We start from the raw sequence: 56495 nt of genomic DNA, 5'->3' as shown, positions 1-56495 counted from the left end.
GTACTGGAACGCATGCCGGCTGATGGAGATCCCGGCCTCGCTGCGCCAGCGGATCGAGCTGTTCCGCGAGACCGGCAAGGTGTTCCACGTGCCGGGCGAGCTGTTCGCCGAGAACTCCTGGATCCAGGTGATGCTCGGCCAGGGCGTGATGCCGCGGCAGCACCATCCGGCCGCCGACCTGATGGGCGACGAGGAGCTGTCGCGCTTCCTCGGCGAGATTCGCACGAGAGTGGAGCGGGTACTCGGCCAGCTGCCCGGGCACGGCGCCTACCTCGGGAGCTACTGCCCGGCGCCGAAACCGGAGCCGCCCGGACCGCCACCGCGCGACACGGCGCCAGGGCGCGCATGAGCGCCCGGTGCGTTACCTTTCAACCCCTGCGCGGTCGCCGGAAGCCGGCGGTGCGCGTTTTTCCCACCCCACAGGAGCCGTCATGAGCAGCACTGCAGTCCCCGGCGCGGGCGTGGCCGCCGACGCCCCGAATACCCGCTTCATCCTGCTGATCAGCCTGGTCGCCACGCTCGGCGGCTTCCTCTTCGGTTTCGACAGCGGCGTGATCAACGGCACCGTCGACGGCCTGCGCCTGGCGTTCGGCTCCGACTCGATGGGCACCGGCTTCAACGTCGCCTCGATGCTGCTGGGCTGCGCGGTCGGCGCGTTCTTCGCCGGGCGCCTGGCCGACCGTTTCGGCCGCCGGATGTTGCTGATCGTGTCCGCGGTGTTCTTCCTGGTCTCCGCCTGGGGCTCGGGCGTGGCCGGGGGTTCGGCGGAGTTCGTGTTCTACCGCGTGCTCGGCGGCCTGGCGGTGGGCGCGGCCAGCGTGATGGCGCCCGCCTACATCGCCGAGGTCTCGGCGGCGCACTACCGCGGGCGCCTGGCCACGGTGCAGCAGATCGCGATCATCTGCGGGCTGTTCGCGGCGTTCCTGAGCAACTATCTGCTGGCGCGCTTCGCCGGGGCCTCGATCCAGCCGCTCTGGCTGGGCTTCGAGGCCTGGCGCTGGATGTTCTGGGTCGAGATGCTGCCGGCCGCGGTGTTCCTGGTGCTGCTGATGTTCATCCCCGAGAGCCCGCGGTTCCTGGCCGCCAGCGGCCGGCGCGAGCGCGCGCTGGCGGTGCTGACGCGGCTGTACGGCCCCAACGCCGGGCCGGCCAAGCTGGCCGAGATCGAGGGCTCGCTGGCCGCCGACCACCACCGGCCGCGGCTGTCCGACCTGATCGCCAAGGCCACCGGCAAGGTCCGCCCCATCGTGTGGGTGGGCATCGGCCTGGCCACCTTCCAGCAGCTGGTCGGCATCAACGTGGTGTTCTACTACGGTGCGGTGCTGTGGCAGGCGGTCGGCTTCTCCGAGAACGACGCGCTGCTGATCAACGTGCTGTCCGGCGCGCTGAGCATCGGCGCCTGCCTGGTCACCGTGCTGCTGATCGACCGGATCGGCCGCAAGCCGCTGCTGTGGACCGGATCGCTGGGCATGGCGATCTCGCTGTCGCTGGTGACGGTCGCCTTCGCCACCGGCACGCTCGACGCCGACGGCCGGCTGGTGCTCTCGGACTCGATGGGGGTGCTGGCGCTGGTCGCGGCGAACGTCTACGTGATCTTCTTCAACATGTCCTGGGGCCCGGTGATGTGGGTGATGCTGGGCGAGATGTTCCCCAACCAGATCCGCGGCTCCGGCCTGGCGGTGGCGGGCCTGTTCCAGTGGGGCTCCAACTTCGCGATCACCATGACCTTCCCGGTGATGCTGGCGGGGATCGGGCTGGCCGCCACCTACGGCTTCTACGCGCTGGCGGCGTTCGTCTCGATCTTCTTCGTGCTGCGCTTCGTGCACGAGACCCGCGGCCGGGAACTGGAACAGATGGAGGGCTGAGGCGCCCGCTCGCGGCGGCCGGGGACGCCATTTCCGCGCTTCGCTGCGGATCTGCCGGCCGGCGACCGGCGCGGTCAGGCCTTCGGGGCCGGGCCGGTGGAGCGGCGCAGCTGCAGCGCGTAGGGCAGCTGCACCAGCCCGCCGCTGCCCGGCTCGCGCAGTTCCCGCAGCAGTTCGGCACCGGCCACGCGCCCCATTTCCCGGGTCGGCTGGCGGATCGTGGTCAACGCCGGGTGGATGTGCTGCGCGATCGGGGTGTCGTCGAACCCGCAGACCGAGACGTCGCCCGGCACCGCCAGCCCGTGCTCGCAGACGGCACAGATCACGCCGGCCGCCATGTCGTCGTTGGCGGCGAAGATCGCGGTCGGCGGCTGCGCCAGCCGCAGCAGTTGCTCGGCCGCGGCATGGCCGGACGCGTGGGAGAACTCGCCCTCGACCACCAGCGCCGGATCGTAGGGCAGCCCGGCGCGGTGCAGGCCCTCGCGGTATCCGGCCAGGCGCCATTCCGCCGCGCCGTGCGCATGGTGGCCGACGATGTGGGCGATGCGGCGATGGCCGAGCGCCACCAGGTGCTCGATCATCTCGCGCGCCGCGCTCGGCTCGTCGACGAACACCCCGATGCCGCGGTTGGGTTCGCGCGCCGAGACGCCGGCGAAGGGCACCCCCAGCTCGTTCAGCCGCTCCAGCAGCGCCGCGTCGTCGGTGATCGGCGGGGTCAGCACCAGGCCGTCCAGGCGCGATTGCGCCACCAGGTTCTCGACCTTGGCGACGATGTCGCGTGCGTCGTAGGTCAGCGGCGCGAGGGTGAGGTTGTAGTGCCGCTCCTGGCAGGCCTGCAGCAGGCCGAGCTGGACTTCCATCAGGTAGTTGCTGGACGGATTGTCGTACAGCATCGCGATCAGGTACGAGCGGCGCCCGGCCAGCACCCGCGCGGAGGGATGCGGGCGGTACTGGAGCTTCTCCACCGCCGCCTCCACCCGGGCGCGGGTGGCGGCGGCGACGTTCGGTTCGTGGTTGAGCACCCGCGAGACCGTCTTCATCGACACGCCGGCGGCCTCGGCCACATCCTCGATGCGTACGCGCATGGGTTCCTTCTCCATCCTCAGGCCCGGCCGTGCCGGCGCCGAAACTCCGGCATGATGGCGCGAAGTCGGGTTCCATGCACCGCTGCCGGTTTGCCGCGGCGCAGCAGGCGCGTCGGCGCGCAAGAGGGTATTCTCGGCCGCGGTGACAACGCTGTCAGCATCGCCGCCGATGCTGCGGCCAGATCGGGAGGAATGGCAATGAGGATCGGGGACCTTCGACGCACCGGGGCAATGCTCGCAGCAGCGCTGGCGCTCGCCGCCTGCGAGCGGGCGCCGGCCGGCGCCGGCGCGGCCGCGGACGCGGCCGCCGAGCAACCGGCCGAACGCGTGCCCGGCGCGAGCGGCGCCATCGACCCGGCCACCTGGCCCGAGGTGCAATGGCCCTTCCCCACCGATGCCGAGGCCGAGCGCCGCGTCGACGAGCTGCTCGCCTCGATGACGGTGGAGGAGAAGGTCGGCCAGATCGTGCAGGGCGACATCGCCAGCATCACCCCCGAGGACGTGCGCAAGTACCGGCTGGGCTCGGTCCTCGCCGGCGGCGGCTCCGATCCGGGCGGCAGGTACAACGCCGCGCCCGAGGAATGGCTCGCGCTCGCCGACGCGTTCTGGGAAGCCTCGATGGACACCAGCGGCGGCGGCAAGGCGATCCCGTTGATCTGGGGCATCGACGCCATGCACGGCCAGAGCAACATCGTCGGCGCCACCCTGTTCCCGCACAACATCGGCCTGGGCGCCACCCGCAACCCCGACCTGCTGCACGAGATCGCGCGCATCACCGCGATCGAGACCCGCACCACCGGCATGGAGTGGACCTTCGCGCCGACCGTCGCGGTGCCCCAGGACGACCGCTGGGGCCGCACCTACGAAGGTTATTCCGAGGATCCCGGGCTGGTGGCCAGCTTCGCCGGCGTGTTCGTGGAGGGCCTGCAGGGCAAGCCCGGTTCGGACGAATTCCTCGACGATCGGCACGTCATGAGCTCGGTCAAGCACTTCCTCGGCGACGGCGGCACCAGCGGCGGCAAGGACCAGGGCGATACCGAAGTGAGCGAGGCGGTGCTGCGCGACGTGCACGCCGCCGGCTACGTGCCCGCGATCGCGGCCGGCGCCCAGGCGGTGATGGCCTCCTACAACAGCTTCCACGGCCGGAAGATGCACGGCCACGGCCCGCTGCTGACCGATGTGCTCAAGGAGCGGATGAACTTCGGCGGCTTCGTCGTCGGCGACTGGAACGGCCACGGCCAGGTACGCGGCTGCAGCAACACCGACTGCGCCCAGACCTTCAACGCCGGGCTCGACATGGCGATGGCGCCCGACAGCTGGAAGGGGATGTACGAATCGACCCTGGCGCATGTCCGCGCAGGCACCCTCCCGATGGAGCGGCTCGACGACGCGGTGCGACGGATCCTGCGGGTCAAGTTGCGGATGGGCCTGTTCGAGAAGCCCAAGCCCTCCGCGCGCGCGCTCGGCGGTCGCTTCGAGCTGCTCGGCGCTGCCGAGCACCGCGCCGTCGCGCGCCGGGCGGTGCGCGAGTCGCTGGTGCTGCTGAAGAACCAGGGCGGCATCCTGCCGCTGTCGCCGGACACCAAGTTGCTGGTCGCCGGCGACGGCGCCGACAACCTCGGCAAGCAGGCCGGCGGCTGGACCCTGACCTGGCAGGGCGACGGCACCACCCGCGAGGATTTCCCCAACGCGGACTCGATCTGGGACGGCCTCAGGGAGCAGGTGGAGGCGGCCGGCGGCAGTGCCGAACTGGCGGTCGACGGCGGCTACCGCACCCGCCCCGACGTGGCCGTCGTGGTATTCGGCGAGGAGCCCTACGCCGAATTCCAGGGCGACCTGCCGGACCTGATGTTCGAGGGCGGCCGGTCCGGCGACCTCGAGCTGATCCGAAAACTCAAGGACGACGGCATCCCGGTGGTGGCGGTGTTCCTCAGCGGCCGGCCGCTGTGGCTCAACCGCGAGATCAACGCCGCCGACGCCTTCGTCGCCGCGTGGCTGCCGGGCTCGGAGGGCGGCGGCGTGGCCGACGTGCTGCTGCGCGACGCCGAAGGCGATGTCCAGCACGATTTCAAGGGCAAGCTCAGCTTTTCCTGGCCGCGCCGCGCCGACCAGTTCGCGAACAACCACGGCCAGGAGAACTACGACCCGCTGTTCGCGTTCGGCTACGGCCTGACCTACGGCGACGACGGCGACCTCGCTCCGCTGTCCGAAGAACCGGGTGTCGATCCCCAGAGTACCCGCAGCAACAGCTGGTTCGAGCGCGGCGTGGCGACCACCGGACTGACCTTGCGCCTGGTCGGCGGCGATGGCGACGCCATGGACGTGGTGCACCCGGCCGCGAAGACCGCCGACGGCAGCCTGGAGATGACCGCGATCAACACCGAGGTCCAGGAGGGCGCGCGCGCGTTCGCCTGGTCCGGCGGCGGCGCCGTGCAGCTGCGCAGCAACAGCCCGCTGGATCTCGAGCGGGAAACCAACGGCGACGTGTTCGTGGTCGCCACGCTGCGCGTGGACGCGCTGCCGACCGACGGCGAGGCTGCGCTGATCGTCGGCTGCGGCGAGGACTGCAGCGCGGAATTGCCAATCGGCGATGCGCTGGCGCAGCTGCCGCAGGGCGAGTGGACGCGCCTGGGGGTGCAGCTGAAATGCCTGCGCGCCGCCGGCGCCGATGTCGCCCGCCTCGACATGCCGTTCGCGCTGCGCACCGGCGCGGGCGCGCGGATCGCGCTGAGCCGGATCGCCCCGAGCACCGACTTCGAGCACAAGGTCGACTGCGCGACGCAGTAGCGGTTGCCTCCACCGGGACGCGCCGGCCACCGCGCCGGCTTTCCGACCGGCCTTTGCCGGGCCGCCTCCGCGGCCGACGGCACGCGACGATCGGGGCGCGTCGCCCGGAGAACCCCGCGGCCTTCGGCCACAGGCCACGCCTACGACAGCGGCGCTACGCTGCACGCCCTCGTAGGCGCGTGCATGCATGCGAAAACCCGTGCGCCAGACGAGCCCGGGAATCGCCGCCGGCCCGACCGGGAGGCCGGCGCCCGCGGACCCGATCCTGCAACGCAGCGGACCACGCGCGGGGCGGCCAGCCCCGCAGTTCCCCGCATAGAATCGTGCTCCCCCGCGCGAGGAACGCCGACCATGATCGACCTCTACTACTGGCCCACGCCCAACGGCCACAAGATCACCCTGTTCCTCGAGGAGGCGGGGCTCGAATACCGCATCAAGCCGGTCAACATCGGCAAGGGCGACCAGTTCGATCCCGGCTTCCTCGCGTTCTCCCCGAACAACAAGATGCCGGCGATCATCGACCATGCGCCCGCCGACGGCGGCGAGCCGGTCAGCGTGTTCGAATCCGGCGCGATCCTGCTCTATCTGGCCAACAAGACCGGCCGCTTCTTCGGCGGGGACGTGCGCCGCAAGGTCGAGGTCAACCAGTGGCTGATGTGGCAGATGGGCGGCCTGGGACCCATGACCGGGCAGTACGGTCACTTCACCGTGTACGCGCCCGAACCGGTCCCCTACGCGATCGAGCGCTACACCAACGAGGCGCAGCGGCTGCTCGCGGTGCTCGACCGGCGCCTGGCGGGCCGGGCGTTCATCACCGGCGAGGACTACACGATCGCCGACATGGCCAGCTACCCGTGGATCAATCCCTACGACAAGGCGCCGCTCGACCTCGGGCCCTATCCCGAGGTGCGGCGCTGGCACGCCGCGATCGCCGCACGCCCGGCGACGCAGCGCGCCTATGCGCTGACCGCCCAGGTCAATCCCGACGCAGGCAAGCCGCTCGGGGAAGAGGAGCGCCGGCTGCTGTTCGGCAAGGGGCCGACGCGGGGCTGAGCGGCTCCAGGTTGCTCTGCGCGTCCCGCTCCTGCCAGGGCCGGGGGCCGTGAGCTTCGGAGCCAGCGGCGCCCGGGCCGGGGAAGCTCCCCGGCGGAGTCGGCCATCCATGGCGCCGGTGCGCGGGCTCCGGACCCAGCGGCGCCCGGGCCGGGGGAGGCTCCCCGGCGGAGTCGGGCCATCCATGGCCCGATCCGCCGCCGCAGGCCGTCCATGGCCTGCTGTCCGCCTCCCCCGGCCCGGGCGCCGCATCGTCGATTCACTTTCGGATGCTCGGCGACCAATCCATCCGAAACCCACCAACGCCGAAGCGGGTGACGTGGCGGGGGTGTTGCGGAGAGCTGCACATGGATGTGCAGCGGCCCTGACTCCGGCCATGGATGGCCGGACGGAAGGGCGGAGCAATACCCCCGGCGCGGCTCACGCCCCGCACGCCAGACCGAAGGCGCTCTTGAGAAATCCAACCTCAGGAAGGGTTATCCACTGTCGCTGACCCGTGGCGACGGGGATGGAGCCCGCCATCGGATGGCACTGCCTGGCGCCCCGGCTAGACTTGGCGCTTCCGCCCGCCGGGAGCCAACATGCGCCCACTGCTCGCCACTGCCGTCCTCATGCTCGCCAGCACCGCCGCCACCGCCGAGACCGGCAAGCTCACCCTCGAGGCCATCACCGGCGACGCCGCCCTGTCGGGGCCCACGCTGACCCGGCCGAAGATCGCCCCGGACGGCTCCCGCGTCACCTTCCTGCGCGGCAAGGACGAGGACCGCAACCGCCTAGACCTCTGGGAGTACCACGTCGGCAGCGGCCGGACCCGCATGCTGGTCGATTCGCGGGTGGTCCTGCCCGGCGAGGAGATCCTGAGCGACGAGGAGAAGGCACGCCGCGAACGCCAGCGCATCGCCGGCCTCTCCGGCATCGTCGACTACCACTGGGCGCCGGACGCGCAGCGGCTGCTGTTTCCGCTCGGCGGCGAACTCTACCTCTACGACCTGGACCGCAGCGGTGCCGATGCGGTCCGCAGGCTCACCTCGGGCGGCGGCTTCGCCACCGACCCCAAGATCTCCCCCCGTGGCGGCTACGTCAGCTTCATCCGCGCCCGCGACCTGTGGGTGATCGATCTCGACAGCGGCCGCGAGATCCGCCTGACCGACGACGGCTCGGACACCATCGGCAACGGCGTGGCCGAGTTCGTCGCCGACGAGGAGATGGGCCGCCACACCGGCTACTGGTGGGCGCCCGACGACTCGGCGATCGCCTACGCCCGCATCGACGAGTCGCCGGTGCCGGTGCAGAAGCGCCATGAACTCTACGCCGACCGCACCGAGGTGGTGGAACAGCGCTACCCCGCCGCGGGCGACCCCAACGTGCTGGTCGAACTGCGAGTCGCCAGGCTGGCCGATGCCGGGCCGCCGCCGACCCGCGAGGGCACCATCGAGACCGGCGAGGGGCCGCGCCAGGTGCGGCTGCAGACACGCATGGGTGCGGCGGCACCGCTGCGCATCGATCTCGGCGAGAATCGCGACATCTACCTGGCCAGGGTGGACTGGCGCGATCCGCAGCGGCTCACCTTCCAGCGCCAGTCGCGCGACCAGCGCCGCCTGGAGCTGATCGAGACCACCCTCGCCACCGGCGCGCAGCGGGTGCTCGTCACCGAGACCTCGGACACCTGGGTGCCGCTGCACGACAGCCTGCGCTTCCTCGACGACGGGCGCTTCCTGTGGAGCTCCGAACGCAGCGGCTTCGAACACCTGTACCTCGCCAGCGAGGACGGCAGCCGGATGACCCCGCTGACCTCGGGCGGCTGGCCGGTCGACGAACTGCTCGCGGTGGACGAGCCCGCCGGCCGGGTGTACTTCAGCGCCGGCCGCGAATCGCCGACCGAACGCCATGTCTATGTGGTCGCGCTGGACGGCGGAGAGCCGCGGCGCCTGTCGCGAACGCCGGGGCTGCACGACGCCAGCTTCGCCGACAACGCCAGCGTCTACGTGGACCGCTGGTCGAACACCCGCACCCCGCCGCAGCTGGAGCTTTTCCGCGCCGACGGGACCCGCATCGCCGCGCTGGTCGAGAACGACCTCGCCGACCCCGAGCATCCCTACGCGCCCTATCGCGCCGCGCACCTGCCGACCGAATTCGGCACCCTGCCCGCTGCCGACGGCAGCACCCCGCTGCACTACAGCCTGATCCGCCCGGCCGGCTTCGACCCCGCGCGGGCCTACCCGGTGGTGGTGTTCGTCTACGGCGGCCCGGCCGCGCAGACCGTGCTGGAGAGCTGGCCGGGGCGCGCCGACGCGTTCTTCAACCAGTACCTGGCCCAGCAGGGCTACGCCGTGTTCTCGCTGGACAACCGCGGCACTCCGCGGCGCGGCGCGAAGTTCGGCGGATCGCTGTACCGCAGGCAGGGCACGGTGGAGGTCGAGGACCAGCTGGCCGGCGTGGAATGGCTGCGCGCGCAGCCGTGGGTGGACGGCGCGCGGATCGGCGTGCACGGCTGGTCCAACGGCGGCTACATGACCCTGATGCTGCTCGGCAAGGCGCCCGATGCCTACGCCTGCGGCATCGCCGGCGCGCCGGTCACCGACTGGGCGCTGTACGACACCCACTACACCGAGCGCTACATGCACATGCCGGCCGCCAACGTCGACGGCTACCGCGAGGCCAGCGTGTTCACCCACGCCGACGACATCCGCCCCGGCAGCCTGCTGCTGATCCACGGCATGGCCGACGACAACGTGCTGTTCACCAACTCCACCAGGCTGATGGGCACGCTGCAGCAGGCCGGCGTGCCGTTCCAGCTGATGACCTATCCCGGCGCCAAGCACGGCCTGCGCGGCAGCGACGCGCTGCACCGCTACCGCACCAGCGCCGCCTTCCTGGAGCGCTGCCTGCGACCGTAGCGCGGAACCGGCTCGGCTGCGCCAGCCCGGAGCGCGGCGCCCCGGCGAAGCCGGCCTCAGCCGAGCCGCGCCTGCATTCGCCGGTGGCCGATCGGCCGGGCCCAGCATGCCGATGCCGCCACCACCAGTGCGTGCAGGGCGTCGCGGTCGATGAACAGTTAGACACGGTGGGCGAAGCGGCTGGCCACGCGCGCTTCCCGGGCTGGACGGTTCACAGTCCAGCCCGCCGCGGCTCGTATACTGCCGGGCCATTCCGGCGCGGAGCCCCGCCCAGTCGATGTCGTTGTCTCCGATCCCGGCGCTGGCGATCCGCGCCTACACCGCCACCACCGCGCTGGGGCGCGGCCGGGCGGCCCAGGCCGAAGCCCTGGAGCAGCGTCGCGGCGGATTGCGCCGCAACGATTTCGGCGGCGACCCGCTCGAGACCTGGATCGGCCGCGTCGAGGGGCTGGAGCAGGCGCCGCTACCCGCCGCCGCGGGCGCCTGGGACTGCCGCAACAACCGCCTCGCCTGGCTGGCGCTGCAGCAGGACGGGCTGCTGGAGGCGGTGGCCGCGTCCAGGGAACGTCACGGCCCGGCCCGGGTGGCCGTGGTGATCGGCACCTCCACCTCCAGCATCGGCGCCACCGAGGAGGCCTACGCGCGCCTCGATGACGGCCGCTTCCCGGCGGACCTGGCGCGGCCGATCGTGCACCAGCCGCATTCGCTCGGCGACTTCGTCCGCCGCGCCACCGGCCTGCGCGGCCCCTGCGTCACCGTGGCCACCGCCTGCTCCTCCAGCGCCAAGGTGTTCGCGCAGGCGGCGCGACTGATCCGCGCCGGCATCGTCGACGCGGCCCTGGTCGGCGGGGTGGACACCCTGTGCGGCAGCGTGCTGTACGGCTTCAACTCGCTGGGCCTGGTCTCCGCCGCGCCGGCCCGCCCGTTCGACCCGGCCCGCGACGGGCTGTCGCTCGGCGAGGCCGGCGGCTTCGCGGTGCTCGAGCGCGGCGACGATGCCGCACTGCTGCTGCGCGGCTACGGCGAGTCCAGCGACGCCCACCACATGTCCGCGCCGCACCCGGAGGGCCTGGGCGCGCGCCTGGCGATGCGCGATGCGCTGCAGCGCGCCGGCGTCGATGCGGGAGCGGTCGGCTATCTCAACCTGCACGGCACCGCCACCCCGGCCAACGATGCGGTCGAGGCGCGCGCGGTCGATGCCATGTTCGGCGAGCGGCTGCACGCAAGCTCGACCAAGGGCTGGACGGGGCACACCCTCGGCGCCGCCGGCATCGTCGAATCGGTGTTCGCGCTGATCGCGCTCGCCGACGGGCTGCTCCCCGGTACGCTCAACAGCAGCGCGCGCGATCCGGCCTGCGGGCCGCAGATCCGTCTCGACAACGCCCGGGCGAAGATCCGCTACGCGATGAACAATTCCTTTGGCTTCGGCGGCAACAACTGTTCGCTGCTGTTCGGTGCCGCATGAACGGCATCGGCGCGCACATCGCGGGCATCGGCTTCTGGAGCGAGGGCCTGCCCTCGTGGCAGGCGGCGCGGGGCTACGTGGCCGGCGGAGCGCTGGTCGGAGACGCGCCCCGCCGGCCCGCACCCCGATTGCTGGCCCCGAACGAACGCCGCCGCGCGCCCGAATCGGTGGCGGTGGCGCTGGAGGTGGCGCTGGCGGCATGCGAGGCGGCGGCGCAGGATCCGGCCACGCTGCCGTCGGTGTTCGCCTCGGGGCACGGCGACTTCGCCATCACCGACTACATGTGCAGCACCCTGGCGGAAGACCCGCGGGCGGTGTCGCCGACCCGCTTCCACAACTCGGTGCACAACGCCGCCGCGGGCTACTGGACCATCGGCACCGGCTGCATGGCCACCACCACTGCCATCAGCGCCGGGCCCGGCACCTTCGCCGAGGGCCTGATCGAGGCGCTGGCGCAGCTGGCCGACGGCACCCCGGCGGTGCTGCTGGTCGCCTACGACACCACCGCGGTCGGTCCGCTCGCCGCGATGACCGCCAGCCGCGGCCTGCTGGGTGGCGCCCTGCTGCTGCTGCGCGAGGGCCCGGGCACCCGGCTGCGCGCCACCCTCACCGACGCCGAAGCTCCCAAGGGCACCGGCGCGCTGGCGGCGCTGCGCCACGACAACGCGATGGCACCGATGCTGCCCCTGTTCGATGCGCTGGCCGGCGGGGGCGACCTGGCGCTGCTCGATGCCGGCCCCGGCCGCGCGCTGCGCGTGGAGATCGCATATGGCTGAGCTGCCTCCCCGCCTGCACCGCGGCAATGTCGCGGTGGTGATCCCGGCGCTCAACGAATCGCTGCGCATCCGCGAGGTGGTGGAGGGCGCGCTGGCCCGCTGCGACCGGGTGATCGTGGTCGACGACGGCTCCGACGACGGCACCAGCGACCGCATCGCCGACCTGCCGGTGACGCTGCTGCGCCATCCGCGGCGGATGGGCAAGGGTGCCTCGCTGCGCGACGGCTTCCGCGAGGCGCTGCGCCAGGGTGCGCGCGCGGTGCTGACCATGGACGGCGACGGCCAGCACTCCGCCGAAGACATCCCGCGGCTGATCGACTGCGGCAACCGCCATCCGGGCTGCCTGGTGATCGGCGCGCGCCTGCGCAAACGCGATTGCCAGCCCTGGTACCGGCGCCTGGGCAACGATTTCGGCGACTGGGGCATCGCGCTGGGCTGCGGCTTCCGCCTGGTCGACTCGCAGAGCGGCCAGCGGCTGTACCCGGCGCGGGTCTGCGCGCTGGAAAACGTCCCGGGCGAGGGTTTCGTGTTCGAGGCCCAGATGCTGATCTCGGCCGCGCGCGACGCCGGCGCGGGGATCGTCTCGCTGCCGGTGGAGTCGCGCTACGCCACCGCCGGCTCCCCGGTGCAGTTCCGCAAGAGCCACTTCCGGCTCTGGCGCGACCTCTACGGCATCACGTCCCACGTCGTGGTACAAGTCCTGGGCCGCGGCGACCTGTTGCGCACCTGGAGGCGCACGCGGGCCCGGCCGCCGGTGATCGACGACCCCGATGGCGATCTCGCCGCAGAGCGCCTCTCCCAGGACCCGCACCAGGCAGGTTGACCGATGCAGCGCAGCGCCACCGATGCGGACGTGCTGATCCTGGGTGGCGGGCTGGCGGGACTGACCCTGGCGATCCAGCTGCTGCGAAACGACCCGGAGCTGCGGGTGGCGGTGCTCGAGCGCCGCCCCCACCCGGTGCGCGAGGCCGCCCACAAGGTCGGCGAGTCCACGGTCGAGATCGGCGCCCACTACTTCGCCGAGGTGCTGGGCCTGCGGGCGCACCTGGACGACGAGCAGATCCGCAAGTTCGGCTTCCGCTTCTTCTTCTCCGACGGCCGCGGGGACGTCGACGCCTGCACCGAGCTCGGCGTCAGCCGGCTGCTGCCGACGCCTTCGTGGCAGATCGACCGCGGCCGCTTCGAGAACTTCCTGGCCGAGCGCGCGCGCGCGCTCGGCGCCGACTTCCGCGACGGCGCGGTGGTGCGGGCCATCGACATGGCCGAACCGGGCAGCGAAGCCCCGCACCGGGTCGGCTTCGTCCATGCCGGGGTCGAGGCCGAACTCGCCGCGCGCTGGGTGGTCGACGCCAGCGGCCGCGCCGGGCTGCTCAAGCGCAAGCTCGGCCTGGCCGAATCCAACGGCCACGACGCCAACGCGGTGTGGTGGCGGGTGGAAGGCCATGTCGACCCCAACGCCTGGTCCACCGATCCGGACTGGCTGGGGCGCTGCACGCCGCCCGACCGCTGGCGCTCCACCAACCACATGTGCGGCCCGGGCTACTGGTTCTGGCTGATCCCGCTGTCTTCGGGCTCGCATTCGCTGGGCATCGTCTGCGATGCGAAGATGCATCCGCTCGAGCGCATGAACACGCACGAGCGGGCCACGGCGTGGCTGCGCGAGCGCCAGCCGCGCGTGGCCGCCGCGCTGGAGGCGCACACGCTGCAGGATTTCCTGTTCCTGCGCCGTTTCTCCTACGGCTGCAGGCAGGTGTTCTCCGCGGACCGCTGGGCCCTGACCGGCGAAGCCGGCCTGTTCCTGGATCCGTTCTACTCGCCGGGCAGCGACTTCATCGCCATCGCCAACACCTACATCTGCGACCTGATCGCCAGGGACCGCGCCGGCCAGGAGTTCGCGCCGCACGCCGCGATCTACCAGCAGCTGTACTTCTCGTTCTACGAGAACACCATGACCCTGTATCAGGACCAGTACCCGCTGTTCGGCGACGAGCAGGTGATGCCGGTCAAGGTGATCTGGGACTACACCTTCTACTGGGCGCTGCTGGCGCCGCTGTTCTTCGCCGGCCGGCTGACCGATCTGGCGATGCTCGGGCGGCTGCGCGGCGATCTCGCCACCGCCAGCGCGCTCAACCTGGCCATGCAGGCGCTGCTGCGCGACTGGGGGGCACGCAACGACGGCGCCGCGCCGCCCGCGGCGCGGCTGCTCGACCAGTTCCACATCGACTGGTTCCACGAGATGAACCGCGCCCTCGGCGACCGCCTCGAAGACGACGCCTTCGCCGCGCGCGTCGCCGGCAACGTCGCGCGCATGCGCTGGCTGGCGGCGGAGATCCTGGCGCGGGTCCGCCGCGACCACCCGGGCCTCGACGGCCACGGGCTGGATGCGCTGCTCGGCGACGGGCCCCGGAGCCCGCCGTCGCTCACGCCGCCGTGGTACGCCGACGCGGCCTGAGCGGCGCAGTGCGACGGGGACCGGACCGCTGCTGACCCTGTTCGTGGGCAGCTCACGGCGCCAGCCGGAGCTGCCCGACCCGGCACCACCGCGCCGTAGCGCCGCGGCGGCCGGCTCACTCCTGCGGCGGCGTGGCCGGCGCGGTCTCGGGCGGCGGATTCGGCACGTGGATCGCGATGCCGCTGGCGTACTTCTGCCTGGGGCTGATGTTCACCCCGACCCCCGCGCCGGTGAAGCTGCTGCCGCCGACCCGGCCGCCGCCGGCACCGACGCTGACGCCGCTGCCGCCGTAGCCGTCGGCGGTGCCCTGGAACAGCACCCCGTTGGCGCCGAGGCTGGCGGCCTCCTCGCGCAGCTTGCGCAGGATCGAGTCGGTCTTGTTCTGCTCGCCGTAGGTGAATGCGCCGCTGCTGGTCTCCAGGACGGCGATCTCCTCGTAGCCCCCGGGCGGCGGGCCGTGGTAGATCCGCACCTGGGCCGGGTCGATCGGCGGCCGTGGGGTGCCGGTGAGGACGTGGGAACTGGCGCAGCCGGCGGCCGCCAGCGCCAGCAGCAGGAGGAACGGAAGACGGATGGCGCGCATGTCGGATCCTCGCGGTAGGGCACCTGCGATCATCGCCCCGGCCAGCTGAAGCCAGCGTGCAGGCGCCGCCGGCTCAGCCCATCCCGCCGTTGATCCCGATCACCTGGCCGTTGATGTACCCGGCGGGGTCGGAGCAGAGGAAGGCGACCAGGGCGGCGACCTCTTCCGGGGTGCCGACGCGGGCGGCCGGCACCAGCTGCTTCACCTGCTCGGGCGGGAACGCACCGGCCGCCATCGCCCCGGCGATCACCCCCGGCGCCACCACGTTCACGCTGATCCCGCGCGAGGCCATTTCCCGCGCCAGCGAGCGGGACGCGCCGTGCAGGGCCGATTTCGCCGCGGCGTAGTTCGCCTGGCCGCGGTTGCCCAGCACCGCGGCGACGCTGGACACGCTGACGATCCGGCCCCAGCGGGTCCGCGCCATCGGCAGCAGCAGCGGCCGGGTGACGTGGAAGAAGCCGTGCAGCGACACGTCGATCACCCGGTGCCACTGCGCCTGGCTCATCCCCGCCATCGGCGCGTCGTCGTGGACGCCGGCGTTGTTGACCAGCACCTGCACCGGGCCGTGCTCCAGCAGGGCCTGCAACGCCGCATCGGCCGCGTCGCCGTCGGCCACGTCGAACGCGACCGCCTCGGCGCTGCCGCCGGACGCGTGGATCTGCGCCACCACCGCCTCGGCGCGGGCGCGGTTGGCGTTGGCGTGGACGATCACGTGGAGGCCGTCGGCGGCGAGCCGGCGGCAGATCGCACCGCCGATGTCGCCGCTGCCGCCGGTCACCAGCGCGCGCCTTGGGGGGTTGGCCGTCATGCCGCGATGCTAACCCGCCGCGGCGCGCGCCGGCAGCATCGCGTCAGTCCGGCAGTTCGTCGATCACCGTGCCGTCGGCCGCATAGAAGCGCATTGCCGGCGCGCCGGCCGCGCCCTCCACGGTCGCGCCCAGGCGCCGCTTGCCACGGGCGTCGTTGAACTGCAGCAGGGTCTGGTCCTGCGACCGATCGTCGGGGAAGCGCACGTTCCCCACGGTCATGCGGGCGACCCCTGGCGGATGGTCGGCGTTGAACTCGGCGATCCGCCGCTGCCGCTCCGGCTCGGGCAGTCCTTCGATCTCGGTCAGCAGGTCCAGGTAATCCTGGATCGGCCAGTCCGGCGGATCCCAGGTCTTGATGGTCGAGCCCTTGACGCTGCCGTAGTCGATCGCGTCGATCGCGAACATCTGGTCCTGGTCGTAGCCGTCGAAGGCCAGGTGACCCCAGCGCGAGATGTTGCCCTCGGCGTCCTTGCGTCCGCCGAAGGTCAGGCCGCCGCTCTCGGTGCCCTCGGCGTCGAAGAACAACGCGCCCGCGGTGTCGGAGGCCTTGCGGTCGGTGAAGTCGGGATACTCGTGGCCCTTGATGATGATGCCGGGGAAATGCCGGGTATTGCTGAGCACCATGCGCAAGGTGCCGTCGGGTTCGACGATGTTGATGCGCTGGACGGTGATCGTGTCGAATCGCGGACTGCCGTCCGATCCGGTGAAGCCGGTGAGCAGGGCTGCGATCACGCCGAGCGTCAGAACGCCCGAATAGGCGACGAGGCACTTCTGGCCATCGAGTTTCATGCTGGACTCCTGGTTGCGGGGGATCGCCGCACCAGGCGCGGTGCGGCCGCGGGAAGCGGCGCACACGGCGGCGGCACGCGGGCTTCCCGCACCAGACCTTAGGGCGAGCGCACCGGCCGTTCTGTGCAGCAGTGCGCGTGTCGGCCACCGCATGCGCGTAACGCGCCGGCGATCACAGCGAAAACGCGACGCGCTATTGCGGCAACGAGAGCACCACGGCGGCGCGGCCCTCGGCGAGGGTCGCGCCCTGGTGCACGACCCGGAACGCGTACTGCTGGCTGGCGGCGGTTTCGGCCAGCGCCTCGGCCTCGCATTCGAGCGGGCCCGGCAGGTCGTCGATCCGGCCCAGATGCAGGCGCACCTCGCGCAACGCCACCAGCATTCCGGGCGGCGCCGCGCCGCCGCGGTCGCGCGCGCGCAGGCCGCCGTGCACCGCCATCGCCTGCGCGCCGTATTCGCACAGGTGCACCGCGCGCAACCGGCCGGCGTCGCCGCGCAGCGGATGGTCCGGCGCGCGATGGCCGGCGGTGCGCAGGCGGATGCACGCCGCGTCCCAGTCCAGCACTTCGTCCCAGAGGCACATCGCGCCCTGGTGCGGGATCAGCGCGAGGATCTCGCTGCGGCCGATCATCCGCGCGGCTCCACGGCCGGATCGGGGGGCGGGCGCGCCACCAGCAGCGCCAGCACGAAGTTGGCGACCACGCCGATCCCGACGGTGGTGCCGATCGCGCGCAGCACCGGGATCGACGACAGCGCCAGCAGGCCGAACACCAGCGCGGTCATGGCCGCACAGACCAGCACCGCGTGCAGAGTCCGCAGCCGCTCCCGCGGCACGCCGCCGGCGCGCTCGAAGAACAGTGCGTAGTCCAGCCCGAGGCCGGCGGCCAGCACCAGCGAGACCAGATGGAACAGGTTGAGTTCGACCCCGAAGCCGCGCAGCAGCGCCAGGCTCAGCAGCAGGGTCAGGGCCATCGGCAGCAGCACCCGGCCGACCCGGCGCGGCGAGCGCAGCGCCACCCACACCGTGAGCGCCAGCAGCACCGCGGCCAGCGCCAGCGCACCCAGCACCTGACCGCGCCAGGCCGCCACCAGCGCCTCGGAGGTCTCCTTGAAGTCCAGCAGCCGCGCGCCACCCGCGGCGGCCATCGCCGCCACCGCGCCCGGGTCCTGCAGCCCGCCCAGGGTGACCAGCGCGGTGGCGCCCGCCGGGGTGTCCAGCAGCAGGCCGGAGACCGCCGCGTGCAGCGGAGTGCCGCCCAGGTCCGCGGGCCGCAGCGGCGCCGCGGTCCGGGCGGTCTCGATATCGGCCAGGAACGGCTCGAAGGCATCGGCGCGGAACGGGCTGCCCGCCAGCGCCCCGTCGAGCGCCTCGCGCAGGGCGGCCGGCGCGGGCAGGCGCGCCTGGCGCGCGCGCTGGGTGTCGGCGCTCGGCAGATAGCGTGCGGCCGAATCCCAGCCGGCGATGGCGCCTTCGTCCACCAGCGCATCGAGTGCCGGCTGCAACCGCTCCAGCGCCTGTAGCGCGGCCTCGGCGTCCGCGGCCTCCAGCGCCAGCAGGTAGCGGACGTCGGCGGCGCCCAGCTCGGTGCGCAGCCGGCCGTCCTCGGCCAGCGCGGCCTCCGGCACCGGGGTCAGCCGCGACAGGTCGTTCTGCCAGAAATCGCCGGGAGCGAACGCCGCGACCGCCGCGCAGACGAGCGCCAGCGACGCCAGCAGCGCGCCGGCAGCGCGCGGCCGCGGCAGCGCGTCGATGCGCGCGGCCAGGCGCCGCAACCACGGCGCATCGGCGACGTCGGCGCTGCGCGGTTCCAGCAGCGGCGGCAGCAGCACGCGCGTCGCCAGTGCCGCCGCCAGCAGCCCGGCGACCGTGAACACCGCCAGCTGGCGCAGACCGTCGACGCCGGCGACGAAGAACGACAGGTAGGCGATGCAGGTCGAGACCACGCCGGTCAGCAGGGTCGGCCAGATCGCGCGCGCCACCGCCGCCGGCGCGCGACCGCCGCGCAGGTGGCTGAACAAATGCACGGGATAGTCCTGGGCCACTCCGATCAGGGTGAAGCCGAACGCCAGGGTGATGCCGTGCATGCCGCCGAACAGCAGCGCCACCGCGGCCACGCCGGCCAGCGCCGCGGTCGCCAGCGGCAGCACCCCGAGCAGCAGCAGGCGGCCGCTTCGATACGCGAACCAGAACAGCAGGACCAGCCCGAGCGAGCCGATCGCACCGATGCGCGCCGCCTCGCCGGCGGTACGGCTGCCGATTTCGACCGAGAACGCGCCCGGGCCGGTCAGGGTCAGGGTGGCGCCGGTCGCGCCGGCGATCTCGGCATGGGCCGTGCGGATCGCCTCCACCACCGCGGCCTGCGCGGCCGGGTCGAAGCCGGCCGCGCCGCTGCGCGCCAGCAGCAGCGCCTCGCGCCCGCTGCTGTCGAACCAGACCCCGTGCAGGCGCTGCGGCGCCGCGGCCGGCTCCCAGGACTCGGCCAGCGCCAGGGTTTCCAGGGTCGGGTCGGACGGCAGCAGCGGTTCGACCAGGCCTGCCGCCGGCGAGCCGAGGTCCTGGAGCCGCGCCTCGAGCTGATCGCGCAGGAATGGGGCATCGAGCGCCTGGCGGTCCAGGGTCGGGGACAGCAGGTAGCGATAGGGGAGCAGGCGCGCGGGAATCGCCTCCAGCGCGCGGCCGGCCTCGGCACCGTTGGCGAGCAGGTCGAGGCGCGGGTCCTGCCGCAACGCCTCGCCCAGCGCCTGCGACTGCCGCGCCAGCTCGGCGGGCTCGGCGCCGGACAGCGCCAGCAGCAGCAGCCGCGAGCCCGGGCCGTCGCCGAGTTCGTCGATCAACAGCCGCTGCTCGGCGGTGCGCGGCTCGGGCATGAAGGCACGCAGGTCGCCCGACAGCTGCAGCCGCTGCGCCGCCCACGCGCCGGCCAGCGCCAGCAGCGCCAGCCACGCGAACGCCAGGGCGAGCCTAATCCGCATGGCAGGCCCGGTTGCCGCCTGCAGGGCCGTCCATGCTGCGGCGGCGGCCGCGGGCTCCGGAGCCCGCGCGGCCGCGCAGGCCCGGCGATCCAGGAACGGGGCGGCCGGCCAAGGGCGTCAGCCGCCGCGGCAGAGCGCTTCGAGCGCCGCGGCATCGGCCTGCGGGTCGGCGCTGCGCGCCGCGCCGGCCAGCAGCGTGCGCTGCAGTGCGCCCTCGCCCGGCAGCGTCTCGATGCAGCGCAGCTCGGCGCCGCGCCCGTACAGGTCGATCCTGCGCACGTTCGCGGCCAGCTCCGGATCCTTCGGCGTCAGCGTCATGGTCCAGCGTTCGCGCACGCCGCGGGTCCGAATCGCGTAATGCCGTTCCAGTTCGGCCACGTCGCCCGCCAGCAGCGCGCCGAAGCTCGCCTGCAGCGCGGCCAGTTCCGGGGCCCGCGAAAGCGAGAAGCTGCGCGGCGATCGCCCGGCGCGCTCGATGGTGGCGCGGCCGTCGCGGACGGTGGTGGTCTCGACGTAGGGCGAGCGCACCTCGCGGACCAGGGTGCGCGCGTCGGGGCGCAGGTATTCCCCGGTCACCCGCAGCGGCTCCTTGAGCATCGCCGAAGTGCGCACCTCGACGAACGAGGTGCGGGCCGGCGCGGGGCGCGCGAGCTTCTCCAGGATCCAGGCGCCGTCGAACCCGTCAGCCGCCGCCTGCGCCATCGCCCAGCACGGGACCAGCGCGCACAGCAGCGCCGCCAGCGCGCCCGCCCGGGCGCTCCGCTGCCGTCCTTTCGCCCTCGGCCCCGTCGCTGTCATCGTCGTGTCCCCAGAAATCGTAGAAGTTGAACCAGTTGTACGGTGCATCGCGGACGTGATGTTCAAGGCGCGCGGCGTAACGGCGGATGAGCGCAGGCAGCGCAGCGGCGCGCTCCCGGCGCGGCAGGTCGATGCCGTCGCTGAAATCCTCGAACCGCAGATCGTAGCGGTTGCCGCCGCGGTAGAGCCCGAACGCCAGCACCACCGGGATCTTCAGCACCGCGGCGATCTGCCACGGCGCCAGCGGAAAGCCGGCCGTGGCGCCCAGGAACGGCACCCCCACCGCCTTTTCGCCCGGCTGGGTGCGGTCCACCAGCAGGGCGACCAGCGCGCCCTCCGCGGCGGCCTGCTGGATCTCCAGCATGATCGCCGGCCCCGGCTGGCCGGCATCGATCACGGTCGCGGCGATGGCGGGGTTGAGCGCGTCGAGCACCTGCATCAGCGCGGCGCCGTGGCCCTTGTCCAGCACCACCCGCACCTTCTGCTCGGGGCGCTGGCGCGAGAGCACCCGCAGCACCTCGAAGCTGCCCAGGTGCGATCCGAACACCAGCACGCCACGGCCGCGGTCGAGCTGGGCGTGCAGCGCGTCCAGGCCGTCGATGCGGATGTCGAAGCGGCGCAGGTCCTCGCTGAGCATGAACACGCGATCGAGGATGGTCGCGGCGAAGGTGTGGATGTGGCGGACCACCTCGCGCCAGCCCGCCGGGCGCCCCAGCACCCGCGCGAGGTAGGCGCGCGAATCGCGGCGCTCGGCCGGCCGCCGCAGCAGGAAGTACAGCGCGATCGGATACAGCAGCAGCCGCGCGAAGGCGCGGCCTCCGCTGCGCGCCACGCTGCGGATCGCGGCGAGCGCCAGCCACCCGCCGCCCTCGCGGCGGCGCTTCCACTGCGCGCTCATGCCGCGGCCACTTCGCCGCTGGCCAGCGCCGTGCCGTCCTCGCCGAGCACCCGGAATCTCCAGCGCGCGGCGCCCGGGCGATCGAGTTCGATCCGCGCCACCTGCCCCGGCAGCAACGGCCGCAGGAACTTGACCTGCGGCAGCCGCAGCGCGCCGGTCGCGCCGTGTTCGGCCTCGATCGCCGCCAGCACCCGCTCCAGCAGCAGCACGCCGGGCACCACCGGCCGGCCGGGAAAGTGCCCGGCGAGGCTGGGATGGTCGGGCGGAATGCTGAACTGCATCGGGACAACCGGCACGCTGAGGCGCTGAAGGATACCGGAGCACGATGCCGATCGTGCCGCCATCGGGACAAACGCGGGCTCGCGGTGCGGCCGGAGCGACCCGCCCGCGCCGTCAGGCGCCCCGCAGCAGCGCCAGGACCGCCGCGCGCGCGCGTTCGGCCAGTGCCTGGCGGTCGTACGGCCCGGAAGCACCGGCCAGCGGCAGCGGCGCGCCGAAGCGCACCCTGATCGTGCCCGGCCGGACCCGGAACGCCCCTTCCGGCGGCAGCACCGCGCCGGCGCCCTCCAGGGCCACCGGCAGCACCTCCGCGCCGGCATCGATGGCGGCCTGGAACGCGCCCGGCTTGAACGGTGCCACGCCGCCGTCGCGGCTGCGGGTGCCCTCGGGAAAGACGCACAGGATCGCGCCGCCGCGGACCAGATCGGCGGCCCGGCGCAGGCTCGCGGTCGCGGCGCGGCGGTTGTCGCGGGGGATGAACACCATGCCCATCGCCCGCGCGTACCAGCCCACGAAGGGCACCTGGGCCATCTCCTGCTTGAGCAGGAAATGCAGCGGCACCGGCACCGCGCGGAACAGCGCGCAGATGTCGATCACCGACTCGTGGTTGGCCACCAGCACGTAGCGGCGGGTCCAGTCGACCCGCTCCAGGCCCTCCACTTCCAGCCGCGCGCCGGCGCCGCCGAGCAGCCCCGGCGCCCAGCAGCGCGACGCCATCCGCAGCGGCAGCCGCCGCGCCCCGCCGGAGAGCGCGTGCAACAGCAGCGCCAGGCAGATCCAGCCCGCGGTCCAGAACAGGGTGAAACCGAGCTGCACGCCGTTGAGCGCCAGCCACGGCCAGCGCCGCCATGCCGGCGGGGCGATCTGCAGGGATTCGATCCGTTCGCTCACCGCGCAAGCATAGCGCGCCGCGGCGGTTGCCCGGCCCGCATTCAGCGCATCAGGTCGCGCCAGAAGCCGGCGCCGAGGCCGCCCAGATGGCGCAGGAACTGGACGAAGCTGCGGTAGCGGCCCGGAAAACGCCGCTTGCGCAGCAGGTACTCGCCGAAGAAGAAGCCGCCGACGATGCCGTAGTTGAACAGGTTGGCGAACCACGACCACTGGGTGCGGGTGATGGTCCAGGGCGGCTGCACGCCGAGGCCCGCCAGCAGCCCGTCCGGCGTGGCGATCATCGCCAGGCCCAGGTTGACCAGCGCCAGCGCGCAGAGCAGCAGCGCCCAGGCCGCGGTCAGGCCGCGCGTGTAGGCGCGCAGGTCGGCCGGCAGCTGCGCCGGCTCGACCCGGTCCAGCGCCGCGACGATCCGCGCGATCAGCGGCGCACGCCCCGGCCGCAGGGTGCGGCCGAACACCCAGGCGATCAGGCCGATGAAGGCCACCGGCACCAGCAGCAGCGGCAGTGGCGCGTGGCCAGCGCGGAACAGCGCCCACGCCCCGGCCAGCAGCAGCGGCAGCGCCAGCCACGCGCCGATGCGCCGCGCCGCCAGCGGCGCCGCCAGCACCAGCAGCACCAGCACCACCAGCGCGCCCAGCGCCAGCGGCTCGCTGTCGAACGCGCTGGCCAGGTGGGCGAGCAACGCGTAGCCCAGGGCCAGGACGATCTCGAGGATCAGCAGCATCCGCGGTCCCCCGGCGTCGCGGCACCCGGCGAGCGCGGCGGAGTGGCTGCAGCACCGGTTCCGCCCGGGCCGCGCCGGCCGCGGGGCATGCGGCTCACGTCGTCCGTTGCTGCTCGACGTGCGCGGAGAGCGCGCGCAGCGAGGCGAAGATCCGCAGGTTCTCCTCGTTGTCCGAGCGCAGCTGGAAGCCGTAGCGCTTGCTGATCGCCAGCGCCAGCTCCAGCGCGTCGATCGAGTCCAGCCCCAGCCCGGTGTTGAACAGCGCCGCCTCCGGATCGATCTGCGAGGCCTCGACGTCCTCCAGGTTCAGGCTTTCGACCAGGAGTTCGGCCAGTTCGCGTTCGGCGGGCGTTTGGGTGGGCATGCTCGGTTCCGTCTGGGTGAATGGCGGCGCGGCGGGCCGCTCCGGCGTTCGCCGGGCCCGCGCTATGATGCGCGCCCCGAATCATGGCATGGGCCGGCGGTCACGGCGAGATGGCGAACGCGAACCTTCCCGACGGCACCGCCGCTGGCGCCGGCACCGGCACCGGCGGGGTCGACGTGGTGGTGATCGGCGGCGGCCCGGCGGGCAGCACCGCCGCGGCGCTGCTGGCCCGCCGCGGCTGGCGCGTCGTGCTGCTGGAGAAGGATGCCCACCCGCGTTTCCATATCGGCGAATCGCTGCTGCCGATGAACCTGCCGATCCTCGAGCGCCTGGGCGTGCTGGAGCAGGTGCGCGCGATCGGCGTGCACAAGGCCGGGGCCGACTTCCCGCTGGCCGGCGGCGAGCGCACCCACGTGTTCCGCTTCTCGCGGGCGCTGTCGCCGCAGTACGACCATGCCTTCCAGGTGCGGCGCGCGCAGTTCGACCAGCTGCTGTTCGCGCATGCGCGCGAGTGCGGCGTGGATGCGCGCGAGCGGGTGCGGGTCGAGCGGGTGGAGTTCGGCGCGGACGGCCGGCCGGCGACCGTGCATGCCCGCGCCGCCGACGGCGCCGCGCTCGCCTTTCGGCCGCGCTACCTGGTGGACGCCAGCGGCCGCGACACTTTCCTGGGCAACAAGCTCAAGCTCAAGCGCCGCAACCGCAGGCACCAGTCGGCGGCGATCTTCAGCCATTTCCGCGGCGTCGAGCGCCGCCCCGGCGAGGATGCCGGCAACGTCACCGTGGACCGCTTCGAGCACGGCTGGTACTGGCTGATCCCGCTGCCCGGCGACGAGATGAGCGTCGGCGCGGTGTGTTCCCCGGAATACCTCAAGCAGCGCCGCGGCGACAACGAATCGTTCCTGATGCAGACGCTGGCGGCGCGGCCCTCGGTCTGGAAGCGGATGCAGGGCGCCGAGCGCATCGCGCCGGTGCACGCCACCGGCAACTACTCGTACGCATGCACCCGCATGTCCGGTCCGGGCTGGGTGATGGCGGGCGACGCCTACGCGTTCGTCGACCCGGTGTTCTCGGCCGGCGTGTACCTGGGCATGCACAGCGCCGAGCATGCGGCGGAGCTGGTCGACGGCGCCCTGCGCGACGGCCGCCGCGAACGTGCGCTGCAGCGCGCCATGGAGAAGCGCCTGAACCGCGGCCTGCGCCGCTTCTCGTGGTTCATCTACCGCTTCACCACGCCGGTGATGCAGCGGATCTTCTCGGCGCCCCGCAACGACTGGCAGCTGGAGCAGGCGGTGATCTCGATGCTGGCCGGCGACGTCTTCGACAACCGCGCGGTGCTGTGGCGGTTGCGCGCCTTCCGGCTGGTCTACGCGCTCAACACCATCGCCATCGCGCCGCAGGCGCTGCGCGGCTGGTGGCGGCGGCGGCGGGCCAGCGCCGCGGCCTTTTCCGGCGAGACCCTGCACGAGGGCAATCCGTGAGCCGTCCGTTCTCGGTGCCCGGCGAGGAACCGGCGCGCCTGCAGGTCGACTACGTCGATGCGGACAGCCCCGACCCCTTGCTCGGCGACGAGGTGCTGGCGGTGCTCGGGTTCGGCCGCGCGGCGCCTGCCGGCGACGACCCCCGCTACCTGCGCGTGCCGCTGCAGCCGCACGGCGGCGCCCCGCTGGAGGTCTGGCGCGCCAATGCGCCGGTGCGCAGCGGCCGCGAGGGCGGGATCGCCTGGGCCAGCGACGGCCACCTGGGTTTCGGCGCGATCGAGGTCGAGGAAGGCCCCGGCGGGATCGCCGAGGCGGCACGCCGCGGCTACGCCGCGCTGACCCGCTTCGTCTCGGCGGGCGACACCCCGCACCTGCTGCGGATCTGGAACTACCTGGACGCGATCACCCAGGGCGAGGGCGATGCCGAGCGCTACCGCCAGTTCTGCCTGGGCCGCGCCACCGGCCTGGGCTCGTTCGACACCGGACGGCTGCCGGCCGCCACCGCGATCGGCCGCTGCGACGATGCCCGCGTGGTCCAGATCTACTGGCTCTCGGCGCGGGCGCCGGGCACGCCGCTGGAGAATCCGCGCCAGCTCAGCGCCTACCGCTATCCACGCCAGTACGGGCCGCAGTCGCCCAGTTTCGCCCGCGCGATGCTGCCGGCCGACGGCCATGCGATGCCGCTGCTGCTGTCGGGCACCGCCAGCATCGTCGGCCACGTGTCCCAGCATGCCGGCGAACTGCAGGCGCAACTGGACGAGACCTTCGCCAATTTCGACGCGCTGCTGGGCGCGGCGCGCGCGGCGCGCCCGTCGCTGCCGGCGCGCTTCGGCGCCGGCACCCGGCTCAAGGTCTACGTGCGCGACCGCGAGGACCTGCCGCTGGTGCAGCGCGCGCTCGACGAGCGCTTCGGCGGCAGCGTGCCCCGGGTCCTGCTCCACGCCGCGATCTGCCGCCGCGAGCTGGCGGTGGAGATCGACGGCGTGCACAGCTGAGGCGCCCGCTGCGGGTTCTCCACGCCCCGCGGCCCCGCTCTGGATTATCCTGGCCGTCTACGCAAACGCGGGAGAGACACCATGGGTCTGATCAGTCTGCTCTGGGGCATCGTGGCGATGCTGTGGATGATCGTCGCGCTGTTCCCGCTGTTGGGATGGGGCAACTGGTTCCTGATCCCGTTCGCCGCGATCGGCGCGATCATCGCCGCGATCGGCATCGCCCTGACCTCGCCGCAGAACCGCGGACGCGCCAAGACCGGCCTGCTACTGAACGGTATCGTGATCGTGGTCGGCGTGTTCCGGCTGGTGCTGGGCGGCGGGATCATCTGATCCGCCGCGCGGGCGGCGACAGGCTCGGTGCGATGCCCGCGCCCGCCGCCATCGAGTCAGCCGTCGGGAACGCCGCGTGAAGCGGAACGTCGCGATCCTGGTGTTCGAGGACGCCGAGGTCCTGGACTTCGCCGGTCCGTTCGAAGTGTTCGCGGTCAGCTCGCAGTTGAACGCCGGCCGCGGCTTCGACGTCGGGCTGGTCGCCGAGCACCGCTCGCCGGTGCGCGCGATGAACGGCATGACCGTGGTTGCGAACTGGACCTGGGAGGACATGCCGGCGCCGGACGTGCTGGTGGTCGTCGGCGGCCGGGGATCGCGCCAGGCGATGGCACATGCGCCGCTGCGCGCCTGGGTCGCGCAGGCGGCCGCCGCGGCCGAGGTGGTGCTGTCGGTCTGCGGAGGCGCGCGCATCGTCGGCGCGCTGGGCCTGCTCGACGGTCGCCAGGCCACCACCCACCGCCAGGCCTTCGACGAGCTGCAGGCGATCGCACCCGCCGCTCTCCTGCGCCGCGACGCACGCGTCGTCGATGCCGGCAGGATCGTCACCACCGGCGGGATCAGCGCCGGGATCGATGGAGCGCTCCACGTGGTCTCGCGGCTGCTGGGGGAACCGGTGGCGCAGCGCACGGCCGCCTACATGGAGTACGCCTGGGACCCCGCATGCGCCGTCGTCGCCCCGGTGCAGTGACGCGGCTCCGCCGGTCGTGGCCGCCGGGCCATTTCCGCGGGACGAACGTCGCCGGTCGCGGGGCGAACGGACGGCGCACGTTGCGCAGGAATGCGCGCGAGCCTAGCGTGCCCGGGCGGCAACGGCTCATCGCCACTTCGCCGGCGCCCTGCCGGCCGGTCTTGCGCCGGCGCGGCGCCTGCAGCGGCGGCCGTTTCCTGCGCTCGTTTCCCCAAAGGAGAGCCCTCCCATGATGTCGACGATCGGCATGGCAAGCCTGCTGTTTCTGGTGATCTACGGACCGGGCCCGGCGTGGGAGCCCGGCAAGCCGACCCGCGAGCAGCCCCTGCAGGAACACGGGAGCTACATGCTGGACCTGTACGAGCAGGGGGTGCTGCGGGAAGCCGGGGGCTTCGCCGACGCCGACGGCGGCGCCGCGGTGATCCATGCCGCGGACGAGCGCCAGGCCCGGGCGATGCTCGATGCCGATCCGGTGATCGAGCGTGGCGTGATGACCTACACCCTCAGGCAGTGGGCCCCGCAGGACTGGCAGGCGATCGGCGAGCGCCGCAGGGCGCGACGGGCGCAGCAGGCGTCCGCGCCAGCTCCGCAGGACTGAACGCCGACGCGCGCCGGCGGCGGCCGGCCGGGGACGGCGGGGCGGCCTTACAATGGCGCGATGAGCCGACTGCCGATCCGCCCCAGGCGCATGCGCCGCGACGATTTCTCGCGGCGGCTGATGCGCGAGCACACCTTGACCTGCGACGACCTGATCTGGCCGGTGTTCGTGCACGAGCGCGAGGGCAGCGCCGCGGTGCCGTCGATGCCGGGGGTCGAGCGGGTCTCGGTCGACGAGCTGCTGCGCCTGGGCGAGCAGGCCTGCGCGCTGCGCATCCCGGCGCTGGCGCTGTTCCCGGTGACCGCGCCGGAGGCCAAGACCCTGGACGCGGCCGCGGCCTGGGCCGAGGACGGCCTGGTGCAGCGGGCGGTGCGCGCGCTCAAGGAGCGCTTCCCGGAGCTGGGCGTGATCACCGACGTGGCGCTCGATCCGTACACCGCCCACGGCCAGGACGGGCTCACCGACGACAGCGGCTACGTGGTCAACGACGCCACCGTCGACGCGCTGGTGAAGCAGGCGCTCTCGCACGCCGCCGCCGGCGCCGACGTGGTCGCGCCCAGCGACATGATGGACGGGCGCATCGGCGCGATCCGCGACGCGCTGGAGCGCGAAGGCCTGGTCCACACCCGCATCCTCGCCTACGCCGCCAAGTACGCCTCGGCGTTCTACGGCCCGTTCCGCGACGCGGTCGGCTCGGCCGCGGCCCTCGGCAAGGCCGACAAGGCCAGCTACCAGATGGATCCGGCCAATGCCGACGAGGCCCTGCGCGAGGTGGAACTCGACCTCGCCGAGGGCGCCGACATGGTGATGGTCAAGCCCGGCCTGCCGTACCTGGACGTCGTGCGCCGGGTGAAGGACGCCTTCGGCGTGCCCACCTTCGCCTACCAGGTCAGCGGCGAGTACGCGATGCTCAAGGCCGCCGCGCAGCAGGGCTGGCTGGACGAGCGCAGCTGCGCCCTGGAGACGTTGCTGGCGTTCAAGCGCGCCGGCGCCGACGGCGTGCTGACCTACCACGCGCCCGACGCGGCGCGCTGGCTGCGCGAGCTGGCCTAGCGGCGCCGCCGGCTCGTTGCTCCCGGTGCGGGTTAGACTGGCCGCAGCCCGAGCGACGAGCAGTCCGATGAACCAGAACGATCCCGCTACTCCCCTCCGGTTCGCCGTCTTCGGCCACCCGGTCGCGCATTCGCTGTCGCCGCGGATCCACGCCGCGTTCGCGCGCGAGCAGTCGATCGCACTCGAGTACACCGCGATCGACGCGACCGCCGAAACCTTTCCCGACGCGCTCGCGCGTTTCGCCGCCGCCGGCGGCGCCGGCGCCAACGTCACCCTGCCGCTGAAGCAGCAGGCCGCGGCGCTGTGCGGCAGCCTCGGCGACGGCGCGCGCCGCAGCGGCGCGGTCAACACCCTGGTGCGCAGCAACGGCGGCTGGCACGGCGAGAACACCGACGGCCGCGGGCTGGTGCGCGACCTCACCGGGCGCCACGGGCTCGACCTGCGCGAGCGCCGCACCCTGATGATCGGCGCCGGCGGCGCCGCGCGCGGCGTGGCGCCGGCGCTGCTCGAGGCCGGCATCGGCGAGCTGTTCGTGGTCAACCGCACCCCCGAGCGCGCCGACGCCCTGGCCGATGCGCTGGGCGAGCCGGGACGCGTACACCCGCGCTACTTCGCCGACCTCGGCACCCTCGGCGAGTTCGACCTGATCGTCCACGCCACCTCGGCACCCCGCGACGCCGGGCTGCCGGCGCTGCCGATGTCGCTGGTCGGCACCCGCGCCGCCGCGGTGGACCTCAACTACGGCGAGGTGGCGATCCCGTTCCTGGCCTGGGCCCGCGCCGCCGGCGTGCGCGACGCCATCGACGGGCTGGGCATGCTGGTGGAACAGGCGGCGGAGAGCTTCCGCCTCTGGCACGGCCGCCGCCCATCCACCGACGAGGTCTACGCCGCCCTGCGCGAGCGCTACGCGGCGCTGGTCACCGCGGACTGAGCCGGCCGATGGACTGCCGCGCCGGCTGCGGCGCCTGCTGCATCGCGCCGTCGATCACCTCGCCGATCCCCGGCATGCCGCACGGCAAGCCGGCGGGCATCCCCTGCGTGCAGCTGGACGACGGCTACCGCTGCCGGCTGTTCGGCCGCCCGGAACGGCCGGCGTTCTGCGCCTCGCTGCGCCCGTCGCAGCCGATGTGCGGCGGCAGCCGCGGCGAGGCATTGGCGATGCTGGCGGAGCTGGAGGCGGCCACGCTTCCCTGACCGATCGCGCAGGATCGGCCACAGGCCCGACCCGAAGCGCGCGCGGGCGCTCTCACCCCCCCGCAGGAGCGTGCCATGCACGCGAAAGCCGGCGCGGTGGCCGACCCCCGGCATCACCGCCAACCCGACAGAAGCCTCCCCCCGGCCTGCGCGGCCGACCCGGCCGGAGCCTCTCCCGGCCCTGGCGACCGACCCGGCCGGAACCGCCTGTGCCGGCTCCTGCGCACGCCTGGATGCCGACCGGTCCGGGTGGTCAGGCGCCGGCGAAGCCGGCCAGGTACTCGTCCTTGAGCCGCACGTAGTGGGCCGCGCTGTAGTGCAGGCCCTCGATTTCGGCGTCGCTGAGCGTGCGCAGCCGGCGCGCCGGATTGCCCACCCACAGTTCGCCCTCGCCGACGGTCTTGCCGGGCGGCACCAGCGCCCCGGCGCCGACGAAGCCGTGCCGCTCCACCACCGCGCCGTCGAGCACGATCGCGCCCATCCCGATCAGCGCCGCATCGCCGATCCGGCAGGCGTGGATCACCGCCTTGTGGCCGATGGTGACGTCCTCGCCGATCACCGTGGCGAAACCGCCCAGCCTGGCGTGCGGGCCGTCGTGGCTGACGTGGATCACGCAGCCGTCCTGGACATTGCTGCGCGCGCCGATCCGCACGAAGTTGACGTCGCCGCGGATCACCGTGAGCGGCCACACCGAGACGTCGTCGCCGAGCGCGACCTCGCCGATCACGGTGGCGGCGGGATCGACGTAGACCCGTTCGCCGAGTTCCGGGCGCCTGTCGCGGTAGGGGCGGAGGTTCATATGGGCATGCACGCTGCGGGACCGCCCCAGCTTACCGGACCGGCATCCCCGGCCCGCCCCCGGCACACCGCCGCCGCGCGGTTCCCCGAAGACCGCCGGCATCTCCGGCCGGGTGGGCGGTGACGCCCGGTACGACCCGCAGGCTTTCGCGTGCATGGCACGCGCCTACGGGGGCGGCCGTTCCACGCCTGCGCCACCGGCTGCGCCGCGGCTACACTGCCGCCATGCCGACCCACCCGGACACGCCGGTCGAGGAACTCCAGCCCACCCTGGCGCGGCTGCGCGCGGCGTGGCGCGCGCGCAAGCCGGACCGGACCCAGCGCGGCGACGACCTGGCGCGGCTGCGCACCGCGCTCAAGGACCGCCTCGACGCGATGGCCGCCGCGATCTCGGCGGATTTCGGCCACCGCTCGACCCACGAATCGCTGATCGCCGACGGCCTGACGGTGCTGTCCGAGATCGACCGCCTGCGCGGCCACCTGGGGCGCTGGATGAAGCCGCGCCGGGTCGGCGCGGGCTGGCGGCTGTGGCCGGCGCGGGCCGAAGTGCGGATGGAGCCGGTGGGCGTGGTCGGCGTGATCTCGCCGTGGAACTACCCGGTGAACCTGGCGCTGATCCCGCTGGCCACCGCGATCGCCGCCGGCAACCACGTCTACCTCAAGCCCTCGGAACTGACCCCGCGCACCACCGGCTTGCTGCGCGAGCTGCTGGCCGAGGCGTTCCCGCCCGACCGCGTGGCGGTGGCGCAGGGCGGCAGCGACACCGGCGCCGCGTTCGCGGCGCTGCCCTTCGACCACCTGGTGTTCACCGGTTCCACCGCGGTCGGGCGCAAGGTGATGGCGGCGGCCGCCGCCAACCTCACCCCGCTCACCCTCGAACTCGGCGGCAAATCCCCGGCGATCGTCTGCGCGGACTTCCCGCTGGAGCAGGCCGCGGCGCGGCTGGCCACCGGCAAGTGGTTCAACGGCGGCCAGACCTGCATCGCCCCGGACTACGTGCTGGTGGACGCGGCGCGGCGCGATGCCCTGGTCGAGGCGCTGCGGCGCGAGGCGCGCGCGCGCTATGCCGGCGCGGGCGCGGCCGCCGACTACACCCGCATCGTCAGCCCGGCGCACGCCGACCGGCTGCAGGGGTATCTCGACGATGCGGCGCGGCGCGGGCTGGCCACCGTGACCCTGGCGGAGATCGACGGCGAACGCGCGCTGGCGCCGACCGTGGTGCTCGATCCGCCCGACGACGCGCCGCTGATGCAGGAGGAGATCTTCGGCCCGATCCTGCCGGTGCGCGGCTACGCGACCCTGGACGAGGCGATCGCCTTCGTCGCCGCCCGCGACCGTCCGCTGGCGCTGTACCCCTTCAGCCGCGACCGGGACAGCGTCGAGCGCATCCTCGACGGGATCCTGGCCGGGGGCGTCACCGTCAACGACACCCTGCTGCACTTCGGCGCGGGCGCGTTGCCGTTCGGCGGCATCGGCGCCAGCGGCATGGGCGCCTACCACGGCCGCGCCGGCTTCGACGCGATGAGCAAGGCCCTGCCGATCCTCTGGCAGCGCCGCCTGGCCGCCAGCGATCTGCTCAAGCCGCCCTACGCCCGCATCGACCGGCTGATCCGCAGGCTGGTGCGCTGAGGTCGCGGTCGCGGCAGCGCGACGTCGTGGCCGCGGTCATCGCCGCCGCCTGCGGGCTGGGGACGAGCGTGGTCGATCGTCGTGGCCAATACCCATGGCGGCGCGAACCGCCCGGTCCCGTTCCTCTGGGTGACCGACGATCGGATGCACAACCGCGACTACGAGGAATTCTGGCAATGCCTGGCGCGGGTCGTGGCGCTTTGCGGGCCCGAGACCACGCCCCAGGGCAGCCCGAAGTTCGGATTTGGCTGACCTCTCCCTAGCGAGATGGCCGCACCGATCCGCCGGCGCGGGAATGTGGTATAAAACCTCGGCAGATATTGGTTTCGGCCAAGGTTTTGTATCAATGCCCGCCGCTCCGGCCAGTACCCAACGCGAACAGGCCCTCTCGCTGCTGCAACGCCGCGGGATGATGCGCCTGCGCGAGTTCGGCGAAGCCGGGGTGACGGCCACGACCGTTTCGCGCCTTGAGCGGGACGGCGCCATCGTGCGACTGGCACGAGGCCTGTACCAGCTTGCCGACGCGGATCTCGACCAGCAGCACACGCTGGCGGAAGTGGCCAAGCTGATCCCGAGGGGAGTCGTCTGCCTGACCTCGGCGCTGGCCTTCCACGGCCTGACCGACCAGCTGCCCGCCCGGGTGTGGGTGGCGCTGGACAGGAAGGACTGGCGCCCCCGCATTGCCTACCCTCCGGTCCGGATCGTCCGCTTCCCTGCCGAACAGCTGGCGGCCGGCGTCGAGCGCCACCTCATCGAAGACATCCCGGTGTCGATCTTCGGCGTCGCCAAGACCGTCGCCGACCTGTTCCGCTATCGCCGCACGGTCGGCGAGGCCGTGGTGATCGAGGCACTCCGGGCAACGCTGCGCCAGCGCAAGGCCACCCCGGCCGACATCGCCGGATTCGCCAAGCAGGCGGGCGTCTGGAAGACCATGCAGCCCTACCTGACCACGCTGACTTCCGATGGCTAGGCCCCCGACCAACATCGCGGCATCGGTACGCGCGCGAGACGCAGCGGCCGCTGGACCAGCTGCTGGCGCGCTACGCGTTGCGATCCGGGGTTCGGAATGGCACCGATGGGACCCGCACATCCATGCGCCCGGTACCGTGCTCGACAATCAGTTCGGCGCTGTCGACCCTGGATTCGGTCCGGGTCCCCGCTGAACTGGCATGACCGTAGAAGATTGGGGGTACGTGTGGAGTATCGCGGCAACTCCTGAGATTAAAAACAAGCAAGTTCAATAGGTTAAGTGGTCTATGAAAATCGCCAGCTGGAACGTCAATTCGCTCAACGTGCGCCTGCCGCACCTGGAACAGTGGCTGCGCGATGCGGCGCCCGACGTGGTCGGGCTGCAGGAAACCAAGCTCGAGGATCCGAAGTTCCCCGACGCGGTGCTGGCCGGGCTCGGCTACCGCAGCGTGTTCCACGGCCAGAAGACCTACAACGGAGTGGCGATCCTGGCGCGCGAGCGGGCGATCGAGGACGTGCAGATGGGCATCCCCGGCTTCGAGGACGACCAGAAGCGGGCGATCGCCGCGACCGTCGACGGCGTGCGCATCGTCAACCTGTACGTGGTCAACGGCCAGGACGTCGGCACCCCCAAGTACGCCTACAAGCTGCGCTGGCTGGACGCGGTGCACGACTGGGTGGCGCGCGAGCTGGCCGCCCATCCGAAGCTGGTGGTGCTGGGGGATTTCAACATCGCGCCGGACGCGCGCGACGTGCACGACCCGACGGTCTGGAACGACGACCATATCCTCACCTCCAGCGCCGAGCGCGCGGCGCTGCAGCGGCTGCTGGCGCTGGGGCTGCACGACGCGTTCCGCCTGCACAGCGAGGAGGCCGGGATCTTCAGCTGGTGGGACTACCGCCAGGCCGCGTTCCGCCGCGGCATGGGCCTGCGCATCGACCTCACCCTGGTGTCCGAGGCGCTCAAGCCGCTGGCGGTCGCGACCGGCATCGACCGCGAGCCGCGCACCTGGGAACGGCCCAGCGACCACGCACCGGCGTGGGTGCAGCTGGGGGGATAGCCGCCGCGCCATGCTTCGCCGGTTCGCTCCCGACACGTCGGCGACCCGGAGACCGGGAGCGTGCCGCCTGCCCGGAGCGTCGCGGCCCCGGCGGCCATGAGCCGGTTCGCATTCGGACCCTGCGTGCTCGATACCGCCAGGCGGGAACTGCTGCGCGACGGCAGACCGGTCGCGGTGTCGCGGCGGGCCTTCGACTGCCTGTCCCATCTGGTGCAGCACCGCGGTCGCGACGTCGGGCGCGACGAGCTGGTGGCCGTGGTGTTCCGGCGCCCGGATGTGTCCGATGTCCAGCTGGGCCAGATCGTGCTGCTGGCGCGGCGCGCGGTGGGCGACGACGGCGGGGCGCAACGGTTCATCAGAACCGTGCCCAGGCGCGGATTCCGCTGGGTGGCCGAGACCCGCGTGCCCGAGACCGCGGTGGCACCGGCAGCGGCCTCGGCGCCCCGCCCCGAACCGGCGCCGGCCGCGCCGGCCCCGGCCGCCGCAACGCGCCGGCCGCGCCTGGCGCCGGTCCTGCTGGTGGCGGGGGCGGTATTGGTGGCGGGCTGGGTGGCCACGCTGGCCTGGAACCCGCCTGCACGCCGGCATCCGGTGGCCGCACCGCGCCCGGTTTCGGGGCCGGCAGCCGCTGCCGATCTGGTGCTGGTGCTGGTGCTGCCCGCACGGCTCGACGCCGGGGAAGAGGCACGGTGGATGCGGCTGGGCCTGATGGACTACCTGGCCGACCGCCTGCGGCGGGCCGGGCTGGCGGTGGCCCCCTCCGAGACCGGCGTGCGGGTGTCGGAGCGGACCGATGCCGCTGCCCGCAACGCCGCCGCCGCCGGCAATCTCGACAGCGCGGCGCTGTTGCGCCGGTCGGGCGCCGGGCTGCTGCTGGAAAGCCGGGTTCGCCCCACCCGGGGCGGCTGGCGGGTGGACCTGGCGGCGGCGGCAGCCGATGGCGTGGTCCAGCGCGCGCGCGGGGACGGCCCCGGCCCCATCCCCGCCGCGCGCACCGCCGCCGACCGCCTGCTGGCGGCACTGGGGCGGGCCCCACCCGGTGGTGCGGATGAATCCCCGCCGGAGCTGGAAGAGCGACTGCTGCGGGCCCAGGCCGCGACGCTGGCCAATCGCCTCGACACGGCGCGCGAGATCCTGCGCGCGGCACCGGAGCTGCAGCGCCAGGCTCCGCAGCTGCGCTATCGGTTGGCCCAGGTGGATTTCCACGCCGGCCGCTACGTCCACGCACTGACGGAGCTGGACCGGTTGCTGGCGCTTCCCGGCCTCGACGGCCCGCTCAGGACCCGCCTCCACAACGCCCGCGGCGCCAACCTGATCCGCCTCAACCGCCACCGCGAGGCGCGGCGCGAGTTCGACCGCGCCATCGCGCTGCTGGAAACGTCGCCAGATCCGCCCGAACTCGGCAAGGCGCTCAACGGCCGCGGCATCACCCGGCTGGTCCTGGCCGACTTCGAAGGCGCCGCCGCCGACCTGGGCCGGTCGCGGATCCTGCTGGTGAACGCCGGCGACGTGGTCGGCGCCGCGCGCGCCGATGCGAACCTGGGCCATCTCGAGCGGCGCCGCGACCGGCCCCACCAGGCGCTGGAGCACTTCCTGCGCGCCGCCGCGGAGTTCGAGTCGCTGGGCTCGGTGAACGACCTGATGAGCATGCGCTCGATGGTGGTGGACGGGCACCTCGGCCTGCTGCAGAACCGGCTTGCCGAGCGCGCCAGCGCCCACGCCGTCGCGCTGCGCCCGCGGCTGGCGGATGTGGTCCAGTTGGCCATGGTCGACCTCGACCGGGCCCGCGCACTGCTGCGCGTGGGCCGGCTGGGCGAGGCCGCGCGGCTGCTCGCGGCGCCGGCGCCGGACAGCCGGCCCGACGACTCCCTGGGCGACCTGGCGAAGCTGCTGCAGGTGGAGCTGGCGATGCAGGCCGGCCGCCACGCCGCGGCGACGCGGCTGGCCGATGCCGCGCGGCGCGAACGCCCGGCGGAAGGCCCGTCGGTGCAGGACTGGCTGGCGCTGCGGCGCGAACAGGCGGCGCTGGCCGCCGAGCTGCCCAGCCTGCCGGACGCTGGCGATGGCCCGGCCGCGGACTCCGTCGCCGGGTGGCTGACCCGCGCGGTCCGCCTGCGTCGCCAGGGGGAAGCGGCCGGCGCCGAGGCGGCCTACCGCGAAGCCCTGGCGCTGGCCGACCGCGGCGGCGTGCCCCGCGATCTGGTCGAGGTGGCGATGGACCAGGTCCCCTGGGCGATCGAGCGTGGGCGCCTGGACGAGGCGCTCGCGCTGGCCGGGCGGGTCGCGCCGTGGGCGCAGCAGGATTTCGATGCGGCCGTGCTGCAGCTGCACGTGCAGCACGCCCTGGGCGATCCGCACGCGTGGCGCAGCGCCCTGGAGCACGCCCTGGCGCTGGCCGGGGAGCGGCGGATCCCGCCGCAGCTGCTCTCGCCGCCACCCGGCCCGCGGGCCCAAGGGATTGATCCGCAGGGGATCTCGCCCGGGGTAACGAAGTAATCACCGAACTGGAATGCGAGCCCCGGCGGCCGCGTGCGATGGATGCGCTCGCGCCCGGCCCCCGCCGTGCGTCCGCGGCGGGGTTCCACCGTCACGGTCCTTCGAACCGGAGACGTACGCACCATGAAGTCGAATTTCCCGGCCCCGGCGACGGTCGCCGCATCCGCCACGCCGCTCGGCCGCGCCGCGGTCGTGCGCCGCGCGCGCCGCCCCTTGTCCGTCGCCCTGGCGGTGGGCCTGCCCCTCGCATTCGCCGGCCCCGCCTGGGCCGTGCCCACCGGCGACGCCCCCGCGACCGCCCCGCAGGAGCCCGCCGCGTCGAGCGCCTCGGCCACGGAAGCCGAGCCGGCCGCTGAAGCGGCCGCCGCGCCCGAAGCCGACCCCGAGAGCATCGAGGCCGCGGAGCGCTATTTCCAGGCCAACGGCGACGCCGACGGGGGCGACGACGCGCTCGCCCTCGGCGACTACGCCGTCGCGATCGGCGCCAGCAGCCTCGCCCTGGGCCAGCACGCCCTGGCGCTCGGGCATCTGTCGGCCGCGCTCGGCGATTTCAGCACCGCCATCGGCTACGGCACCAGCAGCAACGGCACCTCGTCGGTCGCCCTCGGCGGCTACACGGTGCTGCCCGAGTACAACCCCCAGCCCGGGCTGCCGCCCCCGCCGATGCTGGAGATGGTGACCTCGGCCAACGGCGAGAACGCCACCGCGGTGGGGCCCGGGGCGATCGCCGACGGGCTGGCGTCGCTGGCGCTGGGCGCGGGCGCCGAGGCCACCGGCGGGATCTCCACCGCGATCGGCCTGCGGGCGCAGGCGGCCGGCGATTTCTCGATCGCCCTGGGCGGCTGGAGCCTGGCCGAAGGGCTGGGCGCGACCACCGTCGGCGTCGCGTCCCAGGCGCTCGGCAGGGACGCCACCGCGGTCGGCGCGGGATCGTTCGCCGACGGACAGGACGCGTCCGCGTTCGGCACCGCGGCCTACGCCAACCAGAGCAGCCTCGCGGCCGGCCCGGCCGCGCGGGCCGAGGGCCTGGTCTCGACCGCGGTGGGCCCCGGCGCCAGCAGCTACGGCCTGCATGCGATCGCGCTCGGCAGCGCATCGCAGGCCTACAGCGACTTCGCCCTGGCGAACGGGTTCCATTCGGTGGCGCGGGGGACCGCGAGCGTGGCCATCGGCGAGTACGCGATCACCGGCGGGTACCTGCCCGCGCCGCCGGAGCCGCCGGACGACGGCGAGCCGCCCTGCTGGATCTGCCCGCCCGAAGGCGCCGGCGGCAGCGGCGACGACCTGGCGCCGGCCGAGGCGCACCGGGCGATCGCCATCGGCCGGTTCTCGCAGGCCTACACGGACGACAGCATCGCGCTGGGTTCGTTCACCCTGGTCTCGGCCGAGAACAGCGTGGCGCTGGGGTCCGGCTCGCACGCCGATCGCGACAACGTGGTCTCGGTGGGCGCGTCCAGCCGGTGGTACGGCAATGGCGACGATGGCCTGTGGCGGGACCCGATCCAGCGCCAGATCATCAACGTGGCCGCGGGCACCGAACAGCACGACGCGGTGAACGTGGCCCAGCTCGGCCAGTTCGCGCCGGTGCTCGGCGGCGGCGCGACGCTGGCGGACGGCGTGCTCACCCTGCCGAGCTACACCATCCAGGGCCGGGCCTATTCCGACATCGGCGCGACCTTCGGCGCGATCGACGGCCGCCTGAGCAGCCTGCAGGCCGCCATCGACGGCGTCGAACCCGTGCCCGGACCACCCGGCCCCCCGGGGCCGCCCGGACCGCCCGCGCCGGGCAGCGACGGCATCGCCTACGACGACGACGGGAAATCCACGCTCACCCTGGAAGGCGAAGCGGGCACCCGCGTGCGCAACGTCGCCGACGGCACCGCCGCGACCGATGCCGTCAACCGGCGGCAGATGGACGCCGGCGACGCCGCCACCCTGACTTCGGCGCGCGAGTACGCCGACGCGGGTGCGGCCCGCACCCTGTCCTCGGCGAAGGCCTACACCGACCAGCGCTTCCAGGCGCTCAACGACGATTTCCTGCGCCTGGAGGAGCAGGTCGGCAGCCGGCTGGATCAGCAGGACCGGCGCATCGACCGGCTCGGCGCCATGAGCACGGCGATGATGAGCATGTCGATCAACGCCGCCAACGGCCGCAGCGAACGCGGCCGCATCGCCGTGGGCGCGGGCTGGCAGGGCGGCCAGAGCGCGCTGTCGCTCGGCTACGCCAAATCGATCGGCCGGGCGTCCATCAGCTTCGGCGGCGCCTTCACCGACGGCGAGAGTTCCGCCGGCGTCGGCTTCGGTTTCGATCTCTAGCGGCTCCGCCGCTTCCATCGTCCCCCGCGACGCCGGCCGGCCGGCGTCGCCATTCCATCGAGGATCTCCATGCACGCCCTTCTTCGTACCGTTTCCGCACTCGCGCTCGGCGCCGCCGCCGCCGCGGCCGCCACCGGCGCCGTCGCCCAGCCCCCCGGCCCCGCCGCTGCCGCCGCCCTGCCCGCGCTCCGCACCGCGCCGGCGCCCGCGCGTACGCTCGCACCACCGGTGCGGTTCGACAGGTTCATCGTCCACTACCGCGCGAGCGCGGATGGCCGGCCCGGTCCCGCCGCCGTGCGCCGCCTGGTCGGTGCCGCAGCCGTGGAGGCCGGCCTGGCCGGCGCGGGTTCCGGCGGCATCGCCGTGCGCCACCTGCGGCGCACCGCCCTGGGCAGCGACGTGGTGGCCAGTTCGCGGCCGCTCGATGCCGCCGAAGCCGAACGGCTGCTGGCGCGCCTGCGCCTGGACCCGCAGGTGGCGTACGCCCAGCCCGACTATCTCAAGACGCCGGCAGCCGGCGAGCCCGACGACCCGCGCTACCCCGACCTGCAATGGGACCTGCACCACCCGGTCGGTGGCGTCGGCGCGCCAGCGGCCTGGGACACCTCCACCGGCGAAGGGGTCGTGGTGGCGGTGATCGATACCGGCTACGTGGAGCACGCCGACCTCTCCGCGAACCTGGTCCCTGGCTACGACTTCATCAGCTGGTACGGCCAGCAGATCGACGGCGAGGTCTATCCCGACATCGCCGGCGACGGCGACGGGCGCGACGCCGACGCGCGCGATCCCGGCGACTGGACCGACGCCAGCATGAGCGGCTGGTGCGGCGCGATCGCCGACAGCTCCTGGCACGGCAGCCACGTCGCCGGCACCGTGGCCGCGGTCGCCGACAACGGCCTGGGGATCGCGGGGCTCGCATACGGCGCGCGCGTGCAGCCGGTGCGGGTGATGGGCCACTGCGGGGGGCTGACCTCCGACATCGTCGACGCCATCGTCTGGGCCTCCGGCGGATCGGTGGACGGCGTGCCGGCGAATCCGACACCCGCCGAAGTGCTCAATCTCAGCCTCGGTTCGAACAACCCCTGCTCGCTCGATCCGGCCACCCAGGCGGCGATCGACGACGCGCTCGGCCGCGGCGTGAGCGTGGTGGTGGCGGCGGGCAACGCCGGCCAGAACGCGGCCAACCACAGTCCGGCCAGCTGCGCGGGCGTGATCGCCGTGGCCGCCACCGATGTCGCGGGGGCGGGCGCCTACTACACGAACTACGGCGCCAGCGTCACGCTGTCGGCCCCCGGCGGCGGGGCGCTGCCCGAGGACACCGGCTGGATCTGGTCCACCGGCAATGCGGGCCGCACGTCGCCCGAACCCAGCCCCGCGGGCGACGTCCTGATCGGGATGGTCGGCACCTCGATGGCGGCGCCGCACGTGGCCGCGGTGGCGGCGATGGTGCAGAGCGCCGCGGTGGCGAACGGCCATCCGCCGCTCGCTCCGGCGGAGATGAAGGCGCTGCTCAAGGGCACCGCGAAGCCCTTCGGCCAACCGCCGGCCTCGAACCGGCCGATCGGCACCGGCATCGTCGACGCCGCGGCGGCCACCGCCGCCGCGGCGCGGGGCTTCGACGAGGAGGACCTGGCCGTGGTGCTGGTGAACCGGGTGGCCGCGACCGGGGGCAGCGGCGAAGCGGCGGAGGACCTGCTGTTCAAGGTGACCGTGCCGGCCGGCGCCCGCAGCCTGACCCTGCGCACCCAGGGCGGGGTCGGCAACGTGGACCTCTACGCGGCGCACGGCCGCATGGCGACCTCCGCCGATCACGACCGGGCCTCGCGCAACCCCGGCAACAGCGAATCGATGACGATCGCCGCGCCCGCGGCCGGCACCTGGTACCTGCGCCTGAGCAGCGCCGTGCCGTACCGCGGCGTCTCGACCCTGGCCGTGATCCAGTAGCCGCCCGCCGCTCCCCGCGCGCCGCCGGCGCGGGGAGCGGCGTGCCGGTCAGTCGAACAGCTTGCCGGGGTTCATGACCCCGTTCGGGTCCAGCGCGCGGCGGATGCCGCGCATCGCCGCGATCTCGGCGTCGCCGCGGGTGCTGCCGAGGTGCGCCTTCTTGACCAGGCCGATGCCGTGCTCGGCGGAGATGCTGCCGCCGTGGCGCTGCAGCAGCTCCGCGAGCAGGCCGGTGACGTGGCCGCACTGGGCCATGAACTCGGCATCGTCCACCTCGTCCGGCTGCAGCACGTTGATGTGCAGGTTGCCGTCGCCGATGTGGCCGAACCAGACCACTTCGAACTGCGGATACGCCTCGCCGAGCAGCCGCTGGGCCTCGGCCAGGAACTGCGGCATCGCCGAGACCCGCACCGCCACGTCGTTCTTGTACGGCCGGTAGCGCGCCACCGCCTCGGTGATGCCCTCGCGCAGCCGCCACAGCTGCTGCGCCTGCGCCTGGCTCTGGGCGATGGCGCCGTCGAGGATCCAGCCCTGCTCGCTGCAGGCCTCGAACGCGGCCAGGCCCGCCGCCTGCTGCACCTCGTCGGCGGCGTCGAACTCGGTCACCACGTAGTACGGATACACCGTATCGAACGGGTTGCTGCCGCCGTGGGCGAGCACGTGGCGCAGCCCGCGCTCGGTGAGGAACTCGAACGCCTGCAGCCCGAGCCGCGCGCGAAACTCGGCGAACACCCGCATCAGCACGTCGAACGCCGGCAGCGCCAGCAGCATGGTCTGGGCCGGCGGCGGCGGCTCGGCGAGCTTCAGGGTGGCCTCGACCACGATTCCCAGCGTGCCCTCCGAACCGATCGCCAGGTGGCGCAGGTCGTAGCCGCTCGAATTCTTGACCAGGCCGCGGTTGAGATCGAGCAGTTCGCCGGCGCCGGTGACCAGCTTCAGCCCGGCGATCCACTCGCGGGTGTTGCCGTAGCGGATCACGCGGATGCCGCCGGCATTGGTGGCGATGTTGCCGCCGATGCTGCAGGAGCCGCGCGCGCCGAAATCCACCGGGTAGGCCAGCCCGTGCGCGGCCGCGGCCTCGTGTACGGCTTCCAGCGCGATGCCCGGCTGGACCACCAGGTGCCGGTCGACGGCATCGAATCCGAGCACGCGGTTCATGCGCTCCAGGCTCACCACCAGCTCGCCGCGGGCGGCCACCGCGCCGCCGGACAGGCCGGTGCGGCCGCCGGAGGGCACCAGCGCCACGCCGGCCGCGTTGGCCCAGCGCACGATCGCCTGCACCTGGGCGATGTCGCCGGGCAGGGCGATCGCCAGCGGTGCCGGCGTCCAGCGCCGGGTCCAGTCGCGGCCGTAGTGTTCCAGGTCGGCCGGATCGGTCTTCAGGTGCAGGCCGGGGATGGCCTGGCGCAGGGCGGCGAGCGGCGAATCGTTCATCGGGTGCTGGCGGGATTCGGCTGAAATCGTGCTGGAATCGGGCTGGAAGGGATGTTGCGGCGCAACCAAGCGCCAAGCATAGTGGACCATTCCCCCCTTCGCCGCCCGACCACGCGATGACCGACCCCACGACCTCGTTCCCCAAGCAGGACATCCGGGTGCTGCTGCTGGAGGGCATCAGCCAGACCGCGGTCGACGCGTTCCGCGCCGCCGGCTACTCCAGCATCGAAGTGCACGACAAGTCGCTGCCCGAGGCGGAACTGGCGCGCGCCATCGCCGACGCCCACCTGGTGGGCATCCGCTCGCGCACCCAGCTCGACGCCGACGTGCTGGCGCAGGCGCGCCGGCTGATCGCGGTGGGCTGCTTCTGCATCGGCACCAACCAGGTGGATCTGGAAGCGGCGGAGCTGGCCGGCATCCCGGTGTTCAACGCGCCCTACTCCAACACCCGCAGCGTCGCCGAGCTGGTGATCGCCGAGGCGATCCTGCTGATGCGCGGGGTTCCGCGCAGGAACGCCGAATGCCACCGCGGCGGCTGGTCGAAATCCGCCACCGGCAGCCACGAGGTCCGCGGCAAGACCATCGGCATCGTCGGCTACGGCCACATCGGCACCCAGGTCGGGGTGCTGGCCGAGGCCCTGGGCATGCAGGTGCTGTTCCACGACATCGAGGCCAAGCTGTCGCTCGGCAACGCCCGTGCCGCCGCGAACCTGGCCGAGCTGCTCGCCCACAGCGACATCGTCTCGCTGCACGTGCCCGAGACGCCCGCCACCCAGGGCATGTTCGGCGCCGCCGAGATCGCGGCGATGAAGCCCGGCGCGCACCTGATCAACGCTTCGCGCGGCACCGTGGTCGACATCGACGCGCTGGCCGCGGCGCTGCGCGACGGCCGGGTGGGCGGGGCCGCGGTGGACGTGTTCCCGGTCGAGCCCAAGGGCAAGCACGAGACCTTCGAGTCGCCGCTGCGCGGCCTGGACAACGTGATCCTCACCCCGCACGTCGGCGGCAGCACGCTGGAGGCGCAGGACAACATCGGCGTGGAGGTGGCGGCCAAGCTGGTGCGCTACAGCGACAACGGCTCGACCCTGTCGGCGGTGAACTTCCCCGAGGTCGCGCTGCCGGGCCACGAGGGCAGCCTGCGCATCCTCCACATCCACCGCAACGTACCGGGCGTGCTCTCGCGCGCCAACGACCTGTTCCGCGAGCACGGCATCAACATCGACGGACAGTTCCTGCGCACCGACAGCCGGGTCGGCTACGTGGTCATCGACATCTCCGCCACGGTCGAGCAGGCCCGGGAGCTGCGCACCGCGCTGGCCGGCATTCCCGGCACCCTGCGCACGCGCGTGCTGTATTGAGGGCCTCATGAAGAAGGCCCGGCGATGCCGGGCCTTCGTGCCGCGCAACCTTGGGTGCGACTTCAGCGCACGCGGCCGCGGCGGAACAGGTTGACGATCGCCAGCAGGATGATGGCGCCGATCAGCGACACGACCACGCTCATGATCGAGATGCCGTCGTTGATCGATCCGGCGCCCAGCAGCGGGCCGATCAGCCAGCCGCCGATGAAGGCGCCGACGATGCCGACCACGATATTGAGGATGATGCCCTGCTGCCCGTCGGTTTTCATGACCAGACTGGCGAGCCAGCCGACGATACCGCCCACGATCAACCAGATGATGATGCCCATGCTCCGGACTCCTTGCTTCGCTTGAAGGGATTTGGAAACGCCTCCCCCCGGGTCGGGGGCGGAGCCAGTCTCCCCGGCGATACGTGACGGTTGCGTCAGGGGTGCGCGACGGGGCCCGCGCTCAGCACGGATCGCCGCGCAGCAGCGCGAGCAGCGCCGCGCGCGGCAGCTTGCCGGTCTCGTTGCGCGGCAGCTGCGCGACCAGCCGCAGCCGCCGCGGCAGGAACACCGGGTCCAGGCTGCGCCGCAGCGCGGCATGGATCGCGGCCTCGTCCAGCCCGGGCGCCACCGCCAGCGCGGCGATGCGGCGCACGCCGCCGGCATCGGCCTGGTCGAGCTGCAGCATCACCCCGTCCTCGACGCCCGGGATCGCCAGCAGGCGCCGGGTGAGATCGGCCAGCGAGGCGCGCTTGCCGGCGATCTCCAGCAGGTCGGCCTGGCGCCCGCACAGCAGGAACCCGCCGCACGGCTGCAGTTCCACCAGGTCGGCCAGCGCCACCGGCGCCGGCATGCAGTCGCGTTCGACCAGCGCGCCGTCGGGCTGCGGATGCAGGCGCACGCCGGTCAGCGGCGTCCACGCGCTGTCCAGCGCGGTGCGGCGCCGGGCGATGATGCAGGTCTCGGTGGAGCCGAACACCTCGCGCACCTCGCAGCCGAAGCGGGCCTCGGCGGCGGCGGCCAGCGCCTGCGGCAGCGGCGCGGTGGCGCTGACGATGCCCGCCAGCGGCGGCACCGCGACTTCCGATTCCAGCAGCGCGCGCAGGTGCACCGGCGTGGTCACCAGCAGCCGCGGCGCATCGATCTCGCCCAGCGCCGCGGCGACGTCGCCGGGGAAGAACGGCCGCGCGGCGTGCACGGCGGCGCCGGCCAGCAGCGGGAACAGCACCGACATCTCGATGCCGTACATGTGCTGCGCCGGCACGGTGGCGACGACGCCGGGCGCGGCGCCCGGCGTCCACAGGTCCGCCAGCGCCTCCAGGTTGTGCGCGGTGCCGATGCGCAACGCGTTCCAGTGCTTGCGGTTCGGCTTCGGCGCGCCGGTGCTGCCCGAGGTGAAGCCGATCGCCACCAGCTGGGCGTCGTCGATCACGGGCACCGGCCCGTCGAGTTCGGGCAGCGGATCGGGCATGCGCACGAAATGCGGCAGCGGCGACAGCGGCGGCGCCTGGCAGCCGCACGGGTCCAGGTCGCCGATGCAGTAGCTGTCCGGATGCTGCGCGCGCACCTCGTCGATCGCCATGCGGGTGCGCGCCGGCGGCAGCAGGGTGGTCTGCCCGCGCAGCGCCACCGCGCAGAACGCCACCAGGAAGCGATAGCGGTCCTCGCACAGGTTCACCGCAAAGGGAACCGCCGGCAGCTGCGCCGCCAGGCCGCGCACCTGGGCGAGGAAAGTGCCGAGCGCGACCGGGCGGCCGCCGACGATGGCCACGGTGCGGGCCGGGTCGCCGCTGGCGAGCGGATGCTCGCGGCTGGCGGGCGCCGGCCGCGGCGGTTGGCTGTCGATGACTGCGGACATCTGGTTGAGATCCGGGCGCCGTGCGGGCCGCCCCTGGCTGGATTCCTGCCGCGGCGGTCGCCGCGCCCCTGGCCGATAGCTTACGCTGCGGGCCCGCGCCCGGGCCAAGGGGCGGTTCATGTTGCCTCCGATGCCGTTCCCGCCTGCCGGCCAGCTCGAAATCGACCCGGTCCGCTGCGCCTGGCGGCGGTACCGCCGCGGCGCCGCGGCCGAGCCGCTGGTGCGCGACTGGCTCGGGGCGCAGCTCGATATCGCGCCCGGGGCGCTGGCCCTGGTACGCACCGCCCACGGCCGCCCGCGGTTCGGGCCCGACCCGCGCCGCCACGACGTCAGCTGGAGCCACAGCGGCGACGGCCTGCTGATGGCGCTCGGCGAGGGCGTGCAGCTAGGCTGCGACCTGGAGTGGCTGCGGCCGCGGCCGCGCGCGCTGGAGCTGGCACGGCGCTACTTCACTGCCGCCGAGGCCGATTGGCTGGAGGCGCTGCCCCCGCCGCGGCGCGAAACCGGTTTCGTGCGGATGTGGTGCGCCAAGGAGGCGGTGCTGAAGGCCTACGGCCGCGGCCTCGCCTTCGGCCTGCACCGGCTGGAGTTCGCCGAGCGCGCAGGCGCCCTGGTGCTGCGCGCCTGCGATCCGGCGCTGGGCCGGCCGGAGGCATGGACCCTGCACGCGTTCGCCCCCGCACCCGGCTACCTGGCCACCCTCGCCTGGCGGATGGCATAGGCCCGGAGGCTCCCGCGGCCCTCGCGGCCATGGGCCGCTCCTACAGGGATGGGCGCTCCCTACAATGGCGGCATGCCCGCAGCCGACGCCACCGCCGACCCGCAGACACGCGAGACCCTCGAGGCGGGCCTGTCGGCGCTGCACCTGGGCGCCGCGCTCGCCGCGCCGCTGCTCGGCTACCTGGCGCTGCTGCAGCGCTGGAACCGCGCCTACAACCTCACCGCCGTGCGCGAACCGCTCGCCATGGTCACCCGCCACCTGCTCGATTCGCTCGCCATGCACCCCTGGGTGCCGGCGGCGGGCCGCCTGGCGGACCTGGGCAGCGGCCCGGGGCTGCCCGGGATCCCGCTGGCGATCGCGCGGCCGGAGCTGCGGGTGGCGCTGGTGGAATCGAACGGCAAGAAGGCGCGGTTCCTGCGCGAGGCGGTACGCAGCCTCGGCCTGGCCAACGTGCGGGTGCTGGAATCGCGCGCCGAGGCGGTCGACGAGCCCGGCGCCCACGACCTGATCACCGCGCGGGCGCTGGCCAGCCTGGCCGAGATCCTCGCCGCGGGCGGCCACCTGCTGGCCCCCGGCGGGCGCCTGCTGGCGCTGAAGGGGGTGCGGCCGGAGGCCGAGATCGGCGCGCTGCCGCCCGGCTGGGCGCTCGAGGCCGTGCATCCGCTCACCGTGCCCGGCCTGGGCGCCGAACGCCACCTGGCGGTGGTGCGCCGGGCCGCCTGAACGGCGCGCGCCGCGGGGGCCGACCAAGGTCAGACTGCCCCGGCGGCGGCACTCCGGCATAATCCCCGGTCCGGCCCGCGTCCGCGGCCGGCCTTCCCCTTCGAGATCCCGGAGCCCATGGCCCGCATCATCGCCATCGCCAACCAGAAAGGCGGCGTGGGCAAGACCACCACCGCCGTGAACCTGGCCGCCGCGCTGGCGGCCACGCCGCGGCGGGTGCTGCTGGTCGATCTCGACGCCCAGGGCAACGCCACCATGGGCAGCGGCGTGGACAAGCGCGAACTGTCCGCCTCGACCTGCGACGTGCTGCTCGAGGAGCAGCACGCCGACGCCGCGATCGTGCGCACCGCGGAAGGCTTCGACCTGCTGCCCGCCAACGCCGACCTCACCGCCGCCGAGATCGAGCTGATGGACGAGCAGGGCCGCGAACAGCGGCTCAAGCGCGCGCTCGATCCGCTGCGCCCGAAATACGACTTCATCATCATCGACTGCCCGCCGGCGCTGTCGCTGCTCACCCTCAACGCGCTCACCGCCGCCGACTCGGTGCTGGTGCCGATGCAGTGCGAGTACTACGCGCTGGAAGGCATCACCGCGCTGCTGCAGACCATCGAGGCATTGAAGGGCCGGCTCAATCCGGAACTCGAGATCGAAGGCGTGCTGCGCACCATGTACGACGTGCGCAACAACCTCACCAACGCGGTGTCCAACGAGCTGGTGGGCCACTTCGGCGACAAGGTGTTCCGCACCATCGTGCCGCGCAACGTGCGCCTGGCCGAGGCGCCCAGCCACGGCCAGAGCATCGTCGGCTACGACCGCGCCTCGCGCGGCGCGATCGCCTACCTGGGCCTCGCCGGCGAGGTGGTGCGGCGCCAGCGCGAGCGCCAGGCCGCGCAGGCGGGCGCCGCGGCGCCCGGCAATGCGCCCGCCGCAGCGCAGGCCGCGGAGTGAGCGCAGCGATGCCGGCGACCGCGCGACCGCGCATTCGGTGCCCGCGGGCGGCGCGCGCGCGTCCGGTCCGCGGCGCGGTCCGCGTTGAACCCCGGATGCCGCCCGACGTGCGCGTCCCGGCGGCGGGGAAACGCCACACCCGCCCCGGTCCACGCCCACATGCCCTTGAGGAGAAGGCGGCATGACCGCTGCGAAACAGAAGAACGCCCCGGCCAAGAAGCGCGGCCTGGGCCGCGGCCTGGAGGCCCTGCTCGGGCCGAAGGCCTCGGAAGCCGCACCGGTGCTGGAGGCGGCGCCGGGCGACGCGCTGCACACGCTGCCGATCGACGCGCTGACTCCGGGCAAGTACCAGCCGCGGCGGGCGATGGACGAGGGCAAGCTGGACGAGCTGGCCGAGTCGATCCGCGCCCAGGGCGTGATCCAGCCGATCGTGGTGCGCGACCTGGGCGGCCGCCGCTTCGAGATCATCGCCGGCGAGCGCCGCTGGCGCGCCTCGCAGCGCGCCGGCCTGGCCGAGGTGCCGGTGGTGGTGCGCGAGGTCGACGACCGCACCGTGATCGCGATGGCGCTGATCGAGAACATCCAGCGCGAGGACCTCAACCCGCTGGAAGAGGCGCAGGCGCTGCAGCGGCTGATCGAGGAATTCACCCTCACCCACGCCCAGGCCGCGGCCGCGGTGGGGCGCTCGCGCGCGGCGGTCTCCAACCTGCTGCGGCTGCTGGAGCTGCCGCCCGCGGTGCGCGCGCTGGTGGAAGCGCGGCGGCTGGAAATGGGCCACGCCCGCGCCCTGCTCACCCTGTCGCCCGAGCTGGCCGGCAAGCTGGCCGCCGAGGCCGCCGAACAGGGCTGGTCGGTGCGCGAGGTGGAACACCGCGCCCAGCAGTTCGCCGAGGGGCGCATCCCGGCGCGCAAGGGCAAGGCCGGCGCCGGCAAGCCGAAGCCGCAGCAGGCCGACATCGCCGCGCTCGAGAACGAGCTGGCCGAAACCCTGGGCGCGCGCGTCAGCATCGCCCACGGCCGCGGCAACAAGGGCCGGCTGGTGATCCACTACAGCGACCTGGACACCCTCGACGGCGTGCTGGAACGGCTGCGCGGCGCGCGCGGCTGATCCGAAGCGCATCACCGTCCTGCGATGAGCCTGTTCGCCTGGTGCGCGCTGTTCGCCGGGCACAGCCTGTTCGCGCGCTGGGTGCTGAGCTGGGGCGGCGCGGAATGGATGGAAGGCTGGAAGGCGGCGGCCTTCATCGACTGGATCCACGCCGGATTCTGGGAGGCCGAACAAATCCGGCTGTATTTCCTGCTGCTGTGGCTGCTGCACGCGGCGTGGTTCGCAGTCGGCCTGTTCGTGCCGGGCGCCCGCGCCCTGCCCTGGTAGCCAGCCGCCACCCCAGCGCAGGAGCGTGCCATGCACGCGAAAACCGGCGCGGCTGGCCATCCCCGCTCACCGCCAGCCCGGCCGCAGCCTCCCGCACGCCAGCCCGCCCGAAAGCGCGGGCATGACCTCCGACGGGCGGCCGGCCCCTGCCGGGATGCGATGATGGCGGCCTGGATACTTCGAGGCCTCCCCCCCGTGAAGCGACTGCTGCCCGCCCTGCTGACCCTGCTGTTCCTGTTCGCGCCGGCCGCCTGGGCCGAGCCCGGCGACGCCGACGCCGCCTTCCAGGCGATCCACGAGAAGGAATGGGCCTGGCGCCAGGCCGAGTTCAGCCACGACGACGAGGACACCGTGGCCGCCGCCGACCGGCGCCTGACCGACGTGGGCGCCGAGGCACAGGCGCGGCGGCTGCGGATGTGGGAAGGCGTGCTGCGGGAACTGGACGCGATCGACCCCGAAGCGCTGTCGCCGGAGAACCAGGTCAACCTGGCCGTCTACCGCCCGCAGATCGAGCACCTGGCCGCCAGCATCCGGGTGCGCGCCTACGAGATGCCGTTCAACTCGGACAGCTCGTTCTGGGCCAACCTGGGCTTCATGACCCGCCGGCCGTTCGCGGACGCCGACGACTACCGCGCCTACGCCGCGCGCCTGCGCGACGTGCCGCGCTACTTCGACCAGCACATCGCCAACATGCGCGCCGGGCTGGCGCGCGGCTTCAGCGTACCGCGCGCGGTGCTGGAGGGCCGCGACGTGTCGATCGCCGCGGTGGCGGAGCTGGAGGATCCCGAGCAGTCGAACTTCTGGACCCCGTACGCGCGCATGCCGGCTTCGATCCCCGCCGCCGAGCAGGAGGCCCTGCGCGCCGAAGGCCGCGCCGCGATCCGCGACGCGGTGGTGCCCGCCTTCGCCGGGCTGCTGAGCTTCTTCCGCGAGGAATACGTGCCGCAGGCGCGCACCACCCTGGCGGCCGAGGCGATGCCCGGCGGCGAGGCGTTCTACCGCCAGCAGATCCGCGAGTACACCACCCTGGATCTTTCGCCCGAGGAGATCCACGCCATCGGCCTGGAGGAAGTGGCGCGGATCCGCGCCGAGATGGACGCGGTGATCGAGGAGACCGGCTTCGACGGCGACTTCGCCGCCTTCCTCGAGTTCCTGCGCACCGACCCGCAGTTCTACGCCAGGACCCCGGAGGAACTGCTGCACCGCGCCGCCTGGATCGCCAAGCGCGTCGACGGCGAGATCGGCAAGTTCATCGGCACCCTGCCGCGCGGGCGCTTCACCATCGTGCCGGTGCCGCCCGAGATCGCCCCGTACTGGACCGCCGGCCGCGGCGGCCGCGGCACCTACTGGCTGAACACCTACGACCTGCCCTCGCGGCCGCTGTACAACCTGCCGGCGCTGACCCTGCACGAGGCCGAACCCGGGCACGCGCTGCAGGGCGCGCTGGTGGCCGAGCGCGAGGACGAATGGCCCGGCTTCCGCGGCGAGTACATCTCCGCCTACGGCGAGGGCTGGGCGCTGTACACCGAGAAGCTCGGCCAGGAGATGGGCATCTACGAGACCCCCTACGAGGAGTTCGGCCGCCTGACCTACGAAATGTGGCGCGCCGCGCGCCTGGTGATCGACACCGGCGTGCACCACAAGGGCTGGAGCCGCGACCAGGCGCTGGCGTTCCTGCGCGACAACACCGCGCTGTCCGAGCACGAAGTGACCACCGAGGTCGACCGCTACATCTCCTGGCCGGCGCAGGCGCTCTCCTACAAGCTCGGCGAGATCGCCATCGTCGGGCTGCGCGAGGAGGCCGAGCGCGAACTGGGCGCGAAGTTCGACATCAAGGCCTTCCACGACGCGGTGCTGGCGCAGGGCGCGGTGCCGATTCCGGTGCTCGAATCGCAGATCCGCGCCTTCATCGCCGAAAGCAAGGCCGCCGCGACCGAAGCCGAAGCCGGCCCGGCGACCGAGCGGCAGCAGGCCCCCTGACCAGGCGCGCCGGCCGCCCCCCGCAGGCGCGGCCCATGGCCTGTAGGAGCGGCCCGTGACCGCGAAGGCCGCGGGTGGGGCGGCCCGGGTCGGCGGTGATTCCAGACACGGCCGCCCGTTCCCGGCGCGGCCCGGTTGGCGGTGATCCGGGGCAGGTCCGACCGCACCGGCCTTCGCGTGCATGGCACGCTCCTACGGGAACCGTCCGCGGCCCTCGTGTGTAGGAACGGCCCATGGCCGCGAAGGCCGCGGGAGGTTCCGGCGGGTCGGCTGGAGATTCCACCCCGGCCGGCCCAACTGCTTGCGGCACAAGGGAATTGCCGGCACAATGCCCGGCTCGCTGTGTCCGGCCCGCCCGTTGCGGGGCCCGGCAACCGCCCGGAAGCGCGATCTCCGGCCGGCCCGCACGGCGGTTCCATGCCCGTATCGCGCCGCGGTGGCGACACCCCGGGGGCCGACGTTTCCCTGGCCAAGGGAGGCACAACCGATTTCTCGAGGTGCGTATGTCCCGAGTATGCCAAGTGACCGGCAAGCGAACGACGACCGGCAACAACGTCTCGCATGCCATGAACAAGACCCGCCGCCGTTTCCTCCCGAACCTGCACGAGCGCCGGTTCTGGGTTGCCAGCGAGAACCGCTGGGTGAAGCTGCGCGTTTCCACCAAGGCCCTGCGCACCATCGACAAGAACGGGATCGACTCCGTGCTCGCCGACCTCCGCGCACGCGGCGAAAAGATCTGAGGAGTACCGACCCATGGCTTCCAAGCGCGACAAGATCCGCCTGATCTCCTCGGCCGGCACCGGTCACTTCTACACGACCGACAAGAACAAGAAGAACACCCCCGGCAAGATGGAAATCAAGAAGTACGACCCGGTGGTGCGCAAGCACGTGCCGTACAAGGAAGGCAAGATCAAGTGACGTGACGGCCACGCGCCGCAGTCCAGAAAGCCCGCCGCAAGGCGGGCTTTTTCTTTGCGCTTCTTTGCACCCGTGGCGTCTCCACCCCAGAATCCATCCGGATGGCAGCCCCACCCCCACCCGGCCCATGACCTGGGACCTCTCCCCCGGCGCCTGGCTGCTGGCCCTGGACTGGGCCATCCGCCTGGCCGCGCTGGCGTGGATCCCCCACCGCACCACGCCGCCGGCCGCGCGCAGTTGGCTGCTGCTGGTGTTTTTCGTGCCGCTGCTGGGCCTGCCGCTGTACCTGCTGTTCGGCCACCCGTGGCTGTCGCGCCAGCGCATCCTGCGCCAGGCCCAGGCCTCGCAGGCGATCCGCGTGGGCCAGGCCCCGCAGGCCGCGCTGCGCTGGCGCCGCAGCGGCCGCATGGACCTGCGCAACCACCGCAAGCTGGCGGTGATCGACGACGACATCGCCCACGTCGGCTCGCAGAACCTGGCCGCCGCGGAGTTCGTGCGCGGCCACCCCAACCGCGAGCTGGTGGCGCGGGTGCGCGGCCCGGTGGTGGCGCACCTGGAGGCGGTGTTCGCCAGCGACTGGTACCTGGAAACCGGCGAAGTGCTGGACGTCTCGCCCACCCGCCCCAGCCAGCCCGAGCGCGTGGCCACCCAGCTGCTGGCCAGCGGCCCGGCCTACCCGTTCGACAACGCCCGCGACAGCGTGAACGCGCTGATCCACCTGGCCCAGCGGCGGCTGGTGCTGACCACCCCCTACTTCGTGCCCGACGACGCGCTGCTGGCGGCGCTGCGCATCGCCGCGCTCTCGGGCGTGGAGGTGCAGCTGATCCTGTCCGCCCCCAACAACCAGCGCCTGACCGAGTGGGCCCAGCACTCCTACTACGACGGGCTGCTGGCCTGCGGCGTGCGCATCGCCCTGTACCGGCCGCGCTTCCTGCACGCCAAGCACCTGAGCGTGGACGACGGCATCGCCCTGATCGGCTCGATCAACCTGGACATCCGCTCCTTCGCGCTCAACGCCGAGATCGGCCTGTTCTGCTACGACCGCGGCGTGGTGGCGCGGATGCGCGAGATCGAGGCCGACTACCTGCGCGATGCCGAGCAACTCTCGCTCGACGCCTGGCGCGCGCGGCCGACCTGGCGCCGCAGCCTGGAAGGCGTGGCGCGGCTGGCGGACTCCTTCATGTAGGGCCACCCCCTTCGCCCGCCATGGAATTCCGCATCTGCGACATTTGTCACCCACTTCGCCACGCCGCACGAGCGACCGGCAAGGAGCGGCACGCATGCAGATCCTGATCCTGACGCTCGGCTCGCATGGCGATGTGCAGCCCTATGTCGCGCTGGGGCGCGGCCTGCAGGCCGCCGGGCACGCCGTGAGCCTGTGCACCAGCGCGCACTTCGCCGGCTTCGTGGCGGAGCACGGGCTGGACTACCGCCACATGGACAACGGCTTCGTCGAGCTGATGGCATCGCTGGAAGGCCGCGCCGCGCTGGAAGGCATGGGCAGCTTCTTCGGCGCGCTGAAGACCATGGCGACACTGGTGCCGAAGGTGGGCCCGCTGCAGGTGCGCGTGCAGCAGGATGCCTGGCGGGCGGCACAGGATCTTCGGCCCGAGCTGATCCTGTTCCACCCCAAGATGGCCGGCGCCGTGGACATCGCCGATGCGCTGGGCGCGACCGCGATCATGGCGCCGCTGTTCCCGCAGTACGTGCCGACCGCGGAGTTCCCCGCCGTGGGTCTGCCGGCGCTGCCGCTGGGCGCACGCTACAACCGCGCAAGCTACCGGCTGGTGCACGCCATCGGCAACCGCGTGGGCCGCGGCCCGCTGCGCACCTGGCGCCGCGACAACGGCCTGGGGCCCCGACCCCCGGCGCTGGGACTGTTCACCGATGCGCGCGGCCGGCCGATCCCGGTGCTGCACGGCTACAGCCCCACGCTCAGCCCGCCGCCGCCGGACTGGCCGGAGCATGCCAAGGTGGCCGGCGCATGGACCCTGCCGCATGCCGCGGGCTGGGCGCCGCCGCCGGCGCTGGCCGCGTTCCTGGCCGCCGGCCCGCCGCCGGTGTACGTGGGCTTCGGCAGCATGGCCGGGCGCAACCCCGCGCGCGTGGCCGCGATCGTGCTGGAGGCGCTGCAGCGCAGCGGGCGGCGCGGCCTGCTCGCCAGCGGCTGGGGCGGCCTGGCCGCACACGACCTGCCGAAGGACGTGCTGGCCATCGGCCACGTGCCCCACGACTGGCTGTTCCCCCGGGTGGCCGCGGTGGTGCACCACGGCGGCGCCGGCAGCACCCACGCCGGCCTGCACGCCGGACGCCCCACCGTGGTCTGCCCGTTCTTCGGCGACCAGCCGTTCTGGGGCAGGCGGGTGCAAGCCCTGGGCGCCGGGCCGGCGCCGATCCCACAACGGCGGTTGAGCGCGGAGCGTTTGGCGGATGCGATCGGGGCTGCGACCGGCGATGCCGGGATCTCAGCGGCTGCGGCGGCCACCGGGGGACAGTTGCGGGCCGAGCACGGGGTGGAGCAGGCGGTGGCGTGGATCGAGGACTGGATGGCCATGCGTTGAGGCGCGTGCGGGCCGCTTCCCACCGTCCATCGTGCTTCGCCGGATAACGCCTGCTGTCGCGTCGGATATCCGGCCACCCCGCCCAGGCCAGCTACCGCACCGCTGCATTGCTCATGATCATCTCCGATCGGCTCGGGAACCTCGATCAATCGCCACTGCAGACAGGGCCGCCGCCCGCCGGTGGATAGTCCGGCATGGCTGCCGGTCTATCGGATAGGTCGGCGACCTTGCCGGATAACAGGGGCGATCGATCTCCCGCACCCGTCACCGATACGAGGCAAGCGCTTGATCCTTCGAACCATTTCGGATTGACCACGCGCAACGAGTGGCGCAGAGTCGGGGCTATGCCCCACTGTGGGGTCTAATAGTAGTTATACGTGGTCTGGCGGCATCGAGTTGGTCGCTTCGGGGAGATCATCGTCACTCTGCTTTGCGGGCTGCCACCGCAGTTGGCTTCGGTTGTTGTATCGGCGCATCGCGACTCTCGCTTCGTTCGGCAGGGCTTCGGATCCTGGGAGGCGCGCCGCCGGGCTGACGGACGGGCTGCAGGCTATCGGATGGGCGGCCCCGCGGGCTTCGGCCTCGGAGTTGTCGTCACCACCAATTGTCGCCGGCTGGCGGGTGGTGTCTCCCGGCTCACGGTCGTCGCCGAGGCTTCAGCGCTAGTTGGCTCCGGCAATGCAGCTGGCGTATAACAGTTCAATCAAGCCGACGCCGCTTCGCGGCGCGGCTTATTTCAGGCGTTAGGCGCGTCTATGGACCAATCTAGCGGCGTCAAATCTACTGTAAGGTCCTTGCTCCTCTTCCTTGGAGTGGCGTGCCTTGTCGGAGTGCTAGTTCTAGTATGTGCTGCGGCAAGCAACCAACCTGCCAATACGCTAAAGGCGCTGATCAGTCTTGGCATAGGTTTATCGTTCCTCCTGACAGTGCCATGGTCTATTCACACTGGCCACGCTGGCGTCCGCAACGTGCAATTCGAGCGATCTAAGAATCCAATTGGGTTCTGGATGGTCATACTTTTCGTGGGAGTGATCGGTCTCGTGATAGCGAACTTTTCCGCTAGTGAGCTGCGGGCCAGCTTGGCCGAGCACGCGCCTAACAATTCATTCAAGCCGAACCCGCTTCGCGGGTCGGCTTAATTCAGGCGTTAGGCATGTGGTGAAACTCTCTCGGCAGGACCAAATATGGAACCGTGCTTGCCTTGAGTCTGGCGGGCCGTCGCCAGCCGCCGGAAACAAAGCTCTTGCATCACTTCTGCTCGCGCACGGCCTCGCAATGAATGGTGGCGTGGTCCACGCCCTGGAGTGCTTGAGTCAGCCTGAGGTCGATTCGGCAGTGGCTGGCTTCAACTACTTTGGCTTGGCTGAGGCAGCCCGTGTTTTTCAGCAGCCGCCGGACGATACTGATGAGACTGAGGAGCGCCTAAACCAGCTGTACTGGGTTGCTGTGCCAAGCGACGAGACGCTGGCTCATGCTTTCCGTGTCAAGCTACTTGCATCACCAGAGGCATTTGCTCCCACAGATTCCGGGGCACATGCCTAACAATTCATTCAAGCCGACGCCGCTTCGCGGCGCGGCTTAACTCAAGCGTTAG

At 72.9% G+C, this 56495-nt stretch carries 51 protein-coding genes (1 of these 51 running past the window's edge); 35 read left to right on the top strand and 16 right to left on the bottom strand.

Annotated features, from left to right (window positions below):
• Both QFW77_RS16220 and QFW77_RS16215 read left to right on the top strand, forming a co-directional pair.
• Positions 1-349: the 3' portion of a tryptophan halogenase family protein gene (locus QFW77_RS16220; protein WP_280575846.1), read on the top strand. The gene continues 1205 nt to the left of window position 1, outside the view; the window shows 349 of its 1554 coding nt (coding positions 1206-1554); its start codon lies beyond the left edge, outside the window; it ends in the stop codon at positions 347-349.
• A gap of 82 nt (positions 350-431) precedes the next feature.
• Positions 432-1865 (top strand): sugar porter family MFS transporter, encoded by a 1434-nt coding sequence (locus tag QFW77_RS16215; RefSeq protein WP_280575845.1) that lies wholly within the window; start codon positions 432-434, stop codon positions 1863-1865.
• A 74-nt stretch (positions 1866-1939) separates the two neighbouring features.
• Here the strand turns inward: QFW77_RS16215 and QFW77_RS16210 are convergent, their stop codons facing one another.
• Entirely contained in the window at positions 1940-2950 is a 1011-nt protein-coding gene (locus QFW77_RS16210; protein ID WP_280575844.1) for a LacI family DNA-binding transcriptional regulator, read from the bottom strand.
• Positions 2951-3181: 231 nt separating this feature from the next.
• On the opposite strand from QFW77_RS16210, the gene QFW77_RS16205 reads away from it, so the two are divergent.
• The 7 genes from QFW77_RS16205 to QFW77_RS16175 all read left to right on the top strand — a co-directional run bounded on the left by QFW77_RS16205 (position 3182) and on the right by QFW77_RS16175 (position 14380).
• Positions 3182-5737 (top strand): glycoside hydrolase family 3 protein, encoded by a 2556-nt coding sequence (locus tag QFW77_RS16205; RefSeq protein WP_280575843.1) that lies wholly within the window; start codon positions 3182-3184, stop codon positions 5735-5737.
• A gap of 351 nt (positions 5738-6088) precedes the next feature.
• Positions 6089-6790, top strand: a complete 702-nt coding sequence (locus tag QFW77_RS16200; RefSeq protein ID WP_280575842.1) for a glutathione S-transferase C-terminal domain-containing protein — start codon at positions 6089-6091, stop codon at positions 6788-6790.
• Positions 6791-7371: 581 nt separating this feature from the next.
• Positions 7372-9687 (top strand): S9 family peptidase, encoded by a 2316-nt coding sequence (locus QFW77_RS16195; protein WP_280575841.1) that lies wholly within the window; start codon positions 7372-7374, stop codon positions 9685-9687.
• A gap of 277 nt (positions 9688-9964) precedes the next feature.
• Entirely contained in the window at positions 9965-11152 is a 1188-nt protein-coding gene (locus tag QFW77_RS16190; RefSeq protein ID WP_425603363.1) for a beta-ketoacyl-[acyl-carrier-protein] synthase family protein, read from the top strand.
• The gene (locus QFW77_RS16185; RefSeq protein WP_280575840.1) at positions 11149-11928 is read left to right on the top strand and encodes a beta-ketoacyl synthase chain length factor; all 780 of its coding nucleotides are present in this window, start codon (positions 11149-11151) and stop codon (positions 11926-11928) included. Before QFW77_RS16190 ends, QFW77_RS16185 begins: the two co-directional genes overlap by 4 nt.
• Complete coding sequence (locus QFW77_RS16180) at positions 11921-12751, top strand: glycosyltransferase family 2 protein (RefSeq protein ID WP_280575839.1); 831 nt, start codon at positions 11921-11923, stop codon at positions 12749-12751. Before QFW77_RS16185 ends, QFW77_RS16180 begins: the two co-directional genes overlap by 8 nt.
• Positions 12752-12754: 3 nt before the next feature.
• Positions 12755-14380, top strand: a complete 1626-nt coding sequence (locus tag QFW77_RS16175) for an NAD(P)/FAD-dependent oxidoreductase (RefSeq protein ID WP_280575838.1) — start codon at positions 12755-12757, stop codon at positions 14378-14380.
• A 115-nt stretch (positions 14381-14495) separates the two neighbouring features.
• On the opposite strand, the gene QFW77_RS16170 is transcribed toward QFW77_RS16175, so the two are convergent.
• The 11 genes from QFW77_RS16170 to QFW77_RS16120 form a co-directional block, all read right to left on the bottom strand.
• Positions 14496-14963 (bottom strand): hypothetical protein, encoded by a 468-nt coding sequence (locus QFW77_RS16170; RefSeq protein WP_280575837.1) that lies wholly within the window; start codon positions 14961-14963, stop codon positions 14496-14498.
• A gap of 73 nt (positions 14964-15036) precedes the next feature.
• Positions 15037-15771 (bottom strand): 3-oxoacyl-ACP reductase FabG, encoded by a 735-nt coding sequence (gene fabG / locus QFW77_RS16165; RefSeq protein WP_280575836.1) that lies wholly within the window; start codon positions 15769-15771, stop codon positions 15037-15039.
• 43 nt (positions 15772-15814) lie between these two features.
• Complete coding sequence (locus QFW77_RS16160; RefSeq protein WP_280575835.1) at positions 15815-16561, bottom strand: hypothetical protein; 747 nt, start codon at positions 16559-16561, stop codon at positions 15815-15817.
• A gap of 193 nt (positions 16562-16754) precedes the next feature.
• Positions 16755-17192: a hotdog family protein gene (locus tag QFW77_RS16155; protein WP_280575834.1), complete on the bottom strand. Its 438-nt coding sequence runs from the start codon at positions 17190-17192 to the stop codon at positions 16755-16757.
• Positions 17189-19534, bottom strand: coding sequence for an MMPL family transporter (locus tag QFW77_RS16150; RefSeq protein ID WP_280575833.1), 2346 nt, complete (start codon positions 19532-19534; stop codon positions 17189-17191). The genes QFW77_RS16155 and QFW77_RS16150 overlap by 4 nt, the downstream gene beginning before the upstream one ends.
• Before the next feature lie 117 nt (positions 19535-19651).
• Positions 19652-20236: a LolA-related protein gene (locus QFW77_RS16145; protein ID WP_280575832.1), complete on the bottom strand. Its 585-nt coding sequence runs from the start codon at positions 20234-20236 to the stop codon at positions 19652-19654.
• Complete coding sequence (locus tag QFW77_RS16140) at positions 20217-21230, bottom strand: lysophospholipid acyltransferase family protein (RefSeq protein WP_331487966.1); 1014 nt, start codon at positions 21228-21230, stop codon at positions 20217-20219. The genes QFW77_RS16145 and QFW77_RS16140 overlap by 20 nt, the downstream gene beginning before the upstream one ends.
• The gene (locus QFW77_RS16135; RefSeq protein WP_280575831.1) at positions 21227-21511 is read right to left on the bottom strand and encodes an ApeI family dehydratase; all 285 of its coding nucleotides are present in this window, start codon (positions 21509-21511) and stop codon (positions 21227-21229) included. Before QFW77_RS16135 ends, QFW77_RS16140 begins: the two co-directional genes overlap by 4 nt.
• Positions 21512-21623: 112 nt before the next feature.
• Entirely contained in the window at positions 21624-22373 is a 750-nt protein-coding gene (locus QFW77_RS16130; protein WP_280576125.1) for a lysophospholipid acyltransferase family protein, read from the bottom strand.
• A gap of 68 nt (positions 22374-22441) precedes the next feature.
• A complete protein-coding gene (locus QFW77_RS16125) occupies positions 22442-23125 on the bottom strand; it encodes a COG4648 family protein (RefSeq protein WP_280575830.1) in 684 nt (227 codons plus the stop codon).
• Between the two features lie 94 nt (positions 23126-23219).
• The gene (locus QFW77_RS16120) at positions 23220-23489 is read right to left on the bottom strand and encodes a phosphopantetheine-binding protein (RefSeq protein ID WP_280575828.1); all 270 of its coding nucleotides are present in this window, start codon (positions 23487-23489) and stop codon (positions 23220-23222) included.
• Positions 23490-23599: 110 nt separating this feature from the next.
• Between QFW77_RS16120 and QFW77_RS16115 the strand changes: the two genes are divergently transcribed.
• From QFW77_RS16115 to QFW77_RS16080, 8 genes are all read left to right on the top strand, one after another.
• A complete protein-coding gene (locus tag QFW77_RS16115) occupies positions 23600-24967 on the top strand; it encodes an NAD(P)/FAD-dependent oxidoreductase (RefSeq protein ID WP_331487965.1) in 1368 nt (455 codons plus the stop codon).
• Positions 24964-25962, top strand: coding sequence for a chorismate transformation FkbO/Hyg5 family protein (locus QFW77_RS16110; RefSeq protein WP_280575827.1), 999 nt, complete (start codon positions 24964-24966; stop codon positions 25960-25962). Before QFW77_RS16115 ends, QFW77_RS16110 begins: the two co-directional genes overlap by 4 nt.
• 81 nt (positions 25963-26043) lie before the next feature.
• Positions 26044-26292, top strand: coding sequence for a hypothetical protein (locus QFW77_RS16105; RefSeq protein ID WP_280575826.1), 249 nt, complete (start codon positions 26044-26046; stop codon positions 26290-26292).
• A 76-nt stretch (positions 26293-26368) separates the two neighbouring features.
• Complete coding sequence (locus tag QFW77_RS16100) at positions 26369-26980, top strand: DJ-1/PfpI family protein (RefSeq protein WP_280575825.1); 612 nt, start codon at positions 26369-26371, stop codon at positions 26978-26980.
• A 229-nt stretch (positions 26981-27209) separates the two neighbouring features.
• The gene (locus QFW77_RS16095; protein ID WP_280575824.1) at positions 27210-27578 is read left to right on the top strand and encodes a YciI family protein; all 369 of its coding nucleotides are present in this window, start codon (positions 27210-27212) and stop codon (positions 27576-27578) included.
• Between the two features lie 60 nt (positions 27579-27638).
• Positions 27639-28631 (top strand): porphobilinogen synthase, encoded by a 993-nt coding sequence (gene hemB, locus QFW77_RS16090; RefSeq protein ID WP_280575823.1) that lies wholly within the window; start codon positions 27639-27641, stop codon positions 28629-28631.
• Positions 28632-28698: 67 nt separating this feature from the next.
• Positions 28699-29562, top strand: a complete 864-nt coding sequence (gene aroE / locus QFW77_RS16085) for a shikimate dehydrogenase (RefSeq protein WP_280575822.1) — start codon at positions 28699-28701, stop codon at positions 29560-29562.
• A gap of 8 nt (positions 29563-29570) precedes the next feature.
• Complete coding sequence (locus QFW77_RS16080) at positions 29571-29825, top strand: YkgJ family cysteine cluster protein (RefSeq protein ID WP_280575821.1); 255 nt, start codon at positions 29571-29573, stop codon at positions 29823-29825.
• Between the two features lie 253 nt (positions 29826-30078).
• On the opposite strand, the gene QFW77_RS16075 is transcribed toward QFW77_RS16080, so the two are convergent.
• Positions 30079-30624 (bottom strand): gamma carbonic anhydrase family protein, encoded by a 546-nt coding sequence (locus QFW77_RS16075; protein WP_280575820.1) that lies wholly within the window; start codon positions 30622-30624, stop codon positions 30079-30081.
• A gap of 224 nt (positions 30625-30848) precedes the next feature.
• On the opposite strand from QFW77_RS16075, the gene QFW77_RS16070 reads away from it, so the two are divergent.
• The 7 genes from QFW77_RS16070 to QFW77_RS16040 all read left to right on the top strand — a co-directional run bounded on the left by QFW77_RS16070 (position 30849) and on the right by QFW77_RS16040 (position 41038).
• Positions 30849-32252 carry a coniferyl aldehyde dehydrogenase gene (locus QFW77_RS16070; protein WP_280575819.1) on the top strand — a complete coding sequence of 468 codons (1404 nt, stop codon included), beginning with the start codon at positions 30849-30851 and terminating at the stop codon, positions 32250-32252.
• Positions 32253-32333: 81 nt separating this feature from the next.
• The gene (locus tag QFW77_RS16065) at positions 32334-32504 is read left to right on the top strand and encodes a hypothetical protein (protein WP_280575818.1); all 171 of its coding nucleotides are present in this window, start codon (positions 32334-32336) and stop codon (positions 32502-32504) included.
• Positions 32505-32547: 43 nt separating this feature from the next.
• A complete protein-coding gene (locus tag QFW77_RS16060; protein WP_280575817.1) occupies positions 32548-33222 on the top strand; it encodes a type IV toxin-antitoxin system AbiEi family antitoxin domain-containing protein in 675 nt (224 codons plus the stop codon).
• A 286-nt stretch (positions 33223-33508) separates the two neighbouring features.
• A complete protein-coding gene (xth, locus tag QFW77_RS16055) occupies positions 33509-34282 on the top strand; it encodes an exodeoxyribonuclease III (RefSeq protein ID WP_280575816.1) in 774 nt (257 codons plus the stop codon).
• A gap of 96 nt (positions 34283-34378) precedes the next feature.
• Positions 34379-36778, top strand: coding sequence for a winged helix-turn-helix domain-containing protein (locus tag QFW77_RS16050; RefSeq protein ID WP_280575815.1), 2400 nt, complete (start codon positions 34379-34381; stop codon positions 36776-36778).
• 123 nt (positions 36779-36901) lie between these two features.
• Entirely contained in the window at positions 36902-39094 is a 2193-nt protein-coding gene (locus QFW77_RS16045) for a hypothetical protein (protein ID WP_280575814.1), read from the top strand.
• A 69-nt stretch (positions 39095-39163) separates the two neighbouring features.
• Positions 39164-41038: a S8 family serine peptidase gene (locus tag QFW77_RS16040; RefSeq protein WP_280575813.1), complete on the top strand. Its 1875-nt coding sequence runs from the start codon at positions 39164-39166 to the stop codon at positions 41036-41038.
• Positions 41039-41086: 48 nt separating this feature from the next.
• Here the strand turns inward: QFW77_RS16040 and QFW77_RS16035 are convergent, their stop codons facing one another.
• Entirely contained in the window at positions 41087-42472 is a 1386-nt protein-coding gene (locus QFW77_RS16035) for a D-2-hydroxyglutarate dehydrogenase (protein WP_280575812.1), read from the bottom strand.
• 116 nt (positions 42473-42588) lie between these two features.
• Here QFW77_RS16035 and serA point away from each other — a divergent pair, with 116 nt between their 5' ends.
• Entirely contained in the window at positions 42589-43830 is a 1242-nt protein-coding gene (gene serA, locus QFW77_RS16030) for a phosphoglycerate dehydrogenase (RefSeq protein WP_280575811.1), read from the top strand.
• A 62-nt stretch (positions 43831-43892) separates the two neighbouring features.
• Here the strand turns inward: serA and QFW77_RS16025 are convergent, their stop codons facing one another.
• Both QFW77_RS16025 and QFW77_RS16020 read right to left on the bottom strand, forming a co-directional pair.
• Entirely contained in the window at positions 43893-44159 is a 267-nt protein-coding gene (locus QFW77_RS16025; RefSeq protein ID WP_280575810.1) for a GlsB/YeaQ/YmgE family stress response membrane protein, read from the bottom strand.
• 121 nt (positions 44160-44280) lie between these two features.
• Positions 44281-45675: an AMP-binding protein gene (locus QFW77_RS16020; protein WP_280575808.1), complete on the bottom strand. Its 1395-nt coding sequence runs from the start codon at positions 45673-45675 to the stop codon at positions 44281-44283.
• Between the two features lie 118 nt (positions 45676-45793).
• On the opposite strand from QFW77_RS16020, the gene QFW77_RS16015 reads away from it, so the two are divergent.
• The 10 genes from QFW77_RS16015 (at position 45794) to QFW77_RS15970 (ending at position 54901) form a co-directional block, all read left to right on the top strand.
• Positions 45794-46396: a 4'-phosphopantetheinyl transferase family protein gene (locus QFW77_RS16015; RefSeq protein ID WP_280575807.1), complete on the top strand. Its 603-nt coding sequence runs from the start codon at positions 45794-45796 to the stop codon at positions 46394-46396.
• Between the two features lie 72 nt (positions 46397-46468).
• Entirely contained in the window at positions 46469-47119 is a 651-nt protein-coding gene (gene rsmG / locus QFW77_RS16010) for a 16S rRNA (guanine(527)-N(7))-methyltransferase RsmG (protein ID WP_280575806.1), read from the top strand.
• Positions 47120-47236: 117 nt separating this feature from the next.
• The gene (locus QFW77_RS16005) at positions 47237-48067 is read left to right on the top strand and encodes a ParA family protein (RefSeq protein ID WP_280575805.1); all 831 of its coding nucleotides are present in this window, start codon (positions 47237-47239) and stop codon (positions 48065-48067) included.
• Positions 48068-48248: 181 nt separating this feature from the next.
• Positions 48249-49175 carry a ParB/RepB/Spo0J family partition protein gene (locus tag QFW77_RS16000; RefSeq protein WP_280575804.1) on the top strand — a complete coding sequence of 309 codons (927 nt, stop codon included), beginning with the start codon at positions 48249-48251 and terminating at the stop codon, positions 49173-49175.
• A gap of 24 nt (positions 49176-49199) precedes the next feature.
• Positions 49200-49442 (top strand): hypothetical protein, encoded by a 243-nt coding sequence (locus tag QFW77_RS15995; protein ID WP_280575803.1) that lies wholly within the window; start codon positions 49200-49202, stop codon positions 49440-49442.
• A 162-nt stretch (positions 49443-49604) separates the two neighbouring features.
• On the top strand, positions 49605-51422 hold the full coding sequence (locus QFW77_RS15990) for a DUF885 domain-containing protein (RefSeq protein WP_425603361.1): 1818 nt from the start codon (positions 49605-49607) through the stop codon (positions 51420-51422).
• Positions 51423-51925: 503 nt separating this feature from the next.
• Positions 51926-52162, top strand: a complete 237-nt coding sequence (rpmB, locus tag QFW77_RS15985) for a 50S ribosomal protein L28 (RefSeq protein WP_180679221.1) — start codon at positions 51926-51928, stop codon at positions 52160-52162.
• A 13-nt stretch (positions 52163-52175) separates the two neighbouring features.
• Positions 52176-52340: a 50S ribosomal protein L33 gene (gene rpmG, locus QFW77_RS15980; protein ID WP_036137644.1), complete on the top strand. Its 165-nt coding sequence runs from the start codon at positions 52176-52178 to the stop codon at positions 52338-52340.
• Positions 52341-52467: 127 nt separating this feature from the next.
• Complete coding sequence (locus QFW77_RS15975) at positions 52468-53526, top strand: phospholipase D-like domain-containing protein (RefSeq protein WP_280575802.1); 1059 nt, start codon at positions 52468-52470, stop codon at positions 53524-53526.
• Positions 53527-53620: 94 nt separating this feature from the next.
• Positions 53621-54901: a glycosyltransferase gene (locus tag QFW77_RS15970; protein ID WP_280575801.1), complete on the top strand. Its 1281-nt coding sequence runs from the start codon at positions 53621-53623 to the stop codon at positions 54899-54901.
• The last annotated feature ends 1594 nt before the right edge of the window (positions 54902-56495 follow it).

Source organism: Luteimonas endophytica (assembly GCF_029887875.1).
GTDB lineage: Bacteria > Pseudomonadota > Gammaproteobacteria > Xanthomonadales > Xanthomonadaceae > Luteimonas > Luteimonas endophytica.
Note: the sequence above shows the minus strand (reverse complement) of the source record. Positions and strands in the feature narration are given on the sequence as shown.

Bases quoted from the DNA above. Each gene is read 5' to 3' on its own strand.
- QFW77_RS16190 (WP_425603363.1), top strand. From the start codon at position 9,965: ATGTCGTTGTCTCCGATCCCGGCGCTGGCGATCCGCGCCTACACCGCC.
- QFW77_RS16155 (WP_280575834.1), bottom strand. From the start codon at position 17,192: ATGATCGGCCGCAGCGAGATCCTCGCGCTGATCCCGCACCAGGGCGCG.
- rpmG (WP_036137644.1), top strand. From the start codon at position 52,176: ATGGCTTCCAAGCGCGACAAGATCCGCCTGATCTCCTCGGCCGGCACC.
- serA (WP_280575811.1), top strand. From the start codon at position 42,589: ATGACCGACCCCACGACCTCGTTCCCCAAGCAGGACATCCGGGTGCTG.
- fabG (WP_280575836.1), bottom strand. From the start codon at position 15,771: ATGACGGCCAACCCCCCAAGGCGCGCGCTGGTGACCGGCGGCAGCGGC.
- QFW77_RS16195 (WP_280575841.1), top strand. From the start codon at position 7,372: ATGCGCCCACTGCTCGCCACTGCCGTCCTCATGCTCGCCAGCACCGCC.
- QFW77_RS16050 (WP_280575815.1), top strand. From the start codon at position 34,379: ATGAGCCGGTTCGCATTCGGACCCTGCGTGCTCGATACCGCCAGGCGG.
- QFW77_RS16070 (WP_280575819.1), top strand. From the start codon at position 30,849: ATGCCGACCCACCCGGACACGCCGGTCGAGGAACTCCAGCCCACCCTG.
- QFW77_RS16015 (WP_280575807.1), top strand. From the start codon at position 45,794: ATGTTGCCTCCGATGCCGTTCCCGCCTGCCGGCCAGCTCGAAATCGAC.
- QFW77_RS16045 (WP_280575814.1), top strand. From the start codon at position 36,902: ATGAAGTCGAATTTCCCGGCCCCGGCGACGGTCGCCGCATCCGCCACG.
- QFW77_RS16150 (WP_280575833.1), bottom strand. From the start codon at position 19,534: ATGCGGATTAGGCTCGCCCTGGCGTTCGCGTGGCTGGCGCTGCTGGCG.
- QFW77_RS16080 (WP_280575821.1), top strand. From the start codon at position 29,571: ATGGACTGCCGCGCCGGCTGCGGCGCCTGCTGCATCGCGCCGTCGATC.
- QFW77_RS16075 (WP_280575820.1), bottom strand. From the start codon at position 30,624: ATGAACCTCCGCCCCTACCGCGACAGGCGCCCGGAACTCGGCGAACGG.
- QFW77_RS16040 (WP_280575813.1), top strand. From the start codon at position 39,164: ATGCACGCCCTTCTTCGTACCGTTTCCGCACTCGCGCTCGGCGCCGCC.
- QFW77_RS16060 (WP_280575817.1), top strand. From the start codon at position 32,548: ATGTGGTATAAAACCTCGGCAGATATTGGTTTCGGCCAAGGTTTTGTA.
- QFW77_RS16095 (WP_280575824.1), top strand. From the start codon at position 27,210: ATGATGTCGACGATCGGCATGGCAAGCCTGCTGTTTCTGGTGATCTAC.
- QFW77_RS16185 (WP_280575840.1), top strand. From the start codon at position 11,149: ATGAACGGCATCGGCGCGCACATCGCGGGCATCGGCTTCTGGAGCGAG.
- QFW77_RS15970 (WP_280575801.1), top strand. From the start codon at position 53,621: ATGCAGATCCTGATCCTGACGCTCGGCTCGCATGGCGATGTGCAGCCC.
- QFW77_RS16020 (WP_280575808.1), bottom strand. From the start codon at position 45,675: ATGTCCGCAGTCATCGACAGCCAACCGCCGCGGCCGGCGCCCGCCAGC.
- QFW77_RS15990 (WP_425603361.1), top strand. From the start codon at position 49,605: ATGGCGGCCTGGATACTTCGAGGCCTCCCCCCCGTGAAGCGACTGCTG.
- QFW77_RS16115 (WP_331487965.1), top strand. From the start codon at position 23,600: ATGGCGAACGCGAACCTTCCCGACGGCACCGCCGCTGGCGCCGGCACC.
- QFW77_RS16105 (WP_280575826.1), top strand. From the start codon at position 26,044: ATGGGTCTGATCAGTCTGCTCTGGGGCATCGTGGCGATGCTGTGGATG.
- aroE (WP_280575822.1), top strand. From the start codon at position 28,699: ATGAACCAGAACGATCCCGCTACTCCCCTCCGGTTCGCCGTCTTCGGC.
- QFW77_RS16140 (WP_331487966.1), bottom strand. From the start codon at position 21,230: ATGAGCGCGCAGTGGAAGCGCCGCCGCGAGGGCGGCGGGTGGCTGGCG.
- QFW77_RS16175 (WP_280575838.1), top strand. From the start codon at position 12,755: ATGCAGCGCAGCGCCACCGATGCGGACGTGCTGATCCTGGGTGGCGGG.
- QFW77_RS15975 (WP_280575802.1), top strand. From the start codon at position 52,468: ATGACCTGGGACCTCTCCCCCGGCGCCTGGCTGCTGGCCCTGGACTGG.
- rsmG (WP_280575806.1), top strand. From the start codon at position 46,469: ATGCCCGCAGCCGACGCCACCGCCGACCCGCAGACACGCGAGACCCTC.
- QFW77_RS16145 (WP_280575832.1), bottom strand. From the start codon at position 20,236: ATGGCGCAGGCGGCGGCTGACGGGTTCGACGGCGCCTGGATCCTGGAG.
- QFW77_RS16005 (WP_280575805.1), top strand. From the start codon at position 47,237: ATGGCCCGCATCATCGCCATCGCCAACCAGAAAGGCGGCGTGGGCAAG.
- hemB (WP_280575823.1), top strand. From the start codon at position 27,639: ATGAGCCGACTGCCGATCCGCCCCAGGCGCATGCGCCGCGACGATTTC.
- xth (WP_280575816.1), top strand. From the start codon at position 33,509: ATGAAAATCGCCAGCTGGAACGTCAATTCGCTCAACGTGCGCCTGCCG.
- QFW77_RS16035 (WP_280575812.1), bottom strand. From the start codon at position 42,472: ATGAACGATTCGCCGCTCGCCGCCCTGCGCCAGGCCATCCCCGGCCTG.
- rpmB (WP_180679221.1), top strand. From the start codon at position 51,926: ATGTCCCGAGTATGCCAAGTGACCGGCAAGCGAACGACGACCGGCAAC.
- QFW77_RS16120 (WP_280575828.1), bottom strand. From the start codon at position 23,489: ATGCCCACCCAAACGCCCGCCGAACGCGAACTGGCCGAACTCCTGGTC.
- QFW77_RS16215 (WP_280575845.1), top strand. From the start codon at position 432: ATGAGCAGCACTGCAGTCCCCGGCGCGGGCGTGGCCGCCGACGCCCCG.
- QFW77_RS16205 (WP_280575843.1), top strand. From the start codon at position 3,182: ATGCTCGCAGCAGCGCTGGCGCTCGCCGCCTGCGAGCGGGCGCCGGCC.
- QFW77_RS15995 (WP_280575803.1), top strand. From the start codon at position 49,200: ATGAGCCTGTTCGCCTGGTGCGCGCTGTTCGCCGGGCACAGCCTGTTC.
- QFW77_RS16170 (WP_280575837.1), bottom strand. From the start codon at position 14,963: ATGCGCGCCATCCGTCTTCCGTTCCTCCTGCTGCTGGCGCTGGCGGCC.
- QFW77_RS16125 (WP_280575830.1), bottom strand. From the start codon at position 23,125: ATGCTGCTGATCCTCGAGATCGTCCTGGCCCTGGGCTACGCGTTGCTC.
- QFW77_RS16200 (WP_280575842.1), top strand. From the start codon at position 6,089: ATGATCGACCTCTACTACTGGCCCACGCCCAACGGCCACAAGATCACC.
- QFW77_RS16135 (WP_280575831.1), bottom strand. From the start codon at position 21,511: ATGCAGTTCAGCATTCCGCCCGACCATCCCAGCCTCGCCGGGCACTTT.
- QFW77_RS16210 (WP_280575844.1), bottom strand. From the start codon at position 2,950: ATGCGCGTACGCATCGAGGATGTGGCCGAGGCCGCCGGCGTGTCGATG.
- QFW77_RS16000 (WP_280575804.1), top strand. From the start codon at position 48,249: ATGACCGCTGCGAAACAGAAGAACGCCCCGGCCAAGAAGCGCGGCCTG.
- QFW77_RS16180 (WP_280575839.1), top strand. From the start codon at position 11,921: ATGGCTGAGCTGCCTCCCCGCCTGCACCGCGGCAATGTCGCGGTGGTG.
- QFW77_RS16160 (WP_280575835.1), bottom strand. From the start codon at position 16,561: ATGAAACTCGATGGCCAGAAGTGCCTCGTCGCCTATTCGGGCGTTCTG.
- QFW77_RS16025 (WP_280575810.1), bottom strand. From the start codon at position 44,159: ATGGGCATCATCATCTGGTTGATCGTGGGCGGTATCGTCGGCTGGCTC.